Annotated in this window: 67 protein-coding genes, 1 tRNA gene and 1 pseudogene (1 of these 69 running past the window's edge); 20 read left to right on the top strand and 49 right to left on the bottom strand. The window is 67.3% G+C overall.

The genetic code is table 11. The annotated features are described in order from the left end of the window. The 4 genes from pstC to BLP95_RS09085 form a co-directional block, all read right to left on the bottom strand. On the bottom strand, positions 1-34 hold the 5' portion of the coding sequence (pstC, locus tag BLP95_RS09100; protein ID WP_089678443.1) for a phosphate ABC transporter permease subunit PstC. 1,223 nt of this gene lie to the left of the window's left edge; 34 of the gene's 1,257 nt are visible here — the first part of the coding sequence; it begins with the start codon at positions 32-34; its stop codon lies off the left edge, out of view. Between the two features lie 107 nt (positions 35-141). Further along, complete coding sequence (locus BLP95_RS09095; protein ID WP_089678441.1) at positions 142-1,152, bottom strand: substrate-binding domain-containing protein; 1,011 nt, start codon at positions 1,150-1,152, stop codon at positions 142-144. A 204-nt stretch (positions 1,153-1,356) separates the two neighbouring features. Continuing rightward, a complete protein-coding gene (locus tag BLP95_RS09090) occupies positions 1,357-2,094 on the bottom strand; it encodes a sulfite exporter TauE/SafE family protein (RefSeq protein WP_089678439.1) in 738 nt (245 codons plus the stop codon). Continuing rightward, positions 2,087-3,280, bottom strand: coding sequence for a Bcr/CflA family multidrug efflux MFS transporter (locus BLP95_RS09085; RefSeq protein WP_089678437.1), 1,194 nt, complete (start codon positions 3,278-3,280; stop codon positions 2,087-2,089). The genes BLP95_RS09090 and BLP95_RS09085 overlap by 8 nt, the downstream gene beginning before the upstream one ends. A 131-nt stretch (positions 3,281-3,411) precedes the next feature. Between BLP95_RS09085 and tal the strand changes: the two genes are divergently transcribed. Beyond that, positions 3,412-4,350 (top strand): transaldolase, encoded by a 939-nt coding sequence (gene tal / locus BLP95_RS09080; RefSeq protein WP_089678435.1) that lies wholly within the window; start codon positions 3,412-3,414, stop codon positions 4,348-4,350. A gap of 103 nt (positions 4,351-4,453) precedes the next feature. Here tal and BLP95_RS09075 read toward each other — a convergent pair whose 3' ends face one another. From BLP95_RS09075 to BLP95_RS08880, 45 genes are all read right to left on the bottom strand, one after another. After that, a complete protein-coding gene (locus tag BLP95_RS09075) occupies positions 4,454-4,960 on the bottom strand; it encodes an STAS domain-containing protein (RefSeq protein WP_089678433.1) in 507 nt (168 codons plus the stop codon). Beyond that, complete coding sequence (locus BLP95_RS09070; RefSeq protein ID WP_089678431.1) at positions 4,947-6,107, bottom strand: PP2C family protein-serine/threonine phosphatase; 1,161 nt, start codon at positions 6,105-6,107, stop codon at positions 4,947-4,949. Before BLP95_RS09070 ends, BLP95_RS09075 begins: the two co-directional genes overlap by 14 nt. 9 nt (positions 6,108-6,116) lie before the next feature. Continuing rightward, entirely contained in the window at positions 6,117-6,896 is a 780-nt protein-coding gene (locus BLP95_RS09065; RefSeq protein ID WP_089678429.1) for an MlaA family lipoprotein, read from the bottom strand. A gap of 37 nt (positions 6,897-6,933) precedes the next feature. Continuing rightward, positions 6,934-8,058 (bottom strand): beta-ketoacyl-ACP synthase III, encoded by a 1,125-nt coding sequence (locus BLP95_RS09060; protein ID WP_089678427.1) that lies wholly within the window; start codon positions 8,056-8,058, stop codon positions 6,934-6,936. Positions 8,059-8,121: 63 nt separating this feature from the next. Then, a complete protein-coding gene (hrpA, locus tag BLP95_RS09055; protein WP_089678425.1) occupies positions 8,122-12,135 on the bottom strand; it encodes an ATP-dependent RNA helicase HrpA in 4,014 nt (1,337 codons plus the stop codon). A 278-nt stretch (positions 12,136-12,413) separates the two neighbouring features. Then, a complete protein-coding gene (locus tag BLP95_RS09050) occupies positions 12,414-14,096 on the bottom strand; it encodes an AMP-binding protein (RefSeq protein ID WP_089678423.1) in 1,683 nt (560 codons plus the stop codon). A 108-nt stretch (positions 14,097-14,204) separates the two neighbouring features. Next, positions 14,205-15,029 carry a class II glutamine amidotransferase gene (locus tag BLP95_RS09045; RefSeq protein WP_089678422.1) on the bottom strand — a complete coding sequence of 275 codons (825 nt, stop codon included), beginning with the start codon at positions 15,027-15,029 and terminating at the stop codon, positions 14,205-14,207. Positions 15,030-15,210: 181 nt separating this feature from the next. Beyond that, positions 15,211-15,441, bottom strand: a complete 231-nt coding sequence (locus BLP95_RS09040) for a hypothetical protein (protein ID WP_089678420.1) — start codon at positions 15,439-15,441, stop codon at positions 15,211-15,213. After that, positions 15,441-17,486: a hypothetical protein gene (locus BLP95_RS09035; RefSeq protein ID WP_089678418.1), complete on the bottom strand. Its 2,046-nt coding sequence runs from the start codon at positions 17,484-17,486 to the stop codon at positions 15,441-15,443. The genes BLP95_RS09040 and BLP95_RS09035 overlap by 1 nt, the downstream gene beginning before the upstream one ends. Positions 17,487-17,510: 24 nt before the next feature. Then, the gene (locus BLP95_RS09030) at positions 17,511-17,933 is read right to left on the bottom strand and encodes a hypothetical protein (protein ID WP_089678416.1); all 423 of its coding nucleotides are present in this window, start codon (positions 17,931-17,933) and stop codon (positions 17,511-17,513) included. Then, a complete protein-coding gene (locus BLP95_RS09025; RefSeq protein WP_089678414.1) occupies positions 17,930-19,612 on the bottom strand; it encodes a LamG domain-containing protein in 1,683 nt (560 codons plus the stop codon). Before BLP95_RS09025 ends, BLP95_RS09030 begins: the two co-directional genes overlap by 4 nt. Further along, entirely contained in the window at positions 19,609-20,781 is a 1,173-nt protein-coding gene (locus BLP95_RS09020) for a hypothetical protein (protein ID WP_089678412.1), read from the bottom strand. Before BLP95_RS09020 ends, BLP95_RS09025 begins: the two co-directional genes overlap by 4 nt. Positions 20,782-20,820: 39 nt before the next feature. Beyond that, positions 20,821-24,183 carry a hypothetical protein gene (locus tag BLP95_RS16870; protein WP_089678410.1) on the bottom strand — a complete coding sequence of 1,121 codons (3,363 nt, stop codon included), beginning with the start codon at positions 24,181-24,183 and terminating at the stop codon, positions 20,821-20,823. Between the two features lie 3 nt (positions 24,184-24,186). Further along, on the bottom strand, positions 24,187-24,606 hold the full coding sequence (locus tag BLP95_RS09010; RefSeq protein WP_089678408.1) for a hypothetical protein: 420 nt from the start codon (positions 24,604-24,606) through the stop codon (positions 24,187-24,189). Positions 24,607-24,629: 23 nt separating this feature from the next. Then, on the bottom strand, positions 24,630-28,217 hold the full coding sequence (locus BLP95_RS09005) for a hypothetical protein (RefSeq protein WP_089678407.1): 3,588 nt from the start codon (positions 28,215-28,217) through the stop codon (positions 24,630-24,632). A gap of 77 nt (positions 28,218-28,294) precedes the next feature. Continuing rightward, a complete protein-coding gene (locus BLP95_RS16710; RefSeq protein WP_143004415.1) occupies positions 28,295-28,786 on the bottom strand; it encodes a DUF4124 domain-containing protein in 492 nt (163 codons plus the stop codon). Between the two features lie 75 nt (positions 28,787-28,861). After that, a complete protein-coding gene (locus BLP95_RS16865; RefSeq protein ID WP_176760263.1) occupies positions 28,862-29,011 on the bottom strand; it encodes a DUF7210 family protein in 150 nt (49 codons plus the stop codon). A gap of 65 nt (positions 29,012-29,076) precedes the next feature. Then, positions 29,077-29,829, bottom strand: coding sequence for a phage tail tube protein (locus BLP95_RS09000; protein WP_089678405.1), 753 nt, complete (start codon positions 29,827-29,829; stop codon positions 29,077-29,079). Positions 29,830-29,831: 2 nt separating this feature from the next. Then, on the bottom strand, positions 29,832-30,278 hold the full coding sequence (locus BLP95_RS08995) for a hypothetical protein (RefSeq protein ID WP_089678403.1): 447 nt from the start codon (positions 30,276-30,278) through the stop codon (positions 29,832-29,834). Further along, complete coding sequence (locus BLP95_RS08990) at positions 30,275-30,862, bottom strand: hypothetical protein (protein WP_089678400.1); 588 nt, start codon at positions 30,860-30,862, stop codon at positions 30,275-30,277. Before BLP95_RS08990 ends, BLP95_RS08995 begins: the two co-directional genes overlap by 4 nt. 4 nt (positions 30,863-30,866) lie before the next feature. Beyond that, positions 30,867-31,415: a phage head completion protein gene (locus BLP95_RS08985; RefSeq protein WP_089678399.1), complete on the bottom strand. Its 549-nt coding sequence runs from the start codon at positions 31,413-31,415 to the stop codon at positions 30,867-30,869. 10 nt (positions 31,416-31,425) lie between these two features. Further along, entirely contained in the window at positions 31,426-31,767 is a 342-nt protein-coding gene (locus tag BLP95_RS08980) for a head-tail connector protein (protein ID WP_089678397.1), read from the bottom strand. 5 nt (positions 31,768-31,772) lie between these two features. Beyond that, on the bottom strand, positions 31,773-32,015 hold the full coding sequence (locus BLP95_RS08975) for a hypothetical protein (protein ID WP_089678395.1): 243 nt from the start codon (positions 32,013-32,015) through the stop codon (positions 31,773-31,775). Between the two features lie 53 nt (positions 32,016-32,068). Next, a complete protein-coding gene (locus BLP95_RS08970) occupies positions 32,069-33,271 on the bottom strand; it encodes a phage major capsid protein (RefSeq protein WP_089678393.1) in 1,203 nt (400 codons plus the stop codon). A 10-nt stretch (positions 33,272-33,281) separates the two neighbouring features. Beyond that, entirely contained in the window at positions 33,282-33,938 is a 657-nt protein-coding gene (locus BLP95_RS08965; protein ID WP_089678391.1) for an HK97 family phage prohead protease, read from the bottom strand. Beyond that, a complete protein-coding gene (locus tag BLP95_RS16860; RefSeq protein WP_176760262.1) occupies positions 33,935-34,072 on the bottom strand; it encodes a hypothetical protein in 138 nt (45 codons plus the stop codon). Before BLP95_RS16860 ends, BLP95_RS08965 begins: the two co-directional genes overlap by 4 nt. Continuing rightward, a complete protein-coding gene (locus BLP95_RS08960; RefSeq protein WP_089678389.1) occupies positions 34,065-35,267 on the bottom strand; it encodes a phage portal protein in 1,203 nt (400 codons plus the stop codon). The genes BLP95_RS16860 and BLP95_RS08960 overlap by 8 nt, the downstream gene beginning before the upstream one ends. Then, positions 35,268-36,980 carry a terminase large subunit gene (locus tag BLP95_RS08955; protein WP_089678387.1) on the bottom strand — a complete coding sequence of 571 codons (1,713 nt, stop codon included), beginning with the start codon at positions 36,978-36,980 and terminating at the stop codon, positions 35,268-35,270. 6 nt (positions 36,981-36,986) lie between these two features. Further along, positions 36,987-37,475, bottom strand: coding sequence for a phage terminase small subunit P27 family (locus tag BLP95_RS08950; protein WP_089678385.1), 489 nt, complete (start codon positions 37,473-37,475; stop codon positions 36,987-36,989). Positions 37,476-37,596: 121 nt separating this feature from the next. Beyond that, positions 37,597-37,965 carry an HNH endonuclease gene (locus BLP95_RS08945; protein WP_089678383.1) on the bottom strand — a complete coding sequence of 123 codons (369 nt, stop codon included), beginning with the start codon at positions 37,963-37,965 and terminating at the stop codon, positions 37,597-37,599. A 4-nt stretch (positions 37,966-37,969) separates the two neighbouring features. Continuing rightward, positions 37,970-38,464 carry a 3TM-type holin gene (locus BLP95_RS08940; RefSeq protein ID WP_143004414.1) on the bottom strand — a complete coding sequence of 165 codons (495 nt, stop codon included), beginning with the start codon at positions 38,462-38,464 and terminating at the stop codon, positions 37,970-37,972. Then, complete coding sequence (locus BLP95_RS08935) at positions 38,461-38,814, bottom strand: P-loop NTPase family protein (RefSeq protein ID WP_089678379.1); 354 nt, start codon at positions 38,812-38,814, stop codon at positions 38,461-38,463. The genes BLP95_RS08940 and BLP95_RS08935 overlap by 4 nt, the downstream gene beginning before the upstream one ends. After that, positions 38,814-39,173: a YcbK family protein gene (locus tag BLP95_RS08930; RefSeq protein ID WP_089678377.1), complete on the bottom strand. Its 360-nt coding sequence runs from the start codon at positions 39,171-39,173 to the stop codon at positions 38,814-38,816. Before BLP95_RS08930 ends, BLP95_RS08935 begins: the two co-directional genes overlap by 1 nt. A gap of 111 nt (positions 39,174-39,284) precedes the next feature. Continuing rightward, positions 39,285-39,359: transfer RNA gene (locus tag BLP95_RS08925), tRNA-Met, on the bottom strand. A 73-nt stretch (positions 39,360-39,432) separates the two neighbouring features. Beyond that, entirely contained in the window at positions 39,433-40,017 is a 585-nt protein-coding gene (locus BLP95_RS08920; protein WP_089678375.1) for a hypothetical protein, read from the bottom strand. Further along, entirely contained in the window at positions 39,968-40,405 is a 438-nt protein-coding gene (locus tag BLP95_RS08915) for a RusA family crossover junction endodeoxyribonuclease (protein WP_218118530.1), read from the bottom strand. Before BLP95_RS08915 ends, BLP95_RS08920 begins: the two co-directional genes overlap by 50 nt. After that, positions 40,405-40,533, bottom strand: a complete 129-nt coding sequence (locus BLP95_RS17180) for a hypothetical protein (protein WP_281187378.1) — start codon at positions 40,531-40,533, stop codon at positions 40,405-40,407. Before BLP95_RS17180 ends, BLP95_RS08915 begins: the two co-directional genes overlap by 1 nt. After that, entirely contained in the window at positions 40,530-40,772 is a 243-nt protein-coding gene (locus BLP95_RS08910; RefSeq protein ID WP_089678373.1) for a hypothetical protein, read from the bottom strand. The genes BLP95_RS17180 and BLP95_RS08910 overlap by 4 nt, the downstream gene beginning before the upstream one ends. Further along, positions 40,762-40,902, bottom strand: a complete 141-nt coding sequence (locus BLP95_RS16855; protein ID WP_176760261.1) for a hypothetical protein — start codon at positions 40,900-40,902, stop codon at positions 40,762-40,764. Before BLP95_RS16855 ends, BLP95_RS08910 begins: the two co-directional genes overlap by 11 nt. Then, on the bottom strand, positions 40,902-41,198 hold the full coding sequence (locus BLP95_RS08905) for a hypothetical protein (protein ID WP_089678371.1): 297 nt from the start codon (positions 41,196-41,198) through the stop codon (positions 40,902-40,904). Before BLP95_RS08905 ends, BLP95_RS16855 begins: the two co-directional genes overlap by 1 nt. A 103-nt stretch (positions 41,199-41,301) precedes the next feature. Beyond that, positions 41,302-41,940, bottom strand: a complete 639-nt coding sequence (locus tag BLP95_RS08900) for a hypothetical protein (protein ID WP_089678369.1) — start codon at positions 41,938-41,940, stop codon at positions 41,302-41,304. Next, positions 41,937-42,752 carry a BRO-N domain-containing protein gene (locus tag BLP95_RS08895; protein WP_089678367.1) on the bottom strand — a complete coding sequence of 272 codons (816 nt, stop codon included), beginning with the start codon at positions 42,750-42,752 and terminating at the stop codon, positions 41,937-41,939. Before BLP95_RS08895 ends, BLP95_RS08900 begins: the two co-directional genes overlap by 4 nt. A gap of 2 nt (positions 42,753-42,754) precedes the next feature. Continuing rightward, positions 42,755-43,459, bottom strand: coding sequence for a hypothetical protein (locus BLP95_RS08890; protein ID WP_089678365.1), 705 nt, complete (start codon positions 43,457-43,459; stop codon positions 42,755-42,757). Next, complete coding sequence (locus tag BLP95_RS08885; RefSeq protein ID WP_089678363.1) at positions 43,443-44,462, bottom strand: DnaT-like ssDNA-binding domain-containing protein; 1,020 nt, start codon at positions 44,460-44,462, stop codon at positions 43,443-43,445. The genes BLP95_RS08890 and BLP95_RS08885 overlap by 17 nt, the downstream gene beginning before the upstream one ends. 23 nt (positions 44,463-44,485) lie before the next feature. Next, positions 44,486-44,734, bottom strand: a complete 249-nt coding sequence (locus BLP95_RS08880; protein WP_089678362.1) for a helix-turn-helix domain-containing protein — start codon at positions 44,732-44,734, stop codon at positions 44,486-44,488. 96 nt (positions 44,735-44,830) lie between these two features. Between BLP95_RS08880 and BLP95_RS17255 the strand changes: the two are divergent. The 19 genes and pseudogenes from BLP95_RS17255 to BLP95_RS08795 form a co-directional block, all read left to right on the top strand. Beyond that, positions 44,831-45,046 (top strand): annotated as a pseudogene (locus tag BLP95_RS17255) (helix-turn-helix domain-containing protein); the annotation flags it as partial. 78 nt (positions 45,047-45,124) lie between these two features. Beyond that, complete coding sequence (locus tag BLP95_RS08875; RefSeq protein ID WP_245678721.1) at positions 45,125-45,646, top strand: S24 family peptidase; 522 nt, start codon at positions 45,125-45,127, stop codon at positions 45,644-45,646. A 21-nt stretch (positions 45,647-45,667) separates the two neighbouring features. After that, entirely contained in the window at positions 45,668-46,522 is an 855-nt protein-coding gene (locus tag BLP95_RS08870; protein WP_089678359.1) for a DUF7946 domain-containing protein, read from the top strand. Between the two features lie 292 nt (positions 46,523-46,814). After that, complete coding sequence (locus tag BLP95_RS16850) at positions 46,815-47,480, top strand: type VI secretion system-associated protein TagO (RefSeq protein WP_176760259.1); 666 nt, start codon at positions 46,815-46,817, stop codon at positions 47,478-47,480. Positions 47,481-47,608: 128 nt separating this feature from the next. After that, complete coding sequence (locus BLP95_RS08860) at positions 47,609-48,019, top strand: LuxR C-terminal-related transcriptional regulator (protein WP_089678355.1); 411 nt, start codon at positions 47,609-47,611, stop codon at positions 48,017-48,019. Continuing rightward, entirely contained in the window at positions 48,016-48,345 is a 330-nt protein-coding gene (locus BLP95_RS08855) for a hypothetical protein (RefSeq protein WP_089678353.1), read from the top strand. The genes BLP95_RS08860 and BLP95_RS08855 overlap by 4 nt, the downstream gene beginning before the upstream one ends. Further along, on the top strand, positions 48,342-48,674 hold the full coding sequence (locus BLP95_RS08850; protein WP_089678351.1) for a hypothetical protein: 333 nt from the start codon (positions 48,342-48,344) through the stop codon (positions 48,672-48,674). Before BLP95_RS08855 ends, BLP95_RS08850 begins: the two co-directional genes overlap by 4 nt. Then, a complete protein-coding gene (locus BLP95_RS08845) occupies positions 48,671-48,940 on the top strand; it encodes a hypothetical protein (protein WP_089678349.1) in 270 nt (89 codons plus the stop codon). The genes BLP95_RS08850 and BLP95_RS08845 overlap by 4 nt, the downstream gene beginning before the upstream one ends. Before the next feature lie 10 nt (positions 48,941-48,950). Next, the gene (locus BLP95_RS08840; RefSeq protein WP_089678347.1) at positions 48,951-49,694 is read left to right on the top strand and encodes a MerR family transcriptional regulator; all 744 of its coding nucleotides are present in this window, start codon (positions 48,951-48,953) and stop codon (positions 49,692-49,694) included. Further along, the gene (locus BLP95_RS08835; RefSeq protein WP_089678345.1) at positions 49,691-49,972 is read left to right on the top strand and encodes a hypothetical protein; all 282 of its coding nucleotides are present in this window, start codon (positions 49,691-49,693) and stop codon (positions 49,970-49,972) included. The genes BLP95_RS08840 and BLP95_RS08835 overlap by 4 nt, the downstream gene beginning before the upstream one ends. Then, positions 49,969-50,112 (top strand): hypothetical protein, encoded by a 144-nt coding sequence (locus tag BLP95_RS16845; RefSeq protein WP_176760258.1) that lies wholly within the window; start codon positions 49,969-49,971, stop codon positions 50,110-50,112. Before BLP95_RS08835 ends, BLP95_RS16845 begins: the two co-directional genes overlap by 4 nt. 1 nt (position 50,113) lies before the next feature. Beyond that, entirely contained in the window at positions 50,114-50,320 is a 207-nt protein-coding gene (locus BLP95_RS08830; protein ID WP_089678343.1) for a hypothetical protein, read from the top strand. Beyond that, positions 50,317-50,646, top strand: coding sequence for a hypothetical protein (locus BLP95_RS08825; RefSeq protein WP_089678342.1), 330 nt, complete (start codon positions 50,317-50,319; stop codon positions 50,644-50,646). Before BLP95_RS08830 ends, BLP95_RS08825 begins: the two co-directional genes overlap by 4 nt. Then, positions 50,643-51,299 (top strand): hypothetical protein, encoded by a 657-nt coding sequence (locus tag BLP95_RS08820; protein ID WP_089678340.1) that lies wholly within the window; start codon positions 50,643-50,645, stop codon positions 51,297-51,299. Before BLP95_RS08825 ends, BLP95_RS08820 begins: the two co-directional genes overlap by 4 nt. Continuing rightward, on the top strand, positions 51,296-51,541 hold the full coding sequence (locus BLP95_RS08815) for a hypothetical protein (protein ID WP_089678338.1): 246 nt from the start codon (positions 51,296-51,298) through the stop codon (positions 51,539-51,541). Before BLP95_RS08820 ends, BLP95_RS08815 begins: the two co-directional genes overlap by 4 nt. Next, positions 51,538-51,777 (top strand): hypothetical protein, encoded by a 240-nt coding sequence (locus BLP95_RS08810; RefSeq protein ID WP_089678337.1) that lies wholly within the window; start codon positions 51,538-51,540, stop codon positions 51,775-51,777. Before BLP95_RS08815 ends, BLP95_RS08810 begins: the two co-directional genes overlap by 4 nt. Beyond that, complete coding sequence (locus BLP95_RS08805) at positions 51,774-52,322, top strand: hypothetical protein (protein ID WP_089678335.1); 549 nt, start codon at positions 51,774-51,776, stop codon at positions 52,320-52,322. Before BLP95_RS08810 ends, BLP95_RS08805 begins: the two co-directional genes overlap by 4 nt. A 2-nt stretch (positions 52,323-52,324) precedes the next feature. Next, complete coding sequence (locus BLP95_RS08800; protein WP_089678332.1) at positions 52,325-52,546, top strand: DUF4224 domain-containing protein; 222 nt, start codon at positions 52,325-52,327, stop codon at positions 52,544-52,546. Between the two features lie 11 nt (positions 52,547-52,557). Next, positions 52,558-53,568 (top strand): tyrosine-type recombinase/integrase, encoded by a 1,011-nt coding sequence (locus tag BLP95_RS08795; RefSeq protein ID WP_089678330.1) that lies wholly within the window; start codon positions 52,558-52,560, stop codon positions 53,566-53,568. The last annotated feature ends 232 nt before the right edge of the window (positions 53,569-53,800 follow it).

Here is a 53,800-nt window from a genome sequence, read left to right as displayed (position 1 = left end):
CGCTGAACAGTGAAAGGAGTTGGTCGGTCTGCATAGGGCTCTCTCGATGGCTTTCATCGACAGCCTGGCTGTCGCAACGTGCAGCGGCCGGCAGCCGTGGGCTGCCGGCCGGGTCAGGCGTCCTTGCCCGAAGAGGCTCCCTTACAGGTCGGAGACCTGCAGCTTGGCGCGATTGGCGACCTTCTCGCGGGTCTGCTCGCGCTCGGCCTCGGGCAGCGGGATCAGGCCCAGGTCACCCAGGTAACCGCCCTCGCCGATCATGGTCTCGGAGACGAACATGTCGACGTAGTCATACAGCGGCGGCACCTCCTCCGCGTGCTGGTTCTTGACGTAGAACCACAGCGAGCGGGCGATCGGGTAGTCGCCGGAACTGATCGCCTCGGGCTCGGCCTCGACGCCGTCGATGGCGGCGGCGATCAGGGCATTGGGGTTCTCGACCAGGAAGGAGTAGCCGAAGATGCCGAAGGCCTCGGTGTCCTCGGTGAGGCGCTGGACGATCAGGTTGTCGTTCTCGCCGGCGTCGATGTAGGCGCCGTCGGCACGGATCTCGGTGTAGGCCTCACCGCCGTAGGCGTCCATCTCCTCGGAGGCGGCTTCCATCACCAGCTCCTCGAAGGCGTCGCGGGTGCCGGAGGTGCTGGGCGGGCCATAGACGGAGATCTCGCGGTCCGGCAGGGCGGCGTCGATGTCGCTCCACTTCTGGTAGGGGTTGTCCACCAGCTCGCCATCCACCGGCACCTTGGCGGCCACGGCCAGGAACAGCTGCTCGAGGGTCAGGTCGACGCCCTCGTTGGTGCTGGACTGGGCGAAGACGATGCCGTCGGAGCCGATCTTGACCTCGGTGACATCGGTCACGCCGTTCTCGATGCAGCGCTCGACCTCGGAGGCCTTGATGCGACGCGAGGCGTTGGTGATGTCCGGAGTGCCCTCACCCACGCCGTTGCAGAACAGGCGGATGCCGCCGCCGGAGCCGGTGGACTCGATCACCGGCGTCGGGTACTCGGTCACCGCGCCGAACTCTTCGGTCACGTAGCTGGCGAACGGGTAGACGGTGCTGGAACCGACGATGCGGATCTGGTCGCGGGCGTGGGCCACGGTGGCCACACCCATGACGGCGGCGGCAATAGCGGTAGTCTTGAGGATGCGATTCATGGAGCGATCTCCTGATGGGGGCAGTGTGCAACCTTCACGAGTGACACCTTGCCCCAACCAGATGACAGCTTTATGACATGGCGGTCATGGTGGCTGGAGGCAGGTCGACCCCGCGGCAAGGCATACCCTGCCGCAGGGAGATGACAGCACCATGACATTGACCGCCGCGCTCGCGAGGAGGACGGGGCGCAAGGACCGACCGGGTCACAGCAGCAGCCCCAGCGCCGCCAGGGTGCACAGCGCCAGGGACGCCCCCTGCAGCAGCCGGCGATCGAGGCGATGGGCGATGCGCCCGGCCAGCCAGCTGCCGGCCATCACCCCCGGCGCGAAGGTGAACGCCATGGCGAAGTGCCAGGCGCTCACCATGCCGGCGGGCGCCAGGGTGGCCAGGGTCATCAGCGCGGTGACCACGAAGAAGGCCGAGAGGGTCCCGCGCAGGCGATCCGGCGACAGGCCATGCAGCAGCAGCACCATGGGCGGGCCGCTCAGCGCGGCCACGGTGCCGAAGATGCCGGAGAAGACCCCGGCCCCGAACAGGGTGGCGCGGTTGACCGGCAGTCGTAGGCGGAACAGGGTCACCACCACCGCGAACAGCACGCTGCCGGCGATCACCTTCTCCAGCACCGCCAGCGGCGCGGCGACCAGCAGCCACAGCCCCAGGGCGTTGCCGGGCACTCGCCCCGCCAGGGCCAGGCCGATCTCGGCGAGGCTCACCTCGTGCCGATAGTGGCGCAGGGTGGTCAGCGCCACCGTGAAGCCGAACAGCACCAGCACCACCGGCACCAGCCGCGGCTCCAGCATCAGCAGCAGCGGCGCCCCGACCACCGCCAGGCCGAAGCCGGTGGCACGCTGCACGAAGGCCCCCAGCGCCAGCACCAGGGCACAGCCCAGCCAGGTGGCGCCGCTCATGTCGAGCCAGCCGGTCAGCCCCGCCTCAACCATGGGCCGGCTGGCGCTCCTGCCCCACCAGCATGCGGATGCCGAGGTTGGCCAGCAGCGAGGCGCCGAGCATGGTGCCCACCATGGGCCAGGCACTGTCGACCTCGAAGGCGCCCACCAGCACCCCCGCCAGGGCGCCGCTGGAGAACTGCAGGCTGCCCTGCAGGGCGGCGGCGGTGGCGCTCATGTGGGGAAAGCGGTCGAGCAGCGAGGTGATGGCGTTGGGCGCCACCAGGCCGATGGTGCCGGCGAACAGCATGATCAGCGGCACCATGGTGGCCAGCGACTCCAGGCCGCTGGCCACCATCAGGGCCAGCCCCAGCGCCGCCGTGAACTGGATGCCGAGCCCCAGGCGCAGGTTCTGCAGGGGGGTGCGCCACCTCAGCAAGCGGATGTTGAGCCGGTTGGAGGCCACCATGGCCAGCACGTTGACCCCGAACACCAGCGGGTAGAGCGAGGGGGTCAGCGCGAAGTGCTCGAGGTAGAGGAAGGGCGAGGCGGTGACGAAGGCGAACAGCCCGGCGAAGGACATCGAGGCGGCGGCGATGAAGCCCATGGCGCGGCGGTCGCCCAGCACCGAGGCGTAGTTGCCGAGCACCTGCCGCGGGGTGGTGGCGAAGCGTCCCGGGGCGCGGGTCTCGGGGAGCCGCGTGCCTAACAGCCACATCAGGAAGCCGGCATAGGCGGCCAGGAACACGAAGATCAGCCACCAGTCCGCCAGGTAGAGCAGCCCGCTGCCTACCACCGGTGCCACCAGCGGCGCCATCAGCATGATGATCGCCATGGTCGACATCACCTTGGCCGCCTCGCGGCCGTGGAAGCAGTCACGCACGATGGCCGCCGAGTTGACCACGGTGGCCCCGCCCCCCAGGGCCTGGACGAAGCGCCACGCCAGCAGCTCGCCGAGCGAGCCCACCGTGGTGATCACCAGGCTGGCCAGCAGGAACACCACCAGGCCGCCGAGCAGCACCGGCTTGCGTCCCACCCGATCGGAGACCGGCCCGAACACCAGCTGGCCCAGGGCGAACCCGGCCAGGAAGGTGGAGAGCGAGAGCTCGGTATGGTGGATGCTGGCGCCCACCTCGTCCGCCAGGGCGGCCATGGCCGGCAGGTAGGCGTCGATGGCGAAGGGGGCGAGCGCTGTGTTGGCCGCGACCAGCAGCGCCAGGCGGCGGGCGTTGAGCGTCAAGGCGACTCCTCGGGGGTGACAGAGGACGTTGAATAGACCGCTAATGATAACCGATCCCCGCGGCCCCTGCCGGCCTGTTCGCCCCCGCGGTGGCTTGCTAGAGTGGAAGGCCGATTCAAGGAGGAGCCCCCATGGCCGACGACCTGCTTTCCCAACTCAAGGCGATGACCACGGTGGTCGCCGACACCGGCGACATCGAGGCCATCCGCCGCTTCCAGCCCACCGATGCCACCACCAACCCCTCGCTGATCCTGCAGGCGGCCCAGCAGGAGGGGCGGCGCGCCCGCCTGGCCGAGATCGCCGGCCAGGCCACCGATCTCGACGACGCCCTGGACGCCGTGGCGGTGGAGATCGGCAGCGAGATCAGCGCCCTGGTGCCGGGCTACGTCTCCACCGAGGTGAGCGCCCGGCTCTCCTTCGACACCGAGGCGACTCTGGCCCGCGCGCGTTCGCTGATCGAGCGCTACGCCCGCCATGGGGTCGGCCCCGAGCGGATCCTGATCAAGGTCGCCGCCACCTGGGAGGGCATCCGCGCCGCGCGCCAGCTGGAACGCGAGGGGATCCACACCAACCTGACGCTGCTATTCAGCTTCGCCCAGGCCCAGGCCTGCGCCGACGCCGGGGTCACCCTGGTCTCCCCCTTTGTGGGGCGCATCCTCGACTGGCACAGGGCCCAGCAGCCGGAGGCCGACTTCGACGGCGACCGGGACCCCGGCGTGCAGTCGGTGAGGCGCATCTACGAGCACTACAAGGGCCACGGCTACCAGACCATCGTGATGGGGGCGAGCTTCCGCAACAGCGGCGAGATCAAGGCGCTGGCCGGCTGCGACCGCCTGACCATCTCGCCGGCGCTGCTCGAGGAGCTGGCCGGGAGCCAGGGAACCCTGGAACGGCGCCTCACCCCTCAGGATGCCGAGACCCGCGCCCCGGAGCCGCTGGACGAGGCGGAGTTCCGCTGGGCCCTCAACGAGGATGCCATGGCCACCGAGAAGCTGGCCGAGGGGATCCGCAAGTTCATGGCGGACCAGCGCAAGTTGGAGACCCTGCTGGGCGAGCTGCGCCGGGGCTGAAGCGACTCGCCCGGCGAAGATGCCCCACGACGCATCGGGCGCCACCTCTGCGAGGTGGCGCCCGATGCGTCTCTGCAACCGGAAGGTCGGGAGGTGACAAGCCTCAGCGGTGGGAGGTGGCCTCCTGGGCCTCGAGCATCTCGACGAGGGGCTGGAACTCCTCGCGGTTGTGCTCGTTCATGCGCATCAGGATGCGGTGCGCCTCTAGGATGCGCCGCCGGGTCTCCTCGACGTCGCAGGGGATCTCGGGCAGCTCGCACAGCTCGCGGGTCTCGGTGATCGGCGCCTCGACCATGGTGAAGTAACGTGAGAAGCCCATCACGTCGAGCATGCGTCGGATGTCGTCGCTGTCGGCCACGATGGTGGGACGCTCGGCCAGGCGCCCCTGTACCGCCATGGCCACCTTGGCCAGGAAGCCCAGGGCCGTGGAGTCCACGTTGGTGGCGTCGCGCAGGTCGATGATCAGGGTTTCCAGCCCCGGCGTCTGCGCCAGCTGTTGGGCCTGGCTGTCCAGGGTGGCGCACAGTGTCAGGCGAACGTCCCCGCACAGCTTGAGGATGAAGACGCCGGCGTCGAACGCCGCCTTGATGCGCCCTTCATGAATCTGCATGGCCAAATCCGCTCAACATCATGATCGTCAGGTCGTCGGGCAAGGCATCCTCGCCCGGCGTGAGGTCCAGGGCCAGGTTGGCCCTCAGGTCCGACAGCGTCGCGCTGGCCTCGACCTGCCGCTCCAGTTCCCTGAGCCGCGCGTCGAGCGTATCGCCCGGCAGGCACTCCAGTACTCCATCGGAACACAGCCACAGGCGGAAGTTCTCCGGCAGCGGACGGCCCAGCGTGGGGTAATCGGCGCCCGGAAACAAGCCCACCGGCATGCCCTCGCCAGCCAGGGGGAGCGCCTTGCCGTCGGCCACCAGCAGCGGCATGGGCAGCTGCGCGCCCAGCGAATAGTGCAGATAGCGACGCTCGAGGTCAATGATCCCCACGAACAGGGTCGCATGCTTGCCGATGCCGGTGTCCAGCAGCTCGCGGTTGAGGTCCTCGAGCCAGCGCGCCGGCAGCGCCTCGGGGTGCTCGCCATCCCACTCGTGCTGCCAGCGGTTGGCCAGGTACTTGAGCAGCACGGTGACGAAGGCCGAGGAGGCGCCATGCCCGGAGACATCGGCAAAGTAGAACAGCAGGTAGCGCTCGTCGAGCAGGTGGAAGTCGAGGAAGTCACCGGAGAGATAGAGGTAGGGGGCGAACCAGTAGTCGCAGTGGACCCCGCCCAGGGTCTGGGGACGCGGCGGCAGCATCTTGCGCTGGATCTGGCCGCCGGCCTGCTGGTCCAGGCGCAGCATCGCCAGGTGGGTCTCCAGGGTCTCGTTGAGCTCCTCGAGGCGCGCCTGGTCCCGCCGCCGTGCCTCCTCCAGGGCCCGCAGCCGGATCACCTTGCGGATCATGCGGCGCAGCAGCTGGCCATGACGACAGGGCTCGACGATGTAGTCCACCAGTCCCGCGTCCACCGCCGAGAGCAGATCCGGGGCGTCGCGGCTGTCGCTGACCACCAGGGTGGGCAGGCGCTCGCACAGCGTCGGCCACTCGTCGGCCGGCACCGCCCGCACATGGGCCACCACCAGGTCGACCGCGGCGGGCAGCTCGTCGGCATGGCCCACCGCCACCACCGCCAGGCCGTCCCGGGCGATGGTCTGGGCCAGGGCATCCCGCGCCGGGCCCGGGGCGTCGATCACGCCGATCAGCTGCTTGGAGCGCTCCATGTGTCGGCCTCAGTCGGCGAAGGCGTCGTCGAAGTCGGCGTCGTCGAACCCGAAGTCGTCGCTGGCGAAGGGGTCCTCCCCCAGCTCGCCGTCGCTGACCTCGAAGCGCCGGCGCTGCAGGTAGGCGTCGCGGATGAAGGCGTAGCGGTCGCCCTGGATCAGCGCCTCCTGGTCGAGCAGCCCCGCCCGGGTGTCGATGATGCGCAGCGCGGTGAGGCCGAGGCGCGTCTCGTCATCCTCGACGTAGGTGGTCGGGTAGCTGTACATGTCGGCGGGCAGGCCGCCGGTGTCGCGCAGGGTGCTCGGCCCCAGCAGCGGCAACACCAGGTAGCGCGAGTCTTCCCAGCCCCATACGCCCAGGGTCTGGCCGAAGTCCTCCTCCTGGCCGGTGATCTCCATGCGACTGGCGACATCCCACAGGCCACCGATGCCCACCGTGGTGTTGATGAGGAAGCGCGACATGGCGATGCTGGCATTGCGCCCCTTGCCCTGCAGCAGGCTGTTGAGGACGGTACGCGGCTCGCCGAGGTTGGAGAAGAAGTTGCCCACCCCGGTCTCCACCGGGTCCGGGGTGACGAAGCGGTAGCCTCGCGCCACCGGCTTCAAGGCGTAGCGGTCGATCACCTCGTTGAAGGCGAACACCTTGCGGTTGAAGCCCTCCCAGGGGTCCTCGGGGCGCGGCTCCTGCTGCACGCCCCCTCCGCTGGCGCAGCCGGCCAACAGCCCGGCCGCGGCGATTCCCAGCAGGGCGCGCCCGCCGCGCCGTCCCTGTGCCTTGTGGTCGCTCATCGTGGTCTCCCTGCGTGTGTACGGGTCGATCATGCCGTCATTGGGCACGGCGTACCACCACGCTGCCCGCGCTGTAGCCGGCACCGAAGGAGCAGATCACCCCGGTGTCGCCGGCGGCCAGGTCGTCGCGGTGCAGGTGGAAGGCGATGATCGAGCCCGCCGAGCTGGTGTTGGCGTAGCGGTCGAGGATGATCGGTGCCTGCTCGGGGCTCGGCTCATGGCCCAGCACGCGACGCGCGATCAGGTCGTTCATGTGGCGGTTGGCCTGGTGCAGCCAGAGCCTCGCCAGGTCGTCGCCACCCAGGCCAAGGCTCGCCAGGTGCTCGCCGATCAGCGCCGCCACCAGGGGGCAGACCTCCTTGAACACCCGCCGCCCCTCCTGGACGAAGAGCTTGTCCGCGGCCAGCGGGTCGGCATCGGTGACCCGGTTGAGGAAGCCTGAGTTGTTGCGGATGGCGTTGGAGAAGCGCGTCACCAGCCGGGTGCCGAGGATCGCGAAGCGCGCCTCGGCGGTGGCCAGGTCGTCACGCTCCAGCACGATGGCGGTGCAGGCGTCGCCGAAGATGAAGTGGCTGTCGCGGTCGCGGAAGTTGAGGTGCGCCGAGCAGATCTCGGGGTTCACCACCAGGGCGCGGGTGGCGTTGCCGGCGCGAATGGCGTTGGCCGCGGTCTCGATGGCGAAGGTCGCCGAGCTGCAGGCCACGTTCATGTCGAAGGCATAGCCGCCGGCGCCCAGCGCGGCCTGCAGCTCCACCGCCACCGCCGGGTAGGGGCGCTCCAGGTTGGAGCAGCCGACGATCACCAGGTCGATGTCGGCCCCCGCCACCCCCGCGGCGTCCAGCGCCTGGCGGGCGGCGTCCAGGCCCATCTCGCACTGGATCGAGGGCTCGTCGTTGCCGCGCTCACGCAGCCGTGGGCGCATGCGCTCGGGGTCGAGGATGCCCTCGGCATCCAGCACATGGCGGCTGTGGATGCCGGAGGCCTTGACGATGAACTCGCTGCTGGAGGGCGCCAGGGGCTCGCGCTCCCCGGCCGCGATCGCCTCGGCGTGGCGCGCGTTGTCGGCCTCCACCCAGGCGTTGAAGGACGCCACCAGGGCGTCGTTGTCGATGCTGTGCGCCGGCGTGAAGAGTCCCGTGCCGGTGATCACCACTTGCGTCATGCGTCTCTCCTTGCCGCGGCCTGAGCCGCCGTGGCCGCCTCGGCGACCGCCATGGTCGGGCGCCTATCCGCGCCCGGTGATCTCGGCCCAGCGCTTCTCGAGGCGCTTGGCGGAGACCGGGAAGGCCGTGCCCAGCTGCTGGGCGAAGAGCGATACCCTGAGCTCCTCGATCCACCAGCGGAACTCATCGAGCTCGGGGGGCACCACGCCGCCGCGTCGCTCGCTCTCCAGGCGCGCCTCGAGCCGCGCCTCGAAGTCCTGGACCTGCTGCATCTGCATCTGGTCGCGGTTGCGCTCCCGGGGCGCCTTCTCCAGCCGGATCAGCGCCGCCTCCATGTAGCGAGGATACGCCTCCAGCCACTCCCCCGCCTCCCTGATGAAGCCGGGATGCACCAGGCGGGCCATCTGCGCCTTGAGGTCAGCGTAGACCAGCGCCAGGGCCAGGTTGAGGCTGCCCTTCAGCGCCTTGGTCACGGCCAGGTGCCCCTTGAGGGCCGCCTCGAGGTGCTCCAGCCGGCGCTCCGCCTCCGGGCGCAGCGCCTCCCGGCACTCGGCCAGGCGCGCCGCCAGGGCCTCGGCGGAACGCGGCAGCGGGTCCACCGCCACCACCCGGGCGAACACCGCCCGCACCAGGTCATCGGCGAGCTGGCGCTTGCTGCCCACCTTGGCGAACAGCAGGGCGCAGGTCTCCACCCCCTTGAGGCGCTCGATCTCGCGCACCGTCTGGGGCAGCTCGCGCATGGCCAGCGCCACCACGCCGTCGCGATGGGCCAGGCGCGCCTTGTCGGGATGATCGAAGAGCTCGACCCGGAAGGCCTCGGCGTGGGGCACCAGCGCCGGGAAGGCCTCGACCCGGATGCCCGCCTGGGTGGTCACCCGGGACTCCGGCAACGCCGCCTCGGGCAGCCCGGCCAGGTGGTCGGCAGCGCTGGCCTCCCGGGCCAGGGCGCGGGCACCCTCCCCCGCGGCCTCCTCGAAGCGCCGCTCGAGCGCCCGAAGGTCGCGCCCCTGGCCCAGGGGGCGCCCCTCGTGGTCTACCACGCGCAGGTTCATGATCAGGTGCGGCTCGAGCTGGTCCAGACGCCAGTCGTCGGGGTGCACCCGCACCCCGGTGCGCCGGCGCAGGAACTCGCCCAGCGCCTCGGTGAGGGGGATATCGTCCGGGGTCATCGCCTCCAGCGCCGCGTCGACCCAGTCGGGGATCGGCACCACCTGGCGGCGGATCGCCTTGGGCAGCGACTTCATCAGGGCGATGCACTTCTCGCGCAAGAGGCCCGGCACCAGCCACTCCAGGCGCGCCACCGGCAGCTGCGGGAGCATCGCCGCGGGTACGGTGAGGGTGACGCCGTCGTCCTCGGCACCCGGCTGGAAGTGGTAAGCGAGCGGGTAGCGCACCCCGTCGAGGAGCAGCTCGTCGGGATAGTCGCTGCGGGTGACCTCGCTGGCCTCGCGCGCCAGCAAGGCGTCGCGGTCGAACTTGAGGATCTCGGAGTCTTCGGCCTCCGCCTTCCGGCGCCACGCCTCGAAGCCCTTGCCGTTGAAGATGTCCGCGGGGATCCGCTCGTCGTAGAAGGCGAACAGGGTCTCCTCGTCCACCAGGATGTCGCGGCGCCGGGCGCGGTCCTCGAGGTCCTCGACCTCCTCGACCAGGGCGCGGTTGTGGGCGAAGAAGTCGCCGCGGGTGCGGAACTCCCCCTCCACCAGGGCGCGGCGGATAAACAGCTCGCGGGCCTCGGCCGGGGCGATGGGGCCATAGTGCACCCGCCGGCCCGAGACGATGGGCAGGCCGAACAGGGTCACCTGCTCACGGGCCACCACCTGGGCGCGCTTCATCTCCCAGTGCGGGTCGGAGTAGCTGCGCTTGACCAGGTGACCGGCCACCGGCTCGATCCAGCGCGGGTCGATCCGCGCCACGGTGCGGGCGAAGAGCCGCGAGGTCTCCACCAGCTCGAAGGCCATCAGCCACTTGGGTGCCTTCTTGGCGAGCCCGGAGCCGGGGTGGATCACGAACTTGCGGTTGCGCGCGCCCAGGTAGTCGCGGTTCTCGGTCAGCAGGCCGAGGTGGGAGAGCAACCCCGGCAGCAGCGCACGGTGCAGGGTCGCCGCCCCCTGGCGGCGGGCCTCGGCGCGCGCCTCGCCGTCCGTCTCCGGTTCGGCCGGGCGCGGCGGCGGCACCTCGATCTCCATGTCGCGCAGCAGCTGGCGCAGCTGGCGGAAGGTGTCGTGCCATTCGCGCATGCGCAGGTAGTTGATGTAGCGCTCCTTGCACCAGCGCCTGAGCTGGTTGCCGGAGAGCTCCTCGCGGGCCGCCTCGAAGCCGTGCCAGAGGTTGAGCAGCGCCATGAAGTCGGACTCCGGGTCCTGCCAGCGGCGGTGGGCCTGGTCGGCGGCCTGGCGCTTCTCCGCCGGGCGCTCCCGGGGGTCCTGCACCGCCAGCCCGGCGACCACGATCAGCACCTCGCGAAGCCCGCCCTGCTCGGCGCCTGCCAGCACCATGCGCGCCAGGCGCGGGTCGATGGGCAGCCGCGCCAGGCGCCGGCCGAGGGGCGTGAGGCGGCTCGCCTCGTCCACCGCGCCCAGCTCGAAGAGCAGCTTCAGGCCGTCGGTGACGAAGCGCGCATCCGGCGGGTCGACGAAGGGGAAGGCCTCGATGTCACCGAGCTTCAGCGACAGCATCGAGAGGATCACCGAGGCCAGATTGGTGCGGCGGATCTCGGGGTCGGTGAATTCGGGGCGCGAGAGGAAGTCGTCCTCGTCATACAGGCGGATGCAGAGGCCCTCGGCCACGCGGCCACAGCGCCCCTTGCGCTGGTCGGCGCTGGCCTGGCTGATGGGCTCCACCGGCAGGCGCTGGATCTTCGAGCGGTAGCTGTAGCGGCTGATGCGCACCAGGCCCGGGTCGATCACGTAGCGGATGCCCGGTACGGTCAGCGAGGTCTCGGCGACGTTCGTGGAGAGCACGATGCGCCGCCCCCGGTGGGGGGCGAAGACACGGTTCTGCTCGGCGTTGGAGAGCCGCGCATAGAGCGGCAGGATCTCGGTGCCCTTGAGGTCGGCGCGGCGCAGGGTATCGGCGGTCTCACGGATCTCGCGCTCGCCGGGCAGGAACACCAGCACGTCCCGGGGGCCGTGGAGCCAGCCCTTATCGCGCTCGACCCGCTCGATCTCCTCCACCGCATGGAGGATCCCCTCCTGCAGGGTACGATCCTCCTCGTCGTCGGCCTCGCGCGCGAGCGGCCGGTAGCGCACCTCCACCGGGTAGGTGCGCCCGGAGACCTCCACCACCGGGGCCGGCGCGGCCTCGCCATCCTGGCCCGGCAGCGCGAAGTGCTCGGCGAAGCGCGTCACGTCGATGGTGGCGGAGGTGATGATCACCTTGAGGTCGGGACGCCGCGGCAGCAGGCGGCGCAGGTAGCCGAGCAGGAAGTCGATATTGAGGCTGCGCTCGTGGGCCTCGTCGATGATGATCGCCTCGTAGCGGGTCAGGTCCGGGTCGTGGCGGGTCTCGGCCAGCAGGATGCCGTCGGTCATCAGCTTGACCAGGGTGTCGTCGCCGCTCTGGTCGGTGAAGCGCACCTGGTAGCCCACCTGCTCGCCAAGCGGGGTCTCGAGCTCCTCGGCCAGGCGGGTGGCCACCGAGCGCGCCGCCAGGCGACGCGGCTGGGTGTGGCCGATCAGGCCGCGCCGGCCGAGGCCGAGCTCCAGGCAGAGCTTGGGCAGCTGGGTGGTCTTGCCGGAGCCGGTCTCGCCGGCCACCACCACCACCTGGTGCTTCTGGAGGGCGGCGAGGATCTCCTCGCGGCGCTCCACCACCGGCAGCTCCGGGGGATAGTTCAGGGTCACCGGGCGCGCGGCGCGGCGCTCCACCAGGCCGGCGGAGCGCGCCATGGCCTTCTCCACCTCGGCGAGGCCGCGATCCACCGGCTTGCCCTCCTTGAGCCGTCGGGCCAGGCCCTTGAGGCGTTTCTCGAGGCTACCGCGGTCGCGCAGCAACACGCCGGCAAGCCCCTGGCGCAGGGCGCGCAGGCGGTCGGCATCGGACAGGCGTTGGGTGGCGGCGGGGGTCTCGTCGGACACGGCGACTCCGGTAGGGGCTGACGGCAACGCCCGCGCCGGGGACTCCGGCGCGGGCACCTTATTGTAACGCCGCGTCCATGGCGGCGGCCAATCGCTGGTTGGGGCGTAGATAGCCGCTCTGCTCAAGGCTGTTCCGGCGACAGGCCTACGAGGGGGCGCTACGAGTACGTCCTTGTAGGCTACCTCGGCCATCCCTGGTCCTCGGACCCCCTCTTCGACCTGTCCCCGGCGCCTTTCGCTGTCCTCGCATGGCTAACGACGATAGCCCTGGCGAGGGCTCAGTCGCCCTTGCCGGCCTTCTCCCGCTCCTCGTCACGCAGCTGGCGGCGCAGCACCTTGCCCACGTTCGTCTTCGGGAGCTCGTCGCGCAGCTCCACGTACCTGGGCACCTTGTAGCCGGTCATCTCCTTCTTGCACCAGGCGCGCAGCGACTCGGGGTCGAGGTCGTCGCCGCGCGGCACCACGAACAGCTTGATCGCCTCGCCACTGGTCTCGTCGGGCACGCCCACCGCGGCGGACTCCAGCACGCCGGGGTGGGTGGCGACCACGTCCTCCACCTCGTTGGGGTACACGTTGAAGCCCGAGACCAGGATCATGTCCTTCTTGCGGTCGACGATGCGGATATAGCCCTCCTCGTCCAGCACCGCGATGTCGCCGGTGTGGAACCAGCCATCGTCGTCGATCACCTTGATGGTCTCGTCGTCGCGGTTCCAGTAGCCCTTCATCACCTGGGGACCCTGCACGCAGAGCTCGCCGGGCTCGCCGAAGGCCAGGTCGTTGCCGTCGACATCCACCACCTTGACCCGGGTGCCGGCCACCGGCTTGCCGATGGTGCCGATGCGGATGGCATCCACCGGGTTGAAGCTGACCACCGGCGAGGTCTCGGTGAGCCCGTAGCCCTCGGCGATGTCGCAGCCGGTGACCTCCTTCCAGCGCTCGGCCGCAGCCTTGGTCAGCGCCATGCCGCCGGAGATGGTCAGGTGCAGCCGCGAAAAGTCCAGGGCGCGGAAGTCCTCGCGGTTGCACAGGGCGTTGAACAGGGTATTGAGGCCGATGAAGGCGGTGAACGGCAGGCTCTTGAGCTCCTTGACGAAGGCCGGCAGGTCGCGCGGGTTAGTGATCAGCACCGAGTGGTTGCCGGTCTCCATCAGGAACAGGCAGTTCACCGTGAAGGTGTAGATGTGGTAGACGGGCAGCGGCGCGATCACCACCTCCTCGCCATGGTGGAGCCCCGGCCCGATGGCCTGCCCCGCCTGGAGCATGTTGGCCACCAGGTTGCGGTGGGTGAGCATGGTGCCCTTGGCCAGCCCCGTGGTGCCCCCGGTGTACTGCAGCGCGGCGATGTCATCGAGGTCGCGCTCGACGTCGCGATGCTGGCGCGCCGCGCCCACCTTGAGGGCCTGACGGAAGGCGGTATGGCCAGGCAGGGAGAAGGCCGGTACCAGCTTCTTGACGTGCTTCACCACCAGGTTGATCAGCGGCCGACGCGGGAAGGCATGGAGGTCGGCGAGCTGGGTAACCACCACGTGCTGGATGTCGGTGCGCTCGAGCACCTTCTCGAGCTTGTCGGCCATGTTGGCCAGGATGACGATGGCCCGGGCGTCGGAGTCCTTGAACTGGTGGGCCATCTCGCGCTCGGTGTAGAGCGGGTTGGTGTTGACCACCACCAGGCCGGCGCGCAGGGCGCCGAACACCGCCACCGGGAACTGCAGCACGTTGGGCAGCTGGATGGCGATGCGATCGCCCGGCTCAAGGGTGGTCTCGTGCTGCAGCCAGGCGGCGAAATCGCCGGAGAGGCGATCCAGGTCGGCGAAGCTCAGGGTCTGCCCCATGCAGCTGAAGGCGGGCTTGTCGGCATACTTCCCCACCGCGGCGTGGAAGATGTCGGTCACCGACCGATAGGCCTCCATGCCCTCCAGGGCGGGGCCTTCGAGGACGGGGGCGTTGGCATGCTCACTCATGGCGTCTCTCCGCGCTGCGGTCGATGGCTCATCGACGCTTGTTGTTCTCTCCGGGCTACCTTACTACCGCCCCGGGCGCGCTGCAAAACGATCGATTCAAACTATCGTTTAAACGCATCCCGCCGCCGCCCCGGGCTCCGGCTCACGCCGCCCGTAACGGGCACGGATGGTGCCGTCGCGCCACACCAGCAGCTCCCCCGGGGCCATGCGCTCCCAGGCCTCGTTGTCGGTCAGGGGCTCGGTGGCGATCACCGAGACGATGTCGTCCGGGGTGGTGTGCTCGGCGAAGTTGACCGCGAGCTCGGCGTCGGAGAGGCTCGCCTGGCCGAAGGGGGCACGGCGGGTGATATGCGCCAGCTTGGTGGAGCAGAAGGTGTAGAGGTAGTCACCGTCGGCCAGCAGCAGGTTGAACACCCCCAGGCCACGCAGCCGTTCGCAGAGCTGGTGCAGCAGCCGCCACATCCCCTCACGCTCGACATCGTTGGCGGGACGCCGCGGGAAGCGCCGGCGCAGCTCGCCCAGCAGCCAGCAGAAGGCGTGCTCGCTGTCGGTGTCGCCCACCGGGGTGTAGAAGCTCAACGGCAGCGCCTGCCAGCCGGCGAGCTGGCCGTTGTGGGCATAGCACCAGGGCTGGCCCCACATCTCGCGCACGAAGGGGTGGGTGTTGGCCAGCCGCACCTGGCCGACGTTGGCCTGGCGGATATGGCTGATCACCACATGTGACTTGATCGGGTAGTCGCGAATCAGTCGAGCGATGGGCGAGCGCACCGAGGGGTGAGGGTCGCGGAAGTCGCGATAGCCCCCCTCCTCGTAGAAGGCGATGCCCCAGCCGTCGCGGTGGGGGCCGGTGCCGCCGCCGCGATGCAGGAAGCCGGTGAAGCTGAAGCAGATATCGGTGGGCACGTTGGCACTCATGCCCAGCAGCTCACACATGGAACACCTCGGGGCGAGTTTGGCTTTGCAAATCAGTATGCTGCAAGACGGTCAGTCTCACAAATCGGCGGTTGTCTCACGCCTGCCTAGTAGCCCGTCGAGCAAACCGCACCACCTAGACACGCGAAAACGCCCCGACCTGAATGGCCGGGGCGTTTCCTTTGGTGCCTGCTATCTGCTCTCACACCTCCACCGTCACGTCGGTAAGGTCCGGCGCTTCGCCCTTCACCTCCCCCGCTTGCACGAACGCCTTGAGCCCGACGGCGACACCCTGCCCTCTCGCACGCAGGGTACCGCCGCCGGGGAGTGAGAGGGTGGAGGTGCCGTCGCTGTTGTGGCTGGTGACCTCACCCACCAGCAGGGGGTCGCGGGGGATGAGGTCGAGGAATTGGCGGTAGAGGTTGCGGGCCATCAGGCGGTCTCCTCGAGGTGGCGTTCCAGCTCGGCGGTTTGCTCGACGACCAGGGCGGCGCGGTTGCCGCTGCCCTCGAGGCGGGCGGCGACGCTGACGGCGCGCACGAGGCCGCGCCAGTCGTCGCCGTCGGGATCGACGCGCAGCAGCTGGCCGGTGGCGAGCAGGCCGGCGAGGTCGCTGGCGACGGGCAGGGCCAGAGTCTCGCGGGTTTGCTCGCCGCTGGCGGAGAGCACGGCGATGCCGCGGCCGCGGGCGGGAGCCTGGCGGGTGATCAGCGGGTCGACGATCATCTCGCCGAGGCGGTCGCCGGCGGTGCCGGCGCGCTTGACCAGGGCCAGCACGCCGGTGGTCTCGCCGCTGACGTAGACGGCGTTGAGCGCCTCGCTGGGGCGGTACTGGCTGCCGAGCCGGGTGAGGATGTCCGGCGGCAGGGTGACGTCAGGCGCCTCGCCCTGCCAGGCCCAGTGGGGCGCGGCGTAGCGCGGGGCGATGATCAATCGCGGCTGGCTGGGGTGGGCCTGCACCACGGCGCCGGCGGCGGTGGCGATGGCGCTGATCGCCTCGATGGGTGTGCGGTTGGTGTAGTGCCAGGCCGCGGGCTCGACCAGCCAGTCATCGATCTGCCAGTCCAGCGTCCAGCCAAGGGGCAGCTCCTGCTCGGCGAGCTGCCGGGCGGTGCGGGTCTGGGTCTCGGTGTAGCTACGCGCGGCGGCGTGGGGTGCGCCGAGGTAGGCGGCCAGGCTGCGGGCGCTGAGTGTGATCGCCGGCAGCTCGCCCCAGGCGCGGCTGCGCTGCCAGTCGTCCAGCACCACGCGCCAGGTGTGGCCGTTTAGGGTGGCCTCGAGCTCGACGGGCTGCGGCGCTTCGCGCACCAGGGCGATGGAGGGCTCGCCGATCACGGTGGCACGCAGCTCCCAGGCCCAGGAGTCGGCGTCGATGGCCACGCTGATGGCGCTGGCTTCGAGGGCCTGGCCGGTGGCCACCAGGGTCAGGCTGGCGGAGTTGCTCACGAGATAGGTCCTCTGGATTGGGACGCGACCGTCGTCCGGCGGCTCGAGATCGGCGCAGGGGTCCACGCCGAAGGCGAGATCCCACACGCTGGGCGGCGGCGCGCAGAACTGCAGGTCGAGCGAAGGCGTGTAGGGCTCTGGGCCGGGCTCCGGCGGCTCAACCGGATGCGGGCTGATGCCGGGCGGTGGCCACTGGGCATCCTGGTAGTCGTCTCGCCAGCCGAGCGGGCGCCACTCGCCGAGCTGCCAGTCGCTGCCCCAGTGCCGGGCGAGGATGCGGCTGGCCTGCTCATAGGGCAGCCCCCACGCCTTGCGCAGGTGCGGCAGGTAACGGTTGCGCGCGGCGGCGGCGATCCACTCACGCGCGGCATCCTGCCAGGTGTCACCCTGGCGGCGGCGTTCGCGTGGCAGGTGGCGGTTGCTGGCCTGTGTGGCGGCGGCCACGGCGGCGGCCAGCTCGGCGCGCCCCAGAACCCGACGCCACTGGCGCGGCAGCATCGCCGCTGGGGCGGTGGTGGCGCGGCTCAGCGCGGCGGCCTGCTGGTAGCGGCTGGCGGTGTGGGCCCGGTGTCGGGCGCTCTCGCCATAGGCACCGGCGGTGTGCCGGCCCAGGGCGCTGGCCTGCTGCCAGGCACTGCCGCCGATCACCGAGGGATCGCGATAGACGTTGATGTCGCGCGTGGCGCGGGCCATGGCCACCGGCTTGGGAAGCGTGGCGGCCAGCTGGGCGCGAACCAAGACGCTGGCCGCGGCGGCCACACTCGGCGCGGGCTGAGTGACGGCCAGTTGGGCACGCAGCACCAGGCGGGCCTGGGCGGTGACCAGGGGCGCCGGAAGTTGTGCCGAAACGCGCAACGCGCGCTTGGGCACGGTGGCGCTGATGGCCACCGTGGGGGCCGGCAGGGTGACGGCCAGACGCGCGGCGAGCGTCTCAACATCGCCGCCGCCGTCGGTGGTACCGAACTGCAGGTCGACGGTACCGACCGGCTCGCCGTACCCGGGCGCACCGAACTGGAGATTGATCTGGGCCATGCCGGCTCCTCGCTACGCGGGCGGTCAGGCCTCGGCGATCAGGCCCTCGGTGATGTCGATCAGCACGCCGGGATAGATCTGGCTCTGGCTGATGGTGATCTGCGCGGTGGGGTTGCCCTGGGCGTCCTCCATGCCCACGGTGAGATCGGCCACCGCGGTACCGGCCACACTGCGCAGGCGCGCCCAGGTGGCCTGGCCCTCGCCGGTGGCCATCTGCTCGCTGAAGGCGCCCAGGGTCATCACGCCGTTCTCGATGCTCGCCTCCAGCGGGTAGGGGCACTCCACCACCGCCAGCTCGAGCTGGCCGGCGAGCGCTACATCGGCGCCCCCCGGCATCGGGTCGGCGTAGAGGGTCAGGGTGGCGCGGTTGCTGGCATCGGCCCCGGCATTGGCGGCATCGGCGATGGCCAGCAGCCGGGCGTTCTTCACGGCAAGGGCGAGATTCATGCGGGCACCTCCGGCTGGGCGTTGTCGGCGATCACGGCGTTGTAGGTACCGCTGTAGTCATGGGCCACCACGGTGAAACGCTTGGCCGGGTCCAGGTCGTCGAACTGGTAGTAGCCGGCGGCGTTGCTCCAGGTCTCGCGCACGATGCGCCCGGTGCGGCGCTCGAAGCAGCGCACCCGGCGCGAGACCGGCTGGCCATTCTGGTCGGTGGTGTTGCCACTGAGCCGGCCCTGGCGATCGGGCCGTGAGACCACGCCCGCCGGCGAGAGATGGCTTCCGCCGCTGCCATCGCGCTGATCGAACCACGCCGGCGGGGTAAGCAGGGCCGTGACGCCGTTCACGCCGCTGCGACCGGAGCGTGGGATAGCGGTGGGGTTCGGGATCGGGGTCGGGTGGGGGTTGTAGGCTGATAATGGAAAGGATGAAGGCAGCCCTCTTACAGCAAAATATGGGAATCTTAAAACATATAATCCACCAGCGGAAAGGGACTGCATTTCGGCGTCACTCAACCCAATATTATTGGTTACCAACTCATCTATCGAGCCTGAATAATAGAGCGCACCTCCGCCGTAACGTCCAATGTTCATAGGTTGGCTCGTGTGCAAAACAGAACTGGTCAACACACCAATTGCAACTTCAACTCCATTGACGAACAAACTGACATTAAGACCAGCACGACGAACACCTATATTAAATTTTTGGCCAGTAGGCACAGGATACGTCAACTCAAGATAGCTATTGGATGAGCCATTATAAAAAACACGACACCCAACTTCCCCACTTCTAACAAATAAATAGAACTCCCTGTTAGTGGTACCCTTATAGACCAAAGCTTGGTCACCTGCCGGAAGAGGTGAGTCAGGTTCTACAATGGCGTGAACGGTAAAATCCGCTGAACAGTCCAGCGCCTGCCCAGCGTCAATATAAGAGGCACCATCAAAATAGGCAGCTTTATTGTAAAATGATTCGACCAGCGAGACACCATACGAAACACCATCATAAATTCCATTCTCATCAATAACGACGCTGTTTTGAAGAGAATCAAATCGATAATGGCAACGCAGACCAGATTGAGGTGGCGAATAATCCGACACCGCATCACCATTTGAGTCGGGGGAGGTGTTAAGTGAATCTATCCCTGTTTCATTGAGTGCCTCGTCATACCCCCGCACATCCACCACATCGCACGGCAGCGCCTCGCTGCCGTCCGCCCTGGCGCCGATGGTCACCGGTACCGCCGGCCAGGTAACGGTCTCGGTCACCGTGGCCACGGCTTCATTGTCCAGGTACAGGGTCGCCTCGCCGTCGTTGTAGACCGGCACGGCGTGGTGGTACTCGCCGGGGTAGACGGTGACCTCTTGACTGGCGGCACCACCCACCAGCAAGCGGATCTTACCGGTCGCAGTCTGCTCAATGGCCAGGCCATCCGTGCCGTCGTGCTGGCCGATCAGGTGACCGGCGCCCTGCCTGGGGTGGAACCAGATCGGCAGGCTGACGGCGGTCTCGGTGGTGAACTGGATGACGGTGTCGAGGCGGCTGGTGGTGCCGTTGAGGCGGGCCTCCCCTCCCCCGTCGACCAGTTGGCTGGGCGCCCAGGTCACATCGATCGCGGTGCCGTGGGCACTGCCCTCGCTGTCGCGGGCGTTGCCGTCGAGCTTGTAGCGGGCAATCAGGCTCATGCCCCCACCTCCGGTATCCACTCATCCAGGCGCCAGGCCATCAGGCGTTCGGTGCCGGCGTAGCTGCGCGAGTCCATGGCCAGCCAGAACAGCACCGGCACGCCCTCGAGATCCGGCAGGTTATCGACCACCGCGCCGTGGTAGACGCTCGAGGTGTGCAGCGGCTGCAGCAGCCCCGGCAGGAAGCCGCGCAGGCTGCCCTGCTCCACCACCATCAGCTTGCCGGTGGCCACATAGAAGCCGTTGGTGGCGGGGTTGGGATAGGTGATCACCCCGTCGCCCAGGCGCGTGCCGATGCCGTAGAGCTGCCAGGGCACCTCGCCGGGAAGCTGCTGGTGGCCGCGCGCGATGCCGCGATAGTCGCTGCCCCCCAGCTCGGCGAAGGCGGTGTAGGACGAATCACTGGTATCCCACTCCCCGGTGGAGCTCTTGTCGCAACCGTTGACCAGGCAGTGGGCGGCATCGCCCGGGCGCACGGTCTCGATGTCGCCCCACACGAAGGCGGCCCGCTTGCCGGGCGTGGCGTAGCGCGGGATCCAGTAGAGCAGGTGGCCATCGGCGACCAGCAGCCACTCGGCGCTGGCGTAGCGGTGGCTGGCCGCCCACCAGTAGCTGGCCACACTGTCGAAGGTGTCGAAGTCGGTGAAGCTCTCGCAGATCCGCACGTTGGCGAAGTTGCCGTTCACGCCACTGTCACCGCTGTAGCCGGTGTTCTCGACCAGCAGCACATGGTCGGTGGCATCCGGGGCGGTGCGGCTCAGGGCGATCTTATGGTTGGTGGCGTCCTCGGCCTCGATGGTCCAGCCGCCGACCGGGGCGGCCTTGGCCTCCAGCGTGGCGCCGGTGGCGGGGCTGGTGGCCGGCGCGTACTCCGGCACAAACGAGAAGCTGCTCTCGGTCACGGCGGTGACGCGGTGCTCGCCATTGTAGGCGGCCTGGTCGGCGCCGCTGATCGCGACCACCTGCCACTTCGTGAAGCCGTGGCCGGTGCCGACATCGACGGTGACCTCGCCGGTGCCGGCGTCATAGGTCATGCCGGCGATGGGCGTGACGTTGAAGCCGGTGACCAGGCACGCCTTGAGCAGGCCGATGAAGTCGCCGGCGGCGGTGTCGCCCAGCGTGGGCGCGCCGCCCATGTCGCTGGTGAAGTGCTTGACGGGGAAGGCCATCAGGCGGGTCTCCTCGAAGTGGAATCAGGCGGGTGGCGATCAGGCGTCGACGTTGCCGCGCACCTGCACACGGAACCGGAAGTCGCCCCCGGGGCTGTCGCCCTGGAGCACGGTGCGGGCCAGCCACACCGGCAGATTGCAGCCGATGGTGTTGAACCTAAGCACGTTGCCGGCAGACCACCCCGAGCCCCAGCCGCCGGCGGGGATGCGGAAATAGGGCACGCCGGTGTTGGGGTTGTTGGGGGCGGTCTCGCTGTTGATGCTGAAGGTGCCGATCTGGCCCACGCTCTCGCCGACGATGTTGCCGCCGCTGGTCGAGGTGAAGCGCAGTGCCCAGCGCTCGGTGATGGCGCCGCGGTTGGTCACCTCCAGCGGGTAGGTGGTGGCGTTGTACTCGGCGCTGGTCTCGCTGCCGATCAGCGAATCGGACCAGACGTTGGTCCAGGTGCTCTGGTCGAACAGGTTGCTCCAGCGCGCTTGAAGGTCGCCGCCGATCAGCGCGGAGCTGACCAGGGTCTCCTCCGCCGGGTAGTCGTGGCTGAGCTGGCCGATCAGGGTGATCTGCCCGCCGATCTGCACGTCACTGATCAGCACCATGTCCTCGATGCGGTGCACGGCGTAGAGCGGTTCGGCAACGCCGGAGAGATCCGCGCCGGCGTCGAGGGCGAAGGTGCCGGCGTCGAGGTCGACCGAATAGTCCGCCTCCGGCAGCTTGTCGCCGTTGGCGTCCTCGACGTGGCCGAGCGCCAGGCGCGTGCGGCCAACGTCAAGCGTGTCGCCGGCGGTGGTGCCCAGCGGCCAGGCGGTCTTGGCGGTGTGGTGCACCACCGCCACCTGGGCGGGGCGGAAGATGGGCACCCTGCCATCGGGCGGCAGGCGCACCGGGTCCAGCCCCAGCAGCTCGGCATCCAGCGGCAGGCTGGTCAGCACCACGGTGTTGAAGCGCGCCGTGCTGGGCAGCACCGGCTCGGGCCGCCAGATCATGCCGTCCTCGACGTTAGCCGGGTCATACCAGGGTTCGTTCTTCTCCTCGGGCGTGAGCGTTGAATCGTCCACCAGCTCGCCGAAGCGGACCGAGGCCACGCCGGTGGTGTAGTCGACCTCGCCCTCGAGCTGGTCGCCGGTGATCGTGGCGTTGAACTGCGCCTGGCCCTGGAGCAGCTCGCCGCCCGCGGTGGTCGCCAGCAGGCTGAGCTCGCCCACCTGGATCGGCGAGCCCGGGGTGCGGAAGAACACGTCGTAGATCGTCCAGTTGCCCAGCACCGTGACCAGGCTGGTGATGCTGATCTGGTTGCTGCCGCTCGCGCCCCAGTCCTCCAGCACCACCTCGGCGGCGCTGTAGTCGATGGTGCCGCTATAGAGCCCGGCGCCGGTCTGCGGGTCAACATCGCGGTAGAGGCTGCCGTCTCGATCCAGGTAGGTGGCGCCGCGGAAGGTGAAGCGCAGCGTGCCGGGTACCACCTGATCCTGGATCAGCGGCAGCAGCGAGACGCGCAACGGGTTCGGGTTGCGCTGCACGCTGGCCTGGGTGCTGTTGACCACCTGCGGCTGCCAGCGGGCGATGACCGCGGAGCCACTGGGGAATTTGTCGGTGATGGTGCGTTCGTGCCACTCGGCTGGCCCATATCGACCATCACGCTCGTAGGACTGCACCTCGCTCTCCTCCAGCACCTTGGCGGTGACCAGGCCGGTGTCGTAGTCCACCGTGCCCTCGGCGCCGCTGATGCCGCCCACGCCATCGTCATACAGGCGCCGGGTGATCTGGGTCTGGCTCTCTCGAGTTTCCTCGCGGCGGTTAGGGAGGCTGGCCACACCCATATAGGTTGCCGACCCGCCGTTGGTATAGTCGCGGCGGGTGATGGTGAACTCCAGCCCCACGCTGCCCGGCTTGAGAGGTGCATCGGGTAGTTGCAGCTGCACAAAGCCGGCGCCATCCACGCTGGGGTTGAAGGTCGCGGTGTCGCTGGCACCGAATTCGTAGTCCACCACCACCAGGCTGTTGGCGTCCGGCCAGCTGCCATCATTGAACTCGATCCACACCAGGCCCGGGCGGTCGCCATTGACCTGATCCCGCCAGCCGTAGACCACCACGCCGGTGCCGCTGCCGGTCAGGTTGCCCTGGCCGTCGTCGGTGGCCTGAACTTCCACCTCGCCACTCATCCAGCGCACGGTGATCGAGCCCGGCACCACGCCGCCGTGGTCCAGCTCGAAGCGCAGCCCCGGGGTGGGGAACGGCACCTGGTAGCCGGCGCGGTCGCGGTAGTGGATCGGCGAGCCCCAGTAGACCAGGATCGCGGAGTCGACGTCGGGCAGCTCCTGCAGGGTGATGCTGAGCGAGCCGGTGGCGAAGTTCACCTGCCCGGTCCCCGATCCGGTCAACTCGCCGGTGCCGTTCTCGTCGCGCAGCTGGTACCACTTGCCCAGCGCGAGGAACTCCACCACCACGGTGCCGGGGGCCGGCAGCGGCTGCAGATTGCGGGTGTAGCTGTAGCCGCGGTTGTTGAGGCTCACCGGGATCTGCAGCGTCTCGCCCACCTGGGGGATCTCGTGGGTGATGCCGCCGCTCTGCACCGCCACCGCCACGTTGCCGCCCACATGCACATCCACCACCGGGCTCTCGCCCTGGGTGCTGGGCACGATGGGCTGGTACACGCTCTGCACCTGCACCTGGTTGCTGCCCAGGCTGGCAGCCATGGCCAGGCGGCTGAGGCCGAAGTAGCGGCTGGCATCGGCCACCTGGGTCATGCGGATGCGGGTATCCGGCTGGGTGCTGGTGGAGCGGGTGGGTTCGTGGCCGTGGAAGCGGGTAGTCAGCTCGGTGGAGATCCCCAGCGTCAGCACCTGGCGGGTGAAATCGCCGCTGCCGTCGGTGAAGATCTGGTCGTTACTCTCCACGCTGGTGATGCGGATGAACTGCTCATCGCCGGCATCGGCGCCCGCCTCGGTACGCAGCACCAGCACGTCGCCGATGTCCGGCGGGGTCTCGCCGGTGCGCAGGTAGGCCAGCACCTGGCGCTGGCCGGGCAGCTGGTCGCCATACAGGCGCAGGCGGCTGAGGGGCCCGGCCACCACATAGCCCTCGATGCGGTTGCGCGCCTCGGCACGTTGGTCGGTGGGCGAGCCGGTGGCGAACGCCAGCACGCTGACGTTGGGGTCGTCCGGGGCCTGGTCGACGATGACGTGGCTGCCGAAGTAGAAGGCGGTGTCGTCGGTTTCCACCCCGGCGAACACCTTGCGCAGGCTGGTGCGGCCATAGACGCGATCGAGATCCGAGACGTCGTTGAAGATCTCGTTGCTGAGGCCATCGGCGATCTCGGTGCCGGTGATGCGGCCGCCGCCGTCCTCGTTGTCCGTCATGCGCTCGGACTTGAGCAGCTTGATGTCGCCTTGCAGGATCGGCATGCGTTAAATCTCCATCAGCCGCAGAGTGATCAGGTAGGGGTGGGTGCCGTCCGGGTCGGCCAGGCGGTAGACCGGCACCGCCTCCAGCGGCTGGGTGCCGGCCAGGCGCCAGGCCACCGCGAAGGTGCGGCCGTGGTAGGCCAGGGCCAACGGCGCCGGTGTGTTGCCGGCGGCCACTGCCGCCGCGGCGTCATCCAGCAGGGCCTGCAGGGCCAGCACCTGGGCGCGCGGGTACCAGCTGGCCCCGTTGCTGGCCAGGGTGATCGGCCGGCCACTCTGGGCGGTGCTGTGGTGCACGATCAGCGCGCCGGAGAGGCTGCGCTGCTCGCTGGTGACCAGCGGCGCCCACTCGAACTCGTCGGGCCATTCCAGGTCCTCGGGCAACGCGATGGCGCTGCCCCCGGCAGGGGTCAGGGTGATCATGGGCTCTCGCTATCGGGGTGGCGTCAGTGGGTCGTGCGGCGGGCGTCGCGGCCCAGGGCATCGAGCAGCAGCTGCTCGTCGCGGTCGCTGTCGGCGGTGAGCTGGGCGGTGCCCTGCCCCGTCTCCAGGGTGATGCGCACCGCGCGGGTCGGCTGGGCGACCTGCTGGGCCGGACTGGCGATGGTGGGTTGGGCGATGCCGGCGGTAGCGCCCGGCGCCTGGCTCTCTTCCCTGATGGTCTGCATCTTCTGGCGGTGGATTTTCTCGGCCAACTCAAGCGCCTGCCGAGCGTCCATGATGGCCTGCTTATCCCCAAGCTCACGCGCCTGTTGCAACCTGGCCTGAAGCTCTTCTTCCTGCTCCAGGTAGCGCAGCTCCTGCACCTTGGCGTTATCGCCTTCGAGTCGAGCTAGCTCCTGCTGGAGACTGGACACGGTACCTTCCAGTGAGCCCCTCAGGCTTTCCACCTGACTGCGGATTCTATTCAGCGCGCCTTCAAGTTGGTTGAGCGTAGTTTCATCCAGCAGGTCGAAGCGCTCTTTCAGCTCTTCCGCCGACAGGTTCAGGTCGGAAATGGTGGCATTGCCAGCCTGGAGGCGCTCGAACAACTTCTCCGCCGCCACCCTCTGGTTGAGGAAGGCGATCTCAACTTGCTTGGCCTGGATGGCCATCTCGTAACTGAGCTTCAGGAACTTCGTGCTGTCTACGCCACGCCCCACCATGGCCAGCCGGAGCTTGGTTAGCTCTTCTCTGGCCTTAGCCAGGTTCTCGGTCATCGCCTCGAGACCATCGGGCTGCACATCGTAGCCACGCAGCGCCAGAAACATGTTCTTGGCGGCGGTGCTGTACTCGCCGAGCTTGGTCTTGAAGTACTCCAGGCGCTCGACAAGAACTTGAGCAAGCGACCAGGTCGCATTGCTGGCCTGTTCGGTACCCTCCAAGGCAGCCTGACCGAGCCCTTGCAAGTCTTCTGCAGCTTGGTCAGCCTTATCGCTGATTTCGCTGACACTCTCCGCGGCGCCCTCGGCATCTTCCTCGAGCTTCGCGAACATCTCGAGGAGTGGCTCATAAAGCGCCTTGGCGCTCTCATTGCCCGCATCGCGCATGGCCTCGACGACCGAGCGCAGCTTGTCCCTGGCTTCGGGGCCGAGCTGGGAAAACACCTCCGACATCGCCCGATTAAGCTGCTCCTTGGTGAAGTCGCCCTTCTCTACCAAGGTGGCAAAGCTGGCGATCATGCTGGCCTCTGCCTCGCTGATCCCAGTCTTCAGCTCCTGCATCGACATGCCGACGCCTTCGGCGGCTTCGGCCAATCGGTCGTATTCATTGCCCACGCTGCCGATGATCACGGCCATGTTACGGGCAACCAGGTCCAGCTCCTTCTGGCCGGACAGCGCCCGCTTGACGCTCTCGTCGGCGGAGTCGGCAATACCCGAGTAAGCGTCGGCGAGGCCCGAGACTTGCATCGACGCCTCGATGGCCGACTGGGCAATCCTGCCGTGGGCGGCAACCTGGCCCTCGGCACTCGCTTCAGCATCACCGAGCACGCCGAGTTGGCCCTTGCCGATCGTCTCGATAGCATCCAGCGCCCCGGCGGCCGAATCCTTGGTGAACCGGAACATCGTCTTCATGGCGTTCACGGTCGCCGCGGATTGCTCGCGCACCAGGGCCATGGTCTCGTCGGATACCAGCCCGAAGCGGTTCAGCAACTCCGTTGCCTGGCGCACGGTCTCCGTTACCCCACCCATGAAACCCAGGAAGGCGGTCACGATCGTCCCGCCCAAGGCCATGATGCTGTTGCCTACCGTTCGGAATGTCTGCCACAAGAGATTGGCAGTTCCGATGAGCACGGTGACCCCGCCCTGGATCACGTCCTTGTGCTTCAGGAAGGCCGTCGCCCAGTCGGCGCTGGCCTTGGTTACGCCAGCGAACGCCCGCACGATGTCGTCGATGATGCGCGGCTTATCCTCCAGCAGCTCATCGAATGCCTCGGCAACGCGCGTCAAGGAAGGCGCCACCGAAGCCGTCAGCTGATTCTTGAGCCCCCTGAGCCGGCCAGTGATACGCCCGATGGCCGACTCAGTTTCGACGAGATCGGCAATCTGCTCAGGCGTCATGATCGCGCCGACTTCATTCGCCTCACGAGCCAGGCGCCGCAGGGCTTCAGCGTTGTTGTCCAGAAGCGGCTGCAGCAGGCTGGCGTCATTGGCCAGACTCTCCAGCACGTTGACCTGCCCGGCCTTGGGGAGCTGCGACAGTGCTGAGGCGATCGCCAGTAACTGCTGATCGGGAGAAAGGTTGACCAGCTGCTCGATGCTCAAGCCCAACGCGTCGATGGCGTCCTTGGCCTCGCCGCCTCCATTCACATAGGCATCACCGATCTTGTCGGCCACGTCCTTGAGCAGGTCACCAGCCTTGTCAGCACCCAGCCCGAGGCGTTCGAACGCATACTGGAACTCCTGTAGCACCTGAGCGTTGACGCCGATGGCATCCGCCGTGTTCTGCACTTGCTGCGCAAGCTCGGCTTGGGCATTGGTGTAGCGAGTGATCCGCTCTACGGCCAGCGCCGCCGCAGCTGCGCCCGCTGCGATAGTCCAAGCGCCAAAGCGTTTAACGCCTTGGGCCAGCCGCCGCCCCAGTTGTCGCACGCCTCCTTCGGTGCGCCCGACTTCGTTGCGGTAGTCGCGCAGGGAGCGCTTCAGCCCGACTACTGATCGCTCCAGATCCTCGGATTCTCGATCAAGCCGTTGCTGTTCATCGGCCAGGTTGTCGACATCAATGCCGGCTGACTTGGCATCCTCGCCCAGCTCGGTGAGCGCCCTACCCTGGCGCTCGAAGGAGGTGCGGGCCTTGTCGGCGGCCTGCTCGGCGCGGTTCAGCTCCTTGCCCTGGCGAGCGAAGGCGCGCTCGCTCTCCTTGAGATCGCGATTGAGGTCGCGGCTCTCGTCGCGGTAGTCCTCCCAGCTTTGCTTGGCCTGGTCGACGCTCTGGCGTTGGTCCTGCAGCTCGTCGCGGATGCCGGAGAGGCTCTGCGCCTGCTGTTCATAGCTGCGCCGCGCCTGGTCGGCGGCGCCGCGGGCCTCGTCCAGCTGGCGGGCCTGCTCGGTGGTGGCCTCGCCGCTGGCCTCGATGGCCCGTTCGAGATCCTTGACCCGCTCCGCTGCATCGCGCCAGGCCTGGCGGGCGCCGGTGGTGCTCTGCTGCACGCCCTTGTATTGGGTCTGCAACGCCTTGAGCGCACGCTGCTGCTCACGATACGCCTGGCTGGCGGTATCGGCCTGCTCGGCGGCAGCCTGGGCGGCGCGGCGCTGGGCATCCACGCCCTGAGCGCTATCGTCATAGGCGCGGCGCAGGCGTTCGGCCTCGCCCACCGCCTCGCCCATGGCCTGCTCGGCCTCACTGACCTTGCCGCGAGTCTGCTCGAGTGAATCGATCAGCTTGCGCTGCTGGCCCAGAGAAGACATCGCCTCGTTGAGCTTCTCGACATCGGCGGAGGCCGCGGTGGTATCGCCGCCCAGTTCGTCGATCTCGGAGAGCAGCGCGCCGATGTCCTTGAGGCCATCGACGGCGGCGGTGATGCGCAGCTGAATATCGTTCGGGTTCGTGGCCATGGGTATCTTCCGGGCAGTAAAAAGCCCCGCCTAAGCGGGGCTTTATGATCTGAGCTGGCCTCTCGTATCGCGGAGGCTTACCCTCCGTAGGCGCGCATCTTGGTGACAATGCCACCGCAAAATGTGGCCTCAGGGCGTTCGGCCCGGATTGGGCCGCCCCAATACCAGGTCACACAACGACGACCACTCTCATCGATCTCCACAAGGCTCTCCCAGGGCGGTCCCCAGAGCTCCTGGACCTGGCTTTGGGTCATGCCTTTGGTGACGTTGCCATTCTCGAAGGCCTGCTGGATTCGATCTTGTTCATTCTGGTGAGCGCGAAGCTGCTTAGCTTCCTGGCGCTGTCGTTCGGCGCGCTCTTCCAGCCAATTACTGGTAGCTGCCGGGGCCTCGACTTCCGTGGAATTCATGGTCGAGACCGTACCAGATGGTTTGAAAGCCCCGCCCTCGCCCTCGCAAGGCATGCCTTGGAAGACAGTCTTCCCGCCTACCTCACATTTGTAAACCTCTGCCTGTGCCGGCCCAGCAGCCAGCAGCACCAGGGCAGCAGCTCCAATCCATTGCTTCATATCCCCTCCTCTCAGTTCCCTGAGTTAAAGGTTATATCTGGTGGCGCGGGCCCGCCAGCGCGGGCCCGCGCTGGGTCACACCTTCTTGTGCTTCTTCAGGCGATCGAGCTGGTCAGGGCGAACAGCGATCTCCTCGCCTTCCTTGTAGTCCTTGCCGCCGTGGGTGTGCGGCGCCTGCAGCTTGACCTTGATGAGGTCGCCGGCTTGTGCCTTGGTGTCAGTCATGACTTACGTCTCCATAGGGGCTGGCTTGCGCCCAGGGTGGCCCCGGGCGCACGCGGCTCAGGTGGTTAGTCGTACATGTCCATGGTGTACGGCGACTGCTTGCCTTCCAGGGTCACCAGCGAGCCGGTGAGCTGGCCGGTGATGAACTCGCGGCCCATCAGCTCGGTGGCCTGGTCGGAGGAGAGCACCACGCGGTCGATCTCGACGCGGCAGCGCTTGTTGGTGGCGAGATTGACGCCCTCCACCATCACGAAGCGCGGCTTGGAGATCTCGCTGGCACCGAGCACCCGGGTGCCGGTGGTGGCGTTGGTGTCGTAGTCGATGGTCACATCCACCGCGGCGGCGCTGGTGTTGGCGCGCACCAGGCCGGCGGCGTGGTCGATCTCGACATCCGCCGTGACGTCGGTGCTGCCGCTGGTCTCGGTGACGGTGACCGAGTTCTCGGCGAGGTTGGAGTGGGCCAGCTTGATCCACATGCCCTCGACCAGGGTGTGCGCCTCGGCGGTGATGGTGTCGGCCTGGTCATCGATGGCGATGGTGGTGCCGGCCAGGGCCTCGGCGAGCATCACGGCGGGCAGCGAGTCGAACTGGATGGTGAGGTTGGCCGCCTCGTTGGGCAGGTTCACCGCGTCCAGGGTCTGGCCGTAGGTGCTCTTCTTGTAGCTCTGCCGTTCGATGGTCTCGACGGTGTTGGGGGTGATGGTGAGCGAGGGCACGTTGATGGGGCCGGAGAGGGCGCCGACGTTGCCGTCCGAGTCGACCTCGCCCATGAAGACGTCGCCGGCCACGATGAGGCCGGTATCCTGATAGCCAGACATGGTTATCTCCTGCTGGTGTAGGTGATGGTAACGGGCAGGTAGATGGGCACGATGCGGCTGCCCAGCTCCGCATCGTCGAGGGCGACGACGCCCGTGGTGATCTCGACGGCGAGGCGATCTAGCTTGATCTTCTCGCCGGTGTACAGTGCGCGGTAGAGGTCATCGAGCAGCGCATCCTGCCGCTGACGTGCGCCGGCACCGCCGGCCAGATAGGCATCCACACGCAGGGTGCGCTCCTCCTGACGATCGCCGCCGGCCACCACGCTGGTGGCCTGGTTCTCCAGGTTGTGCACATGGAGGATTGGCAGCGTGGTGGTGTGGTCGAGCTTGACCTGGTGGCGCTCGCTCTCGATGTCGGCGATGTCGGTGTGGTATCCGTTGGCGATGCTGATGCCGGCGAGGCGCTCGATCAGCTTGTTCACCACCTGGGTGCTGGTCGGGGTGCTCATGAGCGTTTGGCCCACTCCTTGTTGAAGCGGTTGAGGAACTTGCCATCGACGCCGGTGGCGATCTCGTCACGCAGCTGATCATTGACCTGGTGGTTCCAGTGGTTCTTGAGGCCCCAGCCGGCGGCGCGGCGGATGCGGTCCTTGTTGCCCTTGCGCATGCGGGTCAGCGGTACCCCGCGGCCCTTGGGGTTGACGAAGCCCCACACGCGCATGCGCTGGCCGCCCTTGCGGACCCAGATGCTGGCCCGGGTGCCGGTGCTGTCCTGCACGCGGGTGTCGTACTGCCAGTGCTTGAAGCGCACCGGAGCGCGGCTGAGCTTGAGTTCGGCGAACGCGCGGCCCTCGCTGGCCTTGGCCTTGCTGATACGGATGCGCTTGCCGACCTCGCGTTGGTTGACGCGGCCATCCTCGCTGATGCGCTTGATCAGGGCCTTGCGGGTCTCGGCGGCCTGTTCGTTCACGGCGCCGACGATGGCGCGGCGAGTGGCAGCGGGCAGCGCCTCGAAGGCCTTCTTGCTCTCCGCCAGGCCGCCGACCTCGATGCCCTTGGGTAGCTTGCTGTTCCTGCCTCTCGCTCTTGCCATGTCATCAGCCCGGAATGGTGAATAGCTGCACGGTGATGCCGTCGTCGGTGCCCTCGACCTGGCCGACAACCTCGAGGCTGAGGCCGGCGATCTGGATCAGGTCGCCGGGCTCGGCCCAGGGCCAGGTCAGTTGCGGCTGGATCACCTCCACCAGGTGGCGCGGCTCGTTGGCCTGGCCGACGAAGACGTTCTCGCGCAGCAGGAAGGCCTCGATGCTGTAGCCGATGCCGGTGGTGAACGGCACGTAGCTGGCCGGCACGCCTTGCAGGCGGCGCGCGGCGATCTCCACCACGGTGCGCGCCGGGTCGATGGCCTCGATGATGAACAGCGCCCCGTCGCGGCGCTCGATCAGCTGGCCCACCTGCAGGCCGGCCCGTGGGCGCAGACGCACCAGGGTGGAGCCCGGGGCGCGGATGCCCTGCTGCTCGGTACGCCCGGCGCTCTTGGGCTCGACGAACTCGGCCCACACCTGGCCTACCTCGGGCCAGCTGGGCGGGTGGCCGTGGCGCGCCGAGCGCAGGGTGACGCGGTGGCGAAGGTTGCCGGCTCTCATGGGCTGCGCCTCAGACGTTGAAGTGCTGGTAGGGCCCGATCAGCGCCTCCACGGCCATCGGCAGCGAGGCGGTGATGGTGCCCACCACCACGCTTTCGCGGTTGGCGTACCAGGTGCCGATGATCAGCAGCATGGCGGTGGTCAGGTCGTCATCGAGGACCAGGGCATGCTCGTCGGTGACGTTGCCCTCGCTGTCCTTGGGGATCTCGGCCGCGGTGGCGTACAGCGTGCGCCCGGTCTTGTTCTCGACAAGGCGCCGGGCGGCATTGGCATAGGTTTCGAGGAGGGTGTCCTCCTCGGTCTCGTCCGGCTCGAGCCGGACGTGGCTCTTGATGATGTCCAGCTCGAGCATGGCGGTTACTCGTCGGTGGTCTCAGTGGCGGGCGGCTGCTCGGCGTCGGGCTTCTTGTCATCCGCCTTGGCCTTGCCGCCGGTCTTGGCCTTGCCGCTGCCCTCGCCGACCAGGGTGGCGACCTTGAGATGCTCGACCGCCACTTCGGCACAACGGTCGGAGACCTCCTGCTCGCCGACCTCGATCTCGACCACGCTCTTGCCGTCCGGCGAGAACGGGAACGCTTTCTCCACATTGATCTTGGGCATCGTCGTGCTCCGGTATCGGGTCTACGAAGGGGCGCCCGAAGGCGCCCCGCCGGTTAGATGCTGAGCGTCAGCGCCTTCACCGCCTGGGAGTCGGTGAGCATGCCGCCGACCCGCTTGGTGGTATAGAAGCCGACGTTCGGCTTGTTGGTGAACGGATCGCGCAGCACCCGGGTACCGATGCGATCGACGATGGTGTAAGCGCGCCGGAAGTCGCCGAACAGCACCGCGTTGGCATCCGCGGCCACGGCCGGCATGTCCTCGTTCTCGGTGACGGCGTAGCCCAGCAGGCTGGAGGGCTCGCCGGCCTCGATGCCCGGACGCCACAGGTAGTTGCCCTGGTCGTCCTTCATGGTGCGGACCTTGAACAGGGTCAGCATCGGCAGCATCCAGGTGGCGCCGGCGCGGTAGCCCTTCTTCAGGTTGTAGACCAGCTTGATCAGGTCATCGGGCACGAAGTCGCCGGCGGTGCCGGAGTGGATCTTCTGCAGGGTGCCGAAGGCGCGGCTGGCATCGCCGGCGGTGTCGAAGGCGTAGGACAGGATGCCCTTGGGCTTGTTGGTGCCGTCGCCGTTGAGGAAGGCAGCCCCCTCCTGCTCGGCGAACTCGCGGGCCACCTCGGCATTCAGCCAGGCCTCGGCATCGAAGAACACGTCGTCGAGGCTGGTCTGGGTGGCCTGCGGGTTGGCGTAGATCTCGCCCATGATGGCGGCGATCTGCGCCAGGGTCGGCGTATCAGTGGCTGGGCGAGCTGCCGCCTCACCGACCCAGCCGGACCCGGCGCCGCCGAGGTTGACCAGCTTCTTGTAGTCGGGGGTGCTGACGGTGATCTGCGAGCAGACCTGCCGCATCGGTGACTCGTCCTTGAGCAGCTCGAGGATGTTGCGGTCGAGCTCCTCCGGTACCGCATAGCCGCCATCGGCATCGGTGGTGGTGTTGAGCGCCTTCTGCTCGAGCTCGCGCAGGCCATCCTCGCGGCCCTTGCGGATGAAACTCTCGAATGCGGCCTTGTGCTCGGTGACCTCCTTCTTGCCGCCGGGCTTGTCGGGGCGGTTGGCCTCCTTCAGCGAGGCTTCCAGGTCGGCCTTGAGCTGGTCGAGCTCGGAGAGCTTGGCGTTCATTGCCTCGGTCTTCTCGGACAGGGCAGACTTCTCCTGCTCGACCGCCTCGAGGCGCTTGTCGTTGGTCGACTTGAACTCGTCGAACCGCTTGCCCAGCTCTTCGGCGACCTGGGCGACATCTTTCTGATCAACAGCCATGGGAGGCTCCTTATTTCATCCGGTCCAGAAGGGACTTGAGGTAGGAAAGCGCGTGTTCCGCCTCCGCATCTCGCGGCTGGATGGCGCTGTAACCAGAGGCCATGAAGGCCTTGGCCTGAGAACGAGAGAGCCCTACCTCGCGCAGGGCTTTCTCGAACTCGCTGGGGCGCGGCACTTCACCGCGCTCCAGGTAGGTCTTGACGTTTGAGATCCGCGCCTCGTCATTGGCGGGGAAGGTCACCAGAGAGACTTCCCAGAGGTCGACCTCCTTGAGCAGGAAGACGTCCTTGTCGCGGTCGAAGTCCCACTCCTTGAGCATGTAGCCGATGGACAGCCCGGTCAGACTGCCGGCCTTCATGTGGGCGTGGGCGCGCTTGGCGAGGGGGTCGTCGTCGACCAGCAGGCGACCCTTCACGTAGAGGCCGTTCTCGTCCTCGCGCATCTCGGTGTAGACGCCGATCGGCTCGTGCATGTTGTGCTGCCAGAGCATCGCCGGCAGGCGCTCCTTCTGCTGCCAGCGGCCGAGGCTGGCCTGGAAGGCGCCGGGCATCACCACGTCGTCGTAGCTGTCCTGGTTGCCGAATATCGAGCCGTACCCTTCGAACTCGCCGGCATCGTTGACGGCCTTGATCTTCAGCGGCGCGTCGAAGCGTTGCTTGGTGTTCATTGCTTGTCCTCGAGGTCGTGGTGGCGGCTCGGCTGGGCAAGGCCGCCCTGGATGGCCTGGCGCTGCAGCCGCAGGCTCAGTTTGCGGCGGCGGCGCTGTGCCTCCTGGTGGTCGTGCGCGGCGCGTTTACTCACGGTCGCCAGCCTCCGGCTTGGTGGTCATGTTGGTCGGCGTCAGGTAGATGTCGCCGCCCTCGCGCGGGTTGAGGTCCTCGAGATCGCGGCACTCGTTGGGGCTGAGAATCCCCCACTGGATACCCTTGCCGTAGGAGTCATAACGGGCCTTGAGGTCGCCGCGCTGCAGGGCGCCGGCGTTGAACTTGGCGTAGTAGCGGCCCTGGTCCTGCGGGCGCAGCAGGCCGACCTGGACGCGGTGTTCGATCCGCGTCAGGTACGGCACCAGCGAGTAGTTCACGAAGTTCATGCCCTGGTGCTCAATGTTCGAGAACGTGGCCTTCTCCATGTTGGCCACCAGGTGCGGCGGCACGCGGAAGATCGCGCAGATCTCGTCGCGCTGGAACTGGCGGGTCTGCAGGAACTGGCTGTCCTCGGCATTGAGCGAGATCGGCTTCCAGCTGAGGCCGCCCTCGAGGATCATCGGCTTATGGTTGTTGGCCAGGCCGCCGTGGCGCTCCTCGAAGTCCTTCTTCAGCCGGGCATAAGCCTTGTCGGTGAGGGTCTGCTCGGTGGAGAGCACACCGGTGGTCACCGCGCCATTGCGGAACAGCTGGGCGCCGTGCTCCTCGGTATCCAGCCCCAGGGCGATGGCCTCGCGGGCATAGGCCACCGGGTTGAGCCCGACCAGGCCGTCGAGGGTCATCAGCCGCACGTGCCAGATCTGGTCCTGGCCCAGCACGTCGGTGGAGCCGTCCGGAAACGTCACCCGGTAGACGGGGTTCCATTTCGAATCCAGCGAGGGCTGCACCGTGCCAGGGTCCATGGGCAGCAGCTCGGAAACCCGGCCGCCGAGCCCCTTGACCTTGTAGGCGTAGAAGTTGCCGCGCAGGCACAGGCAGGCCACCAGCAGCTCCCAGAACTCCTGAGCGGTCATGAAGTCGTTGGGCGCCACGTTCAACAGCCTGTACAGCGAGTGCCCGGTGGCCGGAAGCCGGGTGCCGTCGCCCTGCTCCATCAGCCGGCAGGGCAGCATGCCGACCGACTCGGAGAGCACGCGCACGCAGCCGAACACGGTAGTGAGCCGCATGGCCTGGCCGCCGGAGATCCGACGGCCGCTGACCGAGTCGTAGCTGACGCCGAGCTCTTCAGCGAGCGCCTGCGGCGTATCGATGGCCGTACTCTTGCGGCTGAATAGCTTGGCGAAAAGTTTCATCTATAGGGTCCGGATGCCGTGGTTTTCGAGGTGGTCGGAGAGGTCATCGTCCTGCGGCCCATCGGCCAAGACGGCCCGGCCCAGCGCCATGAGGATGGCGATGATGCCGTCGATCTTGTTCTCGGAGCGCTCCTTGCGCGGGTAGATGTTCTCCTTGGCGTCGACCTTGGCCACCACGTTGCTGGCCATCCAGGTCAGCACCGGGTCGCAGGCATGGCGCCAGCGGCCGGCGGTGATGGCCGCCTCCATCTCGCGCATCGGCGGGCTCATGTTCTGCACCGTGTTGCGGTACTCGACGATCTCGGCGCCGTCCTTCATCAGCTGGTGTGCCAGCTGAGTGGCACGCCAGGGGTCGTAGGCGATCTCCTCGATCTCGAAGCGCCCGGAGAGATCCATCAGGTCGTCGCGGATGATGTCGAAGTCGAGCTCCTCGCCATCGGTGGTGATCAGGTCGCCGGAGTTGATCCAGGATTCGTAGGCGGCCCGGTTGTTGCTGGCCCGCTCGATGGCCCCCTCCGGCAGATAGCTGCGCACGAAGGCGGTCCAGCGGGTCTTGCCAGCCTCGATCTCGTCACGGAACAGCAGCGCGATGGCGGCAATGTCAGTCTTGCTGGCTAGGTCCACGCCGATCCAGCAGGGCTTGCCCTCGAAGTGCTCCAGCGCCAGCGCCTCATCGCCGGCACTGTGCCAGTCCGCCATGTTCAGCCAAGCGGTGCGGGCCGAGACCCAGAGGTTGAGGTGCTTGGTAAGGAAGCTGTTCTGGCGGCTCGGGTAGCGCACCGCGTCGCGCTGAGCCTTGAGCAGGAACTCCTCGCTGACCGAGACCCCGAAGTTCGGGTTGGCCTTGCGTAGCGTCGATGAGTCCTGCCAGTCGTCACCCTCGTCGATGGTGTATATGGCGGCGAAAAGCTCGGGGTTGGGTACCGAACCGTCGAGCATCTGCTGGGCCTGGCGACGCTTGTCGTAGCAGGGCCCGGCCAGGTTGAAGCCCGCGGTGGTGATGATGAACATCAACGGCTGATCGCGGGCGCCCATGCCGGTCAGCATGGTGTCGTAGAGGTCCGGCGTCTGGTGCTCGTGGAACTCGTCGACCAGGGCGCAACTGGGCGAGCTACCGTCTCCGGGGTTGCCGATCAGCGGCTCGAGGCGGCTGCCGTCCTCGGGGATGCTGATATTCTTGGCCATCACCTCGATGCCGGCGGCGCTGATTAGCGCCGGGCTCTTGGTCAGCATCAGCTTGGCCGGGCGGAAAACCTCCCAGGCCTGCTTCTCGGTGGTGGCGCCACAGTAGACCTCGGCGCCGTATTCGCCATCGGCGGCCAGCATGTAGTTGGCGACCCCGGCGGCTATCACGCTCTTGCCGTTCTTCCGCGGCACCTCGATGTAGGCTTCTCGGTAACGGCGCTGGCCGGTCTTCTTGTGCAGCCATCCGAACAAGGCCGCGAACAGGAACCTCTGCCAGGGCTCCAGAATGATCAGGCGACGTTCGCGTGCCCACTTGCCCTTGGTATGCGGCAGCAGCTGGATGAAGTCACAGACTCGCTCGGCGGTGTCACGGTCGAAGCGGTACGGAAACGAGCGCGCCTTGGCCGCCTTCAGGTCATCGAGGTGACGCTTGCAGGCCAGCTTGACCCACTTGCAGGCGACGATTCGGCCACCCACCACGTCGCGGGCGTACTTGTTCGCGCTGTTGACGTTGGGATAGCTGGCCATTGAGTGTCATCGCTTCTTTCCGCCCAGCAGGTTCTTGAAGGGGTTCTCAGCATCCTTGGCGCCGGGCACGGCCAGGCGGGCGCGATCGGCAGGCGTCAGACCGAGGGCCGACCCACTCACTGTCATCTGGCGGTGCGCCTCGTTCTTCGCAGTCAGTGCGGGATTCTTGGAGATGCCACCCATGGCGGTCTCGACGGTCAGGCCGGTGCGGGCCACCTCCTCCACTGCAGCCCGCCAGGTGGCGTAGGCCTCGCAGTAAGTCTCGAGCACATGCAGGTCGGAGCCGGTCAGGATCTTGACCTTCACCAGCCAGGGCGCCAGCTCTCGCCAGGCAGCCTGGCCAATCGGGTCCATCCACTCCGGTGGCGCCGGCGCTTCGGTCAGCTCTTCGCCCTGGGGCTCGTCCTCGTTGACCTTGCGCTTGCCGGCGTTCCCCTGGACCGCCTTCAGATGGGTCGGCTTGGGCTTCCGGCCACTCTTGCTGGTGCCTGCCATGGCGCTACCTCCTGCGCAAGCCCTGAAATTTCATATTTCGCGGGTGTAAACAGACAGTGAAGGCGTGCGGTCGACCCCGCTCAGGTGGTAGAGATTGCATCCCCCCCTCCCCCTGCCAGGGCTAACGCTGACGGCCGCGTGCTGCCTCCTGCTGGGTCTTCGCCTGATGGCAGGACCGGCAGATAGCCTCGAGGTTGTCGAGCTTGTCGGTGCCTCCCTCGGCCTTATTGACGACGTGATCAACCATCGCGGCTGGCGCGGCTCGGCCTATCCTTTTGCATGGCTGACACAGCCACTGGTCTCTATCCATCACCAGGCTGCGCAGCTTGCGCCAGCGGCCACCATAGCCACGCTCGGTGCTGCTCTTGCCCTGGTGGTGACGCTGCCAGCCACTGTGCAGGTGCTCATGCTCGGGGCAGTAGCCGTGACGCTCGGTCGTCCTCTTCGGGCAGAGAGCAGCGCGGCAGGGGCGTGGTGAGCGTGCTGGCATGGAGCTACCTCTTCGCCTTGGCCTGCAGGTGCTCGAAGATCCCCGAGCCACTGAGCGTCCTGGCGGTCTTCTCCACGCTGCGACCGACCACGTACCCGCCGATGCCGAGCTGCACGATGTCGAGCAGGCGCTCAACGACAGCCGCATCCAGGGTCTCAGGGGTAAGCCCCAGCCAGTGAGCACCGACCAGGGCGGCGAACCACAGCATCAGCAAGGGGCGCCAGCTCCTTTGCAGCCAGCTCTCGCCTTGAACCTCGGCGGTCACCACCTGCGTGCGCCCCTCGAGCAGCGTGCGCTCCAGGTCAGCATCGATACGGCGCAGCTTCACCGCTGCTTCCGGATCCGTCTTGACCGCTTGCGCCACCGCTTGCGGTGACTCTGGTACGCCCAGAGCACGAGCGATGAGCCCACCAACTGCAGCCCCAGCAGGGCCGCCAAGGGCGCCGCCAGCCACAGGCGCAACCTTGCCCACCGTCTCGGCGACATCAGACCAGCTCATGGTTTGCTACCTCGCACACGGTCGGCGACCGCCATCAGGATGACGTCGATACTGCGCGGGCCAAGCCAGCCACAGATCACGCCGACGGCAGACGACGGCCAGCCGTTGAGGTCGAAATAGACGCTGATGCCCGCGGAGACCGACACCATCGCCACCAGGGCGGGGATGTCGAGCCACAGGCGACGAGTGATGAATCGACGACGCTGCCCCGCCTGCACCTCATGGGCGATCTTAGCGAGCAGACCTATCATGACCGCGAACCCTGCAGAGACAGCGAGCAAGGCGTCCTCCCGCCACACTGAGACCGTGTCGAGGATCGCCTGCCACCAGTTGGCATCCTTCCACGGCATCACCCCCTCCACCTAGCCGGGCCGCCAGTGCGCGTATCCACGTGCACAAAGGTGCGGTAGAGCCCAAGGCTAGCCGATGGGAACGTCTCGGCAATCCAGTCATGCACCGCGTCGGGTGGCGTGCCGGCGACCTTGATATCAGCGGCACGGCCATAGATATGCTGCGAGCGAGCCGCGCCGCCCACCGCTGCGTTGTGTGAGCGGCAGCGGGCCGCGCTGGTCACGATCACCGGCATGCCAAAGTGCTGGCGCACCGCCTCGAGGATCTCCAGCGTCTGGGCATCAATGGTGTCGAAGCCGCACTTGCCACAGTGGCAAGCGAACTCCGCGCGCTTGAAGTGGCGAGAGACCTGAGTCATGGCAGCACCTCGGGGAGGTCAGGCCCGGCTAGTCAGCGGGCAAGGCGCCAGGCGGCGCCGTCACGGAAGAGGTGGCCATCCCTGGCCGGGGGAGCACGCATGGCGCGTGATTGGTAGCAGGCCCCGGAGTCGAACCAGGTATCTCTGGGTTATGAGCCCAGCGACTTGCCGTCTGTCCCGCCTGCTGTAACGCAAACGCCCCACCGGATGGCCGGCAGGGCGTTGTGATGTGTGGCGCCCGGCGGCTATTCGCGCCAGGCTACACAGAGGATAGCTCAGCCTCCTGATTTCTACAACATGTGGTATTCGACGGCGCCATAACCCACTTCATCAGCTTTCTGCGGGCCTCGCTCGCCGCATTGTCGAACGCCTTCACATCCTTGAACAGCATCGCCCCCGCGCCGGGCGGCCACCCCAAGTACTGCACCCACGGCCGCGGGTTCGCCACGATCTGCGCATAGCTCATGCCCCGCGGCCCGTTGGAGCGGCGGTCGGTCTTCGCTGCGCGAATCAGCACAGCCACGCGCTCCCGAAACGTCAGTCCGGCCGCCTCGATGATGCGCCGCGCCTCCTGGTGAGCCAGATGCTCAGCGAGACCACGGTCATAGAGGCTCGCCAGAGGCTCCCGGGCCTTGTCCGTGCCGCCTGGCTGTTCGCCGATACCCGCCGTCGGGCTAACATTGTGGTACCCCTGCAGGCGCTCATCGCCATACAGCGTCCGCCGCTCCACCTCCATATCGAGCAACCGAGCCACCAGAGTGCTCGCCGCCTCGGGGGTATGGCCAGGATGATCCTCACGCGCCATCGCACGATGATCCCGCAGGTTCAGCCGCTGGTAGTCCATGCCCTCGCTCCTTTGCCTCAATGCCGCCATGCCCACCTCCTGCTCGCTCCGTGATCGTCACCCGGGCCTGTGCCTCCTCCTTCTGAGGGCCGCGCACCACCAGGATCTCGTCTACCTGCCCATCATCCAGCCACACCCGGCTATAGGTCAGCGCATCCAGCAGCGCCTTGAGCTTGTTGTCGATGTCGAACGCCCGGCCGTTCTTGGGGTAGAGCACCACCTCCAGCGCCACCCGGCCCGCCAGCTTGCGATTAGCCGCCCCCTGCGCCAGCAGCTCACCCCTGGCTCGATTGCGGAACACCCGCGCCTCCTTGCTCAGCAACGTGCGCTTGCCCACGTTGCGCCAGATCCGGTTGGTGCTCGGCGGCCATGGCATCCAGACCTCCATCAGCGACTCCCCTTTCCTGGTTTGCACTTGCCCTTCTCGTCCGGGCGCTTATATCCCTTCGCCCCCGGCGGCGGGTTGCGCTTGATCTGCGCCAGCGTGGGCACCTTCTTGCGTCTCGGTACGCTCATACCTCCAGCTCCCCGTTCTGGTCCCACAGCGCGAAGGAGCTGGCCAGCTGATCGAAGGCCGCTGCCGCCTCCGGATCCTCGTCCAGCTCCCGCAGCCGCTCGACCTCGCACTGATCCAGCAGCCAACGCATCGCCGTCGTGCGGTTATGCGGCCACATACTGGCGTGGTGCGCGGTAGCATCCAGCCACTCGTAAAACCGGCGCTCGGCCAGTAGCGCCTCGGCGCGCTCAGCGATCATCACGGCCCTCCATCATCCAGCCCGCATCATCCAGGTCGCGCGCCACGCACCACACCACCAGCACCTGGAACCCCAACGTGCACACCACCCCAACAGCCACCCCGATCAGAAACCCCATCCACGGATACATCACCCTGCCCTCCTCTGCGCGCGCTCCCAGCGCTGGTAGTCCGCCACGATCCGGTCGAGCATTGCTCGGGCTTCCTGGTGGTGATCGGCATCCAATAGCGCCCGAGTTGTCACCCCGCACGCATGACGGATGAAGTCCGCCGCATCTTCGGCGGTATGCGTGCCATCCGGCAGCGCCTCCGGCCCCAGCCCCTTGGCCTGGCGGCGGCGCTGGTCCAGGTAGAGCCGGAAGCGGGCGTTCTGGCACAGCAGGGCCGCGCGGCGCGCCTGGGGGCCGCCCTTCACGTGATCCGTCATGAGCACACCCCCAGAGCCAGCGTCCACATGTCCCACAGGATCAACGCCCACACCGGCGCCAGAGCTACAACTGCCAGGCACCACCACAACGTGCGGTTCATCCTCATACCTCACCCCCAGCTTTCAGCAGCAGGCGGCCGGTCTCGGCCAGCCAATTGATCTCCGAGAGCGCCTCCGGGCACCTCGACGCCTCATAGCGCTGTCGGGCGTCGGCCATCAGCGTCATGTTCATGGCGGCGCAGCGGTGCAGCAGGTCGTGGGGGATCGGCAGCGCCAGCCGCTCGATCGTGCCCGGATACTCGATGGGCGGCAGGGCCTCGCCCGTGCCATCGCCCTCAACCTTTTTCGTGGCGCCACGAAGATGGTTGGATGGGGCTGACTCCGGCCGCGTCACCGGTCTAGGCGCGGTGAGCTGGCGCGGGCGCAGGGTGTCGCGGCTCTTCGGGCGCACCGGCGGCTTCTCCGGGATCGGCTCCGGCGCGCGGGAGGGCATGGCCGCCTGCGTCATCGCCTGCCGCGCGGCCTGGTGCCCTTCCGGCGTGACCTCCCAGCGTTCGCCCGACTGGGTGACGTAGCCCTGGCGCTTCAGGCTGGCCAGGTGGACCAGCACCTTGTCCTGCTCGATGCCGGTGCGGGCGTTGCAGGCCGCCATCACGATCAGCGAGGAGATCGGCCGGCGCGTCTCGGCGCACTGCTGGGCCACAGCGGCGAGGATCGACAGCTCCTTGGTCTTCACGCTCACAGCAGCGCCTCCTGTTTCAGAAGGCCCACCGCATCCAGCAATGCATCGAAGCGCTCGCCGTACCAGTGCGGTTGGGTCTCTCGCGGGTTGCTGGGGTTGGTCAGGTTCTTGCCGTAGGCCAGCCCCTTCTCGGTCACCGCCCAGTAGCCCTTCACGCCTTTGCTGGCGCGGCGCGTCTTGCGCTCCAGGAAGCCGTGATCGGCCAGCAGCTGATTGAACGATTGCGTGGTGATGACGCCGGGGAGGTGTCGCTCGAGCAGCTCGGTGGCGCTCGCTGTAGGCAGCGACTGGCCGCCGGCATCCGCCGGGCCATCCACCACGTAGCCGGGCAGGAAATGGGTGCCGAGGCCGTGCTGCTGGCCCAGCTTCTGCAGCATGCTGACCTTGCCGCTCTCGCTGACCCGGGTCAGCGCGCAGTAGCACTGCAGCAGGGCCATCTCGCCCCGCAAGCGCGACTCGTCGAGCGGGTCAGGCTGATCGACCTGGGGCAACTGGTAGCCGCCGGTCTGGCGGATCGTGGGCAGCACCTCCTCGAACACCCAGGCCTCGAAGCGCTCGGCGCTGGGCAGCTGGCTCTTCACGATCAGCCGGTAGACGTCCGACTCACGGATGACGCGCATCATCTGCTTGCCGCTCGGAGTAGGGGTACCCCGTTTCAGGGTACCCTTGCAGTGACGGTCGATAGCGTTCTCCGGTTTGGCATAGCCAAGGGCTTTCGCTACATCACGAGCAGCGAACAGGATCTCTCCGTCATCGCCCTGGACGACGCGCACCTGCTGCTGGTCGAACTCGAAGGGAATCATCTGGGTCATGTTCAGGCTCCTTTCAGCGCCGCGCGGAGGCTGCGCAGCCCCTGGTCGGCGGTCATGGCATGCGGCAGGCCATCGGCCTCCGCCTGGCGCTGGGCAACGTCTCGGCCGGCGCGCTCAGCCAGCTCGGCCTGGCGGCGCTTGGCGTCATGCTCCAGGGCGGCCCGGGGGCGCATGCTGGCGCCCCGCGCCACTCGCTCCACCACGCAGTCGCGGTTGTCGCTGGCGTAGTAGTGCTGGAACTGCCGGCGATGCTCGCCCAGCTGGTGGTAGCTGGCGCTGCGCAGGTTGTGCAGGTCGACATGCTCGGCGGCGGCGGCCACGGCGTCGTGGATGAACGGCTGGCCGGTAAAGGCATGCGCCTGGACGTTGCGCCAGGCCTCCTCGCTACTCGGCAGGCCCAGCGGCTCGGGGCGCAGGCGGCAGGCCTTGGCGAACAGCATCGGGCTATCCGGTGGCCAGGCGGTGCGCCCCTGGGCCACGGCCTCGCCGGCAGCCTGGTTGAGGGCAGCCAGGCCACAGGTCACGTGGGCCTCGCTGAGGTGCTGCAGGGCGCGCAGCCACTCGCCGCTGGCATCGAGGCAGACCCACTGCCCTTCGACCTCCTCGCCCCAGCCGGCATCGGCGCAACGGCGGCGCCAGTGCACGCCGTACAGCTGCCCCAGGGCATCGAACACCTGGTCGATGGTGGCCTCAGTGACCGGGGTCAAACGCCCCGTCGTAGACCTCTCCCCCTGGCGCTCCCGCCACTTGCGATCGGCGGCGCTCCTCAACGAGGCGACGAGCGTCTGCGGCGCTGAGGGTCGAGAAGCGCTGGCGCGGGCCAGCAGATCCTGTGCGGTGTCCATGGCGGTCTCCTGCGGCGGTGGGCCCGGTGCCGGGCTGGGGCTTGCGGCGGTTCTCGTCCAGCCACTTGGCCAGGCGCTCGTGCCAACCCTGGTGGGTCAGGCGTTGCTCGGGTTTCTCAGCGAAGTGCGCGGTGAAGTTGGCCAGGGTGGCCGGCGTGGGCGTGACGTTGCTGGGCAGGCCTCGGCGCCAGCAGGCGGCGGCCAGCGCCTCGGGCTCGGGTTGCCATCCGTAGGTCATCGGAAACTGGCGGCGGGCCTCGGCCACCCGGGCCTCGTACTCGCCCCGGGGCTGGCCCCGGTCGTCCTGCTCGGCGGCACGCTCGAAAACGTCACGCGCGTCAGAGGGAGGGGGGTTACTCTCTGTTGTAGTCTCTGTAAGAAAACTCCCATCGGGAGATTCTGTGCACTCCGGTTGGGCGTCTCTTGTTTCTCCGTTCGGGAGATTGCAGTTTCTCCCAACTGGAGAATCTGGGGTTTCATGCGGGTTTGCGGGCGATTCGGCGGGCTCCAGCACCTGGTAGAGCGCCAGCGCCAGCGCCTCGGTATCGACCCGGTACCAGGTCTTCGCCGGAACCCCTTTGCGCTGCTCCTGGAGCACGCCCAGGGCGACCAGCTGGCGGCGGGCCGTCATCTGCTGCTTGGCGCTCATGCCGGTTTCCGACTCCCAGCTATCCACGGCACCAGCCTGCTCCTTCCAGAACCAACCCTGACGCGCCCTCGCGGTGGGCGTGTTGGTCAGGAACAGCGCCTGACTGAGGAAGATGGCGCCCTGCACCGTCACGCCCGGCAGGCGAGTGAAGATAGGTTGGTAGGCGACCGGCCGCCCGAGCAGGGCCGGCAGCATCGCGGCGGTGATATGGCTCACAGCGGCACCTCCTGTATGCACATTCACGCCTCGCCGGTCGCAGCTGCGGGTTCGGTGGGTGGTGTAGGCTTGGAGATGCTGGGGTAGCGCTCGGGGCAACGGGAGCGATGGAGAGCAGCAAGACGCTTACCAGACTCGTACCGGGTATCACTGCCCTTAAACACGCGGGCGATGGTCGCCTGCGACACGTGGACCTTTTCAGCGATCTGCTGCTGGGTCATGCCGGCCTCGATCAGGTCGGAGACCATGTCTCGTGCGGTGAAATAGCTCATTCGCGACACCTATGCGTTTTCGTCTTAGATGATAATACGAAAGCGTGTTGGTCGCCGCAAGGCGAGGCCAGCAAAATACGGAAGCGAATACACGCGATGGCACTGACGAGTGGCGGGATTCAGTCGATGACAGAGGGTGACACGATCAGGACCCGGCTCCGCCGGCTGATGGATGACCAAGGCTATAGCGAGAACGAGCTCTCGCGGCGATCTGGCGTGCCGCAGCCCACTATCAATCGCATTCTGTCGGGTGAGAGCAGGTCGCCCCGCGGCTCCAACGTGGACAAAATTTCCAAGGCCCTAGGCGTTGCCCCTAGCTTCCTTACCCACGGCGTTTCCGCGCCAGCTATTGGCGACTCCATCAACAGCGGCCCCCGCGTGGGCGACCTGGTGCGCGAAGGCAAGATGGGCGACTACCCCAAGGCGCCCCCCAAGGATGACTTCGAGTGGGCCGAGCCCAAGATCGTGGAGGACGAAGGCCCGCTGCGCCCAGATGAGGTAGAGCTGCCCTTCTACCGCGAGGTGGAGATGGCGGCCGGCGATGGCCGCACCCAGGTGGTGGAAAACCACGGTGCCAGCATGCGCTTCAGCCTGGCCAAGCTCTCACGTGCCGGCGTGCAGCCGCACCTGGCCGCCTGCGCCACCGCCAGCGGCACCAGCATGGAACCCACCATCCTCGACGGCAGCCCCATCGGCATCGACAAGGGCGCCCGCCACGTGGTGGACGGCAAGATCTACGCCCTGGACCACGGCGGCATGCTCAGAATCAAGCGCCTCTACAAGCTACCCCTGGGTCGCGTGCGCCTGGTCAGCGACAACGCCGACGAGTACCCGGAGGAGGTGTGCGGCCTGATGGGCCCGGACGCCCCCAAGATCATCGGCCGTGTGTTCTGGTGGGAGAACTTCGACTAGCCGAAGGACGGGCAATCAACCATGATGGAACTGCAGAAAGACGGCACGATCCGCCTGGAAATCAGGTACGAAGGGGGTGATGCCGAAGCCCACAAGCTCGACATGGCGGCGCTAGGCGAGTCGCTTCAAGGATTTAGCCGCATCTATGCGGTGGTTGGGCATTTTGCGGCAACCGGGCAATATGCCAAACAGATGCAGGCGCTTTCGGTCAGAACCTATGCTCAGGAAGCCGAGCCAAAATGCTTCAGCGTAGCGGCTATCATGAGCTTTGCGACCAACAGCGGTTGGTTTCAGGGCTTGCTTCCATCAGTCATAACGGCAGTGACCGCCTACGTCCTTCACAGGTGCAGCGGCAACAAAGAAGAGATGAAACATCTTAGAGACCTGCTTGAACAGCAGTATGGCAAAGACCAAAAAATGATGGAGAGGATGATGGATACCATCGATCGCCTCGCCGATGGCCTGCGCCCGTCTGTCCGCAAGTCTGTTGTACCTGTAGGTAGCTCGTGCGAGCGGATCGATCTTTATGCCGAAGGGGAAAAGCACCAGACGATTGACCAGGCCTTGAAAGACTCCGTGATGAGCTCGGTCGACGAAGAGCTGATTAACGAGAAGACGTATTCAGTCACCATCTCAGAAATGGACTACGAGCGCCGAACCTGCAAGGTCCGGCTCGTGGGCGACGAAAATGACGACTCCCTCGACGAAGATGGTTTGCCCCCTCGTATCAGCGGCGTCATTACAGACCCGGCAGTTGAGCTTCAGGGCAACCTCTACCTGCAAGCATTTATGAGCCAGAGGCCGCTGGATGTGCGCGCCAAGGCGACGCTCAAAGATGGCAGCATCACGCGGCTCTACATCTCCGACACCGCCTGATCATGACGCATCGCCGCCACAACTCACCATGGCGGGCTTATCATACCGTCCCTACCCTTGCCCACGCGAAAACGCCCCGGCCATCCATGACCAGGGCGCGGGGCAAGGTGGCGCGGCGTGTTCCGGCGGCCCGCGGGTCGCATTCGGCATGCACCACCTCCTGAGCATGGCACGCACTTCCGGCGACCGATGTAGGGCTGCACCAATGCGCTGTGTAGGAGATCGCCGACAGACGCGCCCTTCTCGCTTCGCCAGAATGTGGACTGGCATCGCAACCACAAGGAACAGGGAAATGGGGAAAGCCGTAGTCGCCTTCATTGTGTCGCTCTTCGTCTTCTCGATCATCTGGGATGACGACAACCAGGCCAAGGAGCCGCCAGTCGATCACGCCGAACAGCAGCGCCAGGCTGAAGCCGCGCTAGCGGCCCTGGATGAAGCAGAAAACGACGACGAAACCATCAGCAGTAGCACGAGCGACGAGGCCACTCCGCCACCGCCACCTGCCCCACCACCCTCGCCGTGGAAGGTGTCACGCTGGCAATCAAAGATGGATGACAGCCCCGCTGTGCTGCTCACCTCCGAGTCCGAGGAAATGGTCTCCGGGCGCTTCGGAAGAGCCGGCCCCGCCACACTGATGCTGCGCTGCCTGGAGAACACTACCAACCTGCTGGTAAAGGTGAACGACCACTTCCTCGCCGACATCCAGGGCTACGGCAACGTGCGCTATCGTATTGACGACAGGCAGGCTGCCACCCTGCGCATGCGGGAATCCACCGACAACGAAGCGCTTGGCTTGTGGTCAGGCGGCCAGGCCATTCCCGTGATTCGTCGCATGTTCGGCCATGACCAGGTCACCATGCAGATCACGCCCTTCAACCAATCACCGGTGACGGTTACCTTCCCGATCACCGGCCTGCAGGAAGAGATTCAGCCGCTTCGCCAGGCCTGCCACTGGTAGGCGACTCCCTCCGCACTACCCGGCCCGCCACCTCGGCGGGCTTTTTTTGCCCCGACCTATACATAAACGCATTGACACCTCAAACCGTTTTCGTATTATTAGAGGTGAAACGTATAGGGAGACACCAGATGTCAGTCACCGCCCACCACAGCCCCACCGAGTTCGAGTTCGCCGGCTGGCGCTGCCGCACAGGCCGCCGCGGCTCCGGCCTGCCCACCGCGCCCCAAGCGCAGGTGATCGCTGGCCTGGCCGCCGGGCTCACCCAGAAGGAGATCGCCAAGCTGCGCGGCTGCTCGCCGGCCACCGTGAAGGCCGCTGTCACCACGCTGCTCTACCTCCTGCACGCCCACCGTGCCGCTGGTGCCGTGGCCGAGGCCCTGCGCCGCGGCTGGATCGCCCCGCTGGTGCTGGTGCTGATCGTCTCCGCGCTCAACCCCCACGCCGAGGCGATGCGCCACCGGCCGCCCACCCGCACTCGCCAGCCTGTTTCCACCACCGTGCGCCTCACGCGCCGCGACACCGGGAGCCAATACGCATGAAGCCCGCACCCCAGATACCCAGCCACCTCCGCTTCCTGATCGCCGGCATCCAAGACCGCGCCATGGATCTCGCCCTGCTCGGCCATACCGGCGTGAAGGCCGAGCTTGATATCGACGACGCCTTCGCCAACTTCGAGTTGGTCACGCGGCCGGGGTACTGCCAGTACGGCGCCGCAGCGAGCACCCGCATCACCGCCCGACTGTCGTGTGTGCTGGGCGTCAGCGATGACACGCCCCTCGACGAAGCCATGGCCGAAGCGCGCCAGCAGATGGCGGCCATGCTCGACCACCTCAACACCCTGATCGACCAGGAGCTGCCGGCATGAACCAGCACGAGGAAAGCCGCCACACCTACCCGCTGATGCACCTGGCCAAGGCCTGGCACCAGCACGCCCAGCACCACGGCGAGAGCGACCCCGCGGTGGAGCTCACCGGCATCCCGGCAGGTACCGGGCGCCGTGCCGGCTACTGGTCCGCCTTCTTCGCGCCCAGCAGCGGCGAGATGGTGGTCATCCAGGGCGCCGAGCCCCACGCCACTCAGGCCGCCGCACGCGACTTCCTGGCCTGGATGCTCCACCGCCTGCACAACAACGGGAATATCACCCTCTACCCGCGAGAGCAGGCCGAGGAGCAGGCACAGGAGGTCACCGCATGATCACTCGCCGGCACATCACCAGTATCGCCGCAGCGGCCGGCATCATCGCCGCCCTGGGCGCGCTCAACGCTCACGATCGCGACCTCGAGGCCGCCGCCATGGAGCGCTACTGCGAAGACGCCGCCACCTGGGCGGCAGAGGAGGCCAGAGGCGTGCCGGTCAGCCACCGCACCGGCCAGCCCGACTACCGTGGCATTGCTGCCGAGCAGTGCCCCGGGCTGCGTCCCGCGGGCCATGCCAACGAGCGCCAGCTGGCGCAGCACTGAGGAGGAGATCATGGGAGCAACCGCCTGGCCGGAGGAGCATCTCGCCATCATCGCCGACGAGTACCCCAAGGGCGGCGTGGCGGCGGTGCGCCGGCGCCTGAGCACCAAGCGCAGCGATGCCGCCATTCGCTCCACGGCGGCCCGCCTGGGCGCTAAGCGCGGCAAGGGCTATCAGCGCCAGCCGATGACGCCTCAGCTGCTCAGCGAGCTGAACAAGGCATATCGCAGCAAGGCGCCCAACCTCCAGGCCCTGGCCGACAAGCATGGCGTCAACGTGGGCTGGCTCAAGTACCAGGCCCGCACCCGGGGGCTGGCGCGCACCAAGAAAAGCCACCGCTGGGCACCCGAGGCCGACGAGATCCTCACCGAGCGCTGCGAGGGCCTCTCGCCCAGCCAGGCGCGGCGCCACCTGACCAAGGCCGGGTTCTACTACCCGCTGACCTCGGTGGCATGGCGCATGCAGGTGCTCAAGGTCTCCACGGAGTGCACTGACGCCATGACGCCCAAGCACATCTCCCAGGCGCTGGGCGTGGATTTCAAGGCCGTGAGGCGCTGGATCGACAGCGGCCACCTCAAGCCCTGGAAGCGCGATAACCACCTGGGCGAGCCGCATCACTACACCTGGGTGAAGCATGAAGACCTGCGCGCCTTCCTGATCAAGCACCCGGGCGAGATCGACCTACGCCGGATCCCGCCGGCGTTCCATCACTGGTTCATCGACCTGCTCGGCAATCGCAAGGGAGACGCCGCATGACCATCGACCCCGAAAAGCTGCTCCAGCTCGCCCGCCAGCGCCAGCATGACGGCGGCGTGACCCTCGGCTGGCCAACGATGCTCAAGATCATCGACCAGCTGCACATCCTTCAGAGTCAGGTGGCCCACCTCCAGATGGTGGAAGAGGCCACTATCCCCTGCCGCTTCCACGACCACGACACCGAAGCGTGCCTCAAGTACAGCGGGCGGGTGCCCTGCGAGCCGCGGCCCGACGAAGTGGAGGTGCAGACGGTGGTTGGCACGGAGGGCAGCCAGTGACCAGCCTCAACCTCTTCGGCCACGAGCTGGCTGCCGCCCAGGGCTTCCCCGCCGACTACCAATTCGCCAAGGCCACCGGCCAGGCCCTGCCCTCTGACTTCCTGCCCCAGAGCGACACCAAACGCATCAAGGGAGACTGACATGAGCCTGCAAGCCCTGCTCAACACCAGCGTCAGCGACGCCCAGATCAGCCTGGAGGGGATGCTGCGCGAACACCCGGCCCGCGCCGCCCGCACTGCCATCGACCTGCTCGAGGTGCTGCGCAAGCGCGAAGGCGCCAGCGTCCGCCGCAAGATGGCCGCCACCATCCTGCGTAAGGCAGCCAAGGCACTGGAGGTGGAGGCATGAGCGACACCCCCATCTACCCGCGCCTGGCCGAGCAGCTCAGCCTGGACGACTGGCACGACATGCTGATCTTCAGCACCCGCTACTGCCTTGGCCGGCGCACCATCGCAGCCGCCTACCGCGCCCAGCGCCTCGCCAAGCTCTGGCCGATCCTGCCGAGCGCCACCAAACGCATCATCCGCCGCGACCTGGAGCGCGAGTTCGAGCGTGACGACATCGCACGCCAAGGCGACCAGCAGCTTTACCACCTGCCGCTGGGCATGGACTGCGACCGGGCCGCCTGGGAGCAGGTCCGGCAGGCGTGGATCAGAGAGGAGTCGCTGGCATGAAAGAACGTCCGATCCTATTCAACGGCGAGATGGTCCGCGCCATCCTAAACGGCCGGAAGACCCAGACCCGGCGGGTGCTTAAGCCTCAGCCTGATAGCGGCATTCAGTACAACCCCTGCGCTCAGCATGGAGTTCTGAACGGCAAAGGGAACCCCCTTGTTTGTCGTTTTGGCCAGCCAGGTGACAGGCTGTGGGTACGGGAGGCTCACGCTTTCGTGCCTGAGCCTGCATACCGCCGTAGCACCGGCATCTACCAGCAGATCAACCCCGCCGATGACTATGAGGCCTGCGTCTACCGGGAGAACTTCGACCGGTCACGCAGCTTCCCGTGGCGCCCTTCGATCCACATGCCCCGCTGGGCCAGCCGAATCACGCTGGAGATCGTCAGCGTGCGCGTGGAGCGTCTGCAAAACATTGACGCTGCCGGGGCCTCTGCCGAGGGCATCAAAGTGCCGAGGGATGCAGAGGGCAATCTCCTAATCGACGTGAGCTCCAAGTTCAGCCCAGCGAAGTACATACAAGGTAGCGGCACTCCGAATGAACACCTCGCGCGCGCCTTCTTCGCCTCGCTCTGGGAATCCATCAACGGCGCCGGCTCCTGGGACGCCAACCCCTGGGTCTGGGTGGTCGAGTTCCGGAGGGTCGAGGCATGACCTGCCCCATCACCTGGGCCGCCGGGCGCAGCCATGGCCAGCCCTACGCCACGCTCTACTGCTCGGCCTGCATGGCGCCCATCCGCCACCGGCTCACCCCAGGCGCCGCACGGGAGCTGCGTGACGAACTGCTCGAGGCCGGCCACCTCTGCCGCCGCCAGCACGCCCTGCCCGCCCCGGTGCCGGCAGGGATCGACACCACACACGACATCGAGGCCGCACTGGCCGGGAGGAAGGGATGAAGGTTTCCATGAACGGGCTGCGCCGCAACCTGAACGGCGACGTCGAGACGCTCCGGCGCCTGGTTGAGGCTGTGCTCGAGGGCGAGTGGTACGACAAGGAAGACCTGCGAGACGCCATGAACGACGTGATCCGCGACAGCAATGTCCTGAACTGCGTCTATCACAAGGACGATCCGGATTTTTCTGACATGGGGCAGATCGAGGTTGAGCTTCTGGAAGAGGAGCCCGCCGAGTGAAGCCGACGCATATCCACAGCACTCACGGCACCCGCACCACCCGCATCGGCACCGCCGAGGGCGAGGGGCAGCTCGCCGGCAAGACGTTGGTGATCTACCTCGACCTGAGCGTGGAACCACCGGCCACCCACTACATCGAGGCCGAGCGCTGGGATGCCGAGTGGCGAGAGATCCCCACCGACGCCTGCCCGGTTTGCTACGGCAGCGGCACGGATCAGATCAAGCAGCGGAAAGACCGCCCCTGCGGCGGCTGCTACGGCCTGGGCCGGGTGAAGGAGGACGGCGAAACGCCGAAGGGAGAGTGGGAGGTGGCCGAGGTGGCCGGGAGGATCATCGAGGGTCTGCGCGGCAAGCTGGAGCGAGCGAACAGCGGCATCGAGGCAATGCAGAGAACCCCGGGCGTGCCGGAGGCCATCGATGCGGAGCGAGAGAGGCGCAAGGAGCGCCAGAAAGAGAAGGGGCCGCCGGACTGGGTCCAGCGCGAACAGAAGTGGCGGGAAGGCAGAGGCCGCGGCCTAGGCGGCGCAAGGCAGACAGGAGACTGACAATGGCGGGACTTGTGCTATCACGTGAAGAGGTGCGCGAGGTTACTGGCTGCGCCCAGCGAGCGCTCCAGCGCCAGCATCTGGACGCCCTGGGCATCCCCTACCAGGTGAACGCCGAGGGCTGGCCGGTGGTGTTGCGCTCCAGGGCGATCGAAGTGCTGGGCGGCAGCGCAGCCAACGATGAAGCCCCGCGCGAGGCGACACTGTACCTCGGCGAACTCTGAGGAGAGAGGCGATGAAGGGAATGCCCAAGCGCTGGGCCTATAAGCATGGCGCGTTCTACTACCGGCCCAGGGAAGGCGAGCGCGATGCGTTCGATGGAAAGACCTGGTTCAGGCTGGGCGCCACCTACGCCGAGGCGCTGCGCGCCTTCGCCGATCGCATGGAGCTGCAGATGGGCGACACATTGGCCAGCCTGATCGACCGTTACTCGCTCGAGGTGCTGCCCACGCTCAGTTACTCGGCCCAGAACAACTACCGGCTGAGTCTGGACCGGCTGCGCCGGGTAATGGGTCACAACGCTGTCGGCGTCATCGTGCCCAAGCTGGTGTATCGCTACCTCGACGAGCTTCAGCAGAAGAAAACCATGCAGGCCGCCAACCAGGATCTCAAGGTATTGAATAGGGTGCTCGACTTCGCCGTTCGCTGGGGCGTGATCGATCGCCATCCAATCAAGGGGCACGTCAAGGCCTACGGGATCCGCGACGGCTTGAAGAAGGCGCGCACGCGCTACGTGGAGGACTGGGAGCTTGCCGAGTGGCAGCGCGTGGCCAGCGCACAGCAGCGCGCCTTTGCCGCCATCATCATGCTCACGGGCGCCAGGAAGAGCGACACCCTGCGCATCATGGAGGCGCACATCAGCGACGCCGAGCTGACGATCCAGGTCTCGAAGACCGGCAAGACCATCTCCTTCCTGCTCACCGAGGCACTGCGCCAGGCCATCGCCGAGGCTCGAGCCTGCAAGCCCAAGGCGAGCCTCTACCTGCTGCCCAACCATCGCGGGCGGTGCTACGTGAGCGAGCAGGGCCTGACGCAGACATGGGATGGCAAGTGGGCCGACACCATGCGCAAGGCGTTACGGGATACCGACCTGGAAGCCAGCTTCACGCAGCACGATCTGCGCGCGAAGGTGGGCTCGGATGCCGACACCGACGCCCGCGCCCAGGAGCTGCTCGGCCACACCAGCACCGCCGTCACGCGCCAGCATTACCGCCGAAAATCGAAGGCCATCCGACCGGTGAAATGACTCGCCGAGGCTGTCTCACGCCACCCATCCAAAAAACGGAGAAACAAGCACTTAACCCCGCGAAGTGCCGAAAACCGTGAGACAGTTACGCCCCGACATGCTGTTGATTCCAAAGGCAGAACCAGCAGTTCCCGTATGCTCACACATGGAACACCTCGGGGCGAGTTTGGCTTTGCAAATCAGTATGCTGCAAGACGGTCAGTCTCACAAATCGGCGGTTGTCTCACGCCTG

Source organism: Halomonas shengliensis, from assembly GCF_900104135.1.
Taxonomy (GTDB): Bacteria; Pseudomonadota; Gammaproteobacteria; order Pseudomonadales; family Halomonadaceae; genus Halomonas; species Halomonas shengliensis.
This window is presented reverse-complemented; position numbering and strand designations above follow the sequence as displayed.

Coding starts and splice junctions, on each gene's coding strand:
- BLP95_RS09095 (WP_089678441.1), bottom strand. CDS start 1,152: ATGAATCGCATCCTCAAGACTACCGCTATTGCCGCCGCCGTCATGGGT.
- BLP95_RS09090 (WP_089678439.1), bottom strand. CDS start 2,094: ATGGTTGAGGCGGGGCTGACCGGCTGGCTCGACATGAGCGGCGCCACC.
- tal (WP_089678435.1), top strand. CDS start 3,412: ATGGCCGACGACCTGCTTTCCCAACTCAAGGCGATGACCACGGTGGTC.
- BLP95_RS09075 (WP_089678433.1), bottom strand. CDS start 4,960: ATGCAGATTCATGAAGGGCGCATCAAGGCGGCGTTCGACGCCGGCGTC.
- BLP95_RS09070 (WP_089678431.1), bottom strand. CDS start 6,107: ATGGAGCGCTCCAAGCAGCTGATCGGCGTGATCGACGCCCCGGGCCCG.
- BLP95_RS09065 (WP_089678429.1), bottom strand. CDS start 6,896: ATGAGCGACCACAAGGCACAGGGACGGCGCGGCGGGCGCGCCCTGCTG.
- BLP95_RS09060 (WP_089678427.1), bottom strand. CDS start 8,058: ATGACGCAAGTGGTGATCACCGGCACGGGACTCTTCACGCCGGCGCAC.
- BLP95_RS09050 (WP_089678423.1), bottom strand. CDS start 14,096: ATGAGTGAGCATGCCAACGCCCCCGTCCTCGAAGGCCCCGCCCTGGAG.
- BLP95_RS09045 (WP_089678422.1), bottom strand. CDS start 15,029: ATGTGTGAGCTGCTGGGCATGAGTGCCAACGTGCCCACCGATATCTGC.
- BLP95_RS09040 (WP_089678420.1), bottom strand. CDS start 15,441: ATGGCCCGCAACCTCTACCGCCAATTCCTCGACCTCATCCCCCGCGAC.
- BLP95_RS09035 (WP_089678418.1), bottom strand. CDS start 17,486: ATGGCCCAGATCAATCTCCAGTTCGGTGCGCCCGGGTACGGCGAGCCG.
- BLP95_RS09030 (WP_089678416.1), bottom strand. CDS start 17,933: ATGAATCTCGCCCTTGCCGTGAAGAACGCCCGGCTGCTGGCCATCGCC.
- BLP95_RS09025 (WP_089678414.1), bottom strand. CDS start 19,612: ATGAGCCTGATTGCCCGCTACAAGCTCGACGGCAACGCCCGCGACAGC.
- BLP95_RS09020 (WP_089678412.1), bottom strand. CDS start 20,781: ATGGCCTTCCCCGTCAAGCACTTCACCAGCGACATGGGCGGCGCGCCC.
- BLP95_RS16870 (WP_089678410.1), bottom strand. CDS start 24,183: ATGCCGATCCTGCAAGGCGACATCAAGCTGCTCAAGTCCGAGCGCATG.
- BLP95_RS09010 (WP_089678408.1), bottom strand. CDS start 24,606: ATGATCACCCTGACCCCTGCCGGGGGCAGCGCCATCGCGTTGCCCGAG.
- BLP95_RS09005 (WP_089678407.1), bottom strand. CDS start 28,217: ATGGCCACGAACCCGAACGATATTCAGCTGCGCATCACCGCCGCCGTC.
- BLP95_RS16710 (WP_143004415.1), bottom strand. CDS start 28,786: ATGAAGCAATGGATTGGAGCTGCTGCCCTGGTGCTGCTGGCTGCTGGG.
- BLP95_RS16865 (WP_176760263.1), bottom strand. CDS start 29,011: ATGACTGACACCAAGGCACAAGCCGGCGACCTCATCAAGGTCAAGCTG.
- BLP95_RS09000 (WP_089678405.1), bottom strand. CDS start 29,829: ATGTCTGGCTATCAGGATACCGGCCTCATCGTGGCCGGCGACGTCTTC.
- BLP95_RS08995 (WP_089678403.1), bottom strand. CDS start 30,278: ATGAGCACCCCGACCAGCACCCAGGTGGTGAACAAGCTGATCGAGCGC.
- BLP95_RS08990 (WP_089678400.1), bottom strand. CDS start 30,862: ATGGCAAGAGCGAGAGGCAGGAACAGCAAGCTACCCAAGGGCATCGAG.
- BLP95_RS08985 (WP_089678399.1), bottom strand. CDS start 31,415: ATGAGAGCCGGCAACCTTCGCCACCGCGTCACCCTGCGCTCGGCGCGC.
- BLP95_RS08980 (WP_089678397.1), bottom strand. CDS start 31,767: ATGCTCGAGCTGGACATCATCAAGAGCCACGTCCGGCTCGAGCCGGAC.
- BLP95_RS08975 (WP_089678395.1), bottom strand. CDS start 32,015: ATGCCCAAGATCAATGTGGAGAAAGCGTTCCCGTTCTCGCCGGACGGC.
- BLP95_RS08970 (WP_089678393.1), bottom strand. CDS start 33,271: ATGGCTGTTGATCAGAAAGATGTCGCCCAGGTCGCCGAAGAGCTGGGC.
- BLP95_RS08965 (WP_089678391.1), bottom strand. CDS start 33,938: ATGAACACCAAGCAACGCTTCGACGCGCCGCTGAAGATCAAGGCCGTC.
- BLP95_RS08960 (WP_089678389.1), bottom strand. CDS start 35,267: ATGAAACTTTTCGCCAAGCTATTCAGCCGCAAGAGTACGGCCATCGAT.
- BLP95_RS08955 (WP_089678387.1), bottom strand. CDS start 36,980: ATGGCCAGCTATCCCAACGTCAACAGCGCGAACAAGTACGCCCGCGAC.
- BLP95_RS08950 (WP_089678385.1), bottom strand. CDS start 37,475: ATGGCAGGCACCAGCAAGAGTGGCCGGAAGCCCAAGCCGACCCATCTG.
- BLP95_RS08945 (WP_089678383.1), bottom strand. CDS start 37,965: ATGCCAGCACGCTCACCACGCCCCTGCCGCGCTGCTCTCTGCCCGAAG.
- BLP95_RS08940 (WP_143004414.1), bottom strand. CDS start 38,464: ATGAGCTGGTCTGATGTCGCCGAGACGGTGGGCAAGGTTGCGCCTGTG.
- BLP95_RS08935 (WP_089678379.1), bottom strand. CDS start 38,814: ATGCCGTGGAAGGATGCCAACTGGTGGCAGGCGATCCTCGACACGGTC.
- BLP95_RS08930 (WP_089678377.1), bottom strand. CDS start 39,173: ATGACTCAGGTCTCTCGCCACTTCAAGCGCGCGGAGTTCGCTTGCCAC.
- BLP95_RS08920 (WP_089678375.1), bottom strand. CDS start 40,017: ATGGACTACCAGCGGCTGAACCTGCGGGATCATCGTGCGATGGCGCGT.
- BLP95_RS08915 (WP_218118530.1), bottom strand. CDS start 40,405: ATGGAGGTCTGGATGCCATGGCCGCCGAGCACCAACCGGATCTGGCGC.
- BLP95_RS17180 (WP_281187378.1), bottom strand. CDS start 40,533: ATGAGCGTACCGAGACGCAAGAAGGTGCCCACGCTGGCGCAGATCAAG.
- BLP95_RS08910 (WP_089678373.1), bottom strand. CDS start 40,772: ATGATCGCTGAGCGCGCCGAGGCGCTACTGGCCGAGCGCCGGTTTTAC.
- BLP95_RS16855 (WP_176760261.1), bottom strand. CDS start 40,902: ATGTATCCGTGGATGGGGTTTCTGATCGGGGTGGCTGTTGGGGTGGTG.
- BLP95_RS08905 (WP_089678371.1), bottom strand. CDS start 41,198: ATGACGGATCACGTGAAGGGCGGCCCCCAGGCGCGCCGCGCGGCCCTG.
- BLP95_RS08895 (WP_089678367.1), bottom strand. CDS start 42,752: ATGACCCAGATGATTCCCTTCGAGTTCGACCAGCAGCAGGTGCGCGTC.
- BLP95_RS08880 (WP_089678362.1), bottom strand. CDS start 44,734: ATGAGCTATTTCACCGCACGAGACATGGTCTCCGACCTGATCGAGGCC.
- BLP95_RS08870 (WP_089678359.1), top strand. CDS start 45,668: ATGATGGAACTGCAGAAAGACGGCACGATCCGCCTGGAAATCAGGTAC.
- BLP95_RS16850 (WP_176760259.1), top strand. CDS start 46,815: ATGGGGAAAGCCGTAGTCGCCTTCATTGTGTCGCTCTTCGTCTTCTCG.
- BLP95_RS08860 (WP_089678355.1), top strand. CDS start 47,609: ATGTCAGTCACCGCCCACCACAGCCCCACCGAGTTCGAGTTCGCCGGC.
- BLP95_RS08855 (WP_089678353.1), top strand. CDS start 48,016: ATGAAGCCCGCACCCCAGATACCCAGCCACCTCCGCTTCCTGATCGCC.
- BLP95_RS08850 (WP_089678351.1), top strand. CDS start 48,342: ATGAACCAGCACGAGGAAAGCCGCCACACCTACCCGCTGATGCACCTG.
- BLP95_RS08845 (WP_089678349.1), top strand. CDS start 48,671: ATGATCACTCGCCGGCACATCACCAGTATCGCCGCAGCGGCCGGCATC.
- BLP95_RS08840 (WP_089678347.1), top strand. CDS start 48,951: ATGGGAGCAACCGCCTGGCCGGAGGAGCATCTCGCCATCATCGCCGAC.
- BLP95_RS08835 (WP_089678345.1), top strand. CDS start 49,691: ATGACCATCGACCCCGAAAAGCTGCTCCAGCTCGCCCGCCAGCGCCAG.
- BLP95_RS08830 (WP_089678343.1), top strand. CDS start 50,114: ATGAGCCTGCAAGCCCTGCTCAACACCAGCGTCAGCGACGCCCAGATC.
- BLP95_RS08825 (WP_089678342.1), top strand. CDS start 50,317: ATGAGCGACACCCCCATCTACCCGCGCCTGGCCGAGCAGCTCAGCCTG.
- BLP95_RS08820 (WP_089678340.1), top strand. CDS start 50,643: ATGAAAGAACGTCCGATCCTATTCAACGGCGAGATGGTCCGCGCCATC.
- BLP95_RS08815 (WP_089678338.1), top strand. CDS start 51,296: ATGACCTGCCCCATCACCTGGGCCGCCGGGCGCAGCCATGGCCAGCCC.
- BLP95_RS08810 (WP_089678337.1), top strand. CDS start 51,538: ATGAAGGTTTCCATGAACGGGCTGCGCCGCAACCTGAACGGCGACGTC.
- BLP95_RS08800 (WP_089678332.1), top strand. CDS start 52,325: ATGGCGGGACTTGTGCTATCACGTGAAGAGGTGCGCGAGGTTACTGGC.
- BLP95_RS08795 (WP_089678330.1), top strand. CDS start 52,558: ATGAAGGGAATGCCCAAGCGCTGGGCCTATAAGCATGGCGCGTTCTAC.